We start from the raw sequence: 55,258 nt of genomic DNA on the forward strand, positions 1-55,258 counted from the left end.
TGAATCCTCCTGAGGAAAGGTCAGAAGGTGTAAACCTTATTCAGGACGGGACAGTCTCCTGCAAAAAAGCCCGCAGCAATGCGGGCTTTTTTGTGTCTGTCATTTGGTGGTATCAGCCAAACGTGAAGCTCGAAATCAGACCTTCCTGATCTGTGTTCACCTGGACGCGGTTCAGATCGAATTCCCTGGTGCTGACATCGCCAGGACCCAGAACCCGGGCACGACCGGTCAGCTCGCTGATGTAGGCCTTGATAGTTGGTATGTAGCGGGTGCCGATCAGGTATTGAAGGGTCTGGGTGATTTGGTCGTTAGTCATTTTCATAGTCCTTTATGAAGAATGTCCGGAATGGACGCCCCTAGATTCATGGATCCAGACGCGCCCCAAGCGTTACTTATTTATATCTTTGGCCTCAAACACGACGTAAATCTTGCGGCATGTTTCCAGTACTTCCCAAGTCCCCCTGAAGCCTGCCGGGATCACGAACCGGTCTCCTGCCCGCAAGGTCTTGGCGCGGCCTTCCTCGTCACGCAGTACTGAAACACCCTGCACGATCTCGCAATACTCATGTTCGGTGTAATTGACCCGCCATTGCCCAGGTGTCCCTTCCCAGACGCCGGCATTCATCTGTCCGCACGGGCTGTTGTAGTGGTTGTAGATCGTCTGCTGCGGATCACCCTTGAAGACTTTTTCGGGGGCAGGGCGATAGTGCTCCGCAGTCGTACCGGCTTCGCTGAAATCGACAATGTTTTCGATGCTCATGTGTTCACCTGGCGCTGAGAAGTGATGCTGCTTGGATAACGCGCAGCCTTGATAAGTGCCGTGACGTTTAAAATGGTCGTTGAATAAAATCAACATATACGGCCAAAAGTGGCTATTTTTGTCAAATATATTGGATTTGCGAGATCGCTGGTTTAGGGTGGCGAATGCTTCGGGCTGAACTCGCAGGCTCGGGATCGAGTCCTTAATGTTCTACAGCCACGCCACTACCATCAAAAGGAGGACATGCGTATGACCACCCTGACTCATGCTGACTGGGAAAAACGTGCCCAGGATTTAAAGATAGAAGGCCGCGCCTTCATCCATGGCGAATATACAGCTTCCGCTTCAGCCGCTACCTTTGATTGCCTGAGCCCGGTTGATGGCCGTTTACTGGCCAAAGTCGCCAGTTGCGATGCCGCCGACGCCCAGCGTGCCGTAGACAGTGCCCGTAGCGTATTCAATTCCGGTGCGTGGTCGCGTCTTGCACCGACCAAGCGCAAGGCCACGATGATCCGTTTCGCGGGCCTGCTGAAAAAACACGTTGAAGAACTCGCTCTGCTTGAAACCCTGGACATGGGCAAGCCGATCAGCGACTCCTTCAATATCGACATTCCGGGTGCAGCCCAGGCGCTGAGCTGGAGTGGCGAGGCCATCGACAAACTGTACGACGAAGTCGCCGCCACGCCTCATGACCAGTTGGGCCTGGTAACCCGCGAGCCTGTGGGTGTCGTGGCGGCCATTGTGCCGTGGAACTTCCCGTTGCTGATGGCCTGCTGGAAGCTGGGGCCTGCGCTGTCCACCGGTAACTCGGTGATTCTCAAGCCTTCCGAAAAGTCGCCGCTGACCGCCATCCGCATCGCGCAACTGGCGATTGAAGCCGGTATTCCGGCTGGCGTGCTCAATGTCCTGCCGGGGCATGGTCATACCGTTGGCAAGGCTCTGGCCCTGCATATGGATGTGGATACCGTGGTGTTTACCGGTTCGACCAAGATCGCCAAGCAATTGCTGGTCTATTCGGGCGAGTCGAACATGAAGCGCGTCTGGCTTGAGGCTGGCGGCAAGAGCCCGAATATCGTCTTTGCCGATGCGCCGGACTTGCAGGCCGCCGCCGAAGCGGCTGCCAGCGCCATTGCCTTCAACCAGGGTGAAGTCTGTACGGCCGGTTCGCGGCTGTTGGTCGAGCGTTCCATCAAGGATCGCTTCCTGCCGCTGGTGATCGAGGCTCTCAAGGCCTGGAAGCCAGGCAATCCGCTGGACCCGGCGACGACAGTCGGTGCTCTGGTCGATACCCAGCAGATGAATACGGTGCTGTCGTACATCGAGGCCGGACACGCCGATGGCGCCAAGCTGGTCGCAGGCGGCAAGCGCATTCTGGAGGAAACGGGCGGTACGTATGTCGAGCCGACCATTTTCGATGGCGTGAACAATGCGATGAAAATCGCCCAGGAAGAAATCTTCGGTCCGGTTCTGTCCGTCCTGACCTTCGACAGCGCTGAAGAAGCCATTCAGATCGCCAACGACACGCAATATGGTCTGGCTGCGGCGGTATGGACGTCTGACTTGTCCAAGGCGCACCTGACAGCCAGAGCATTGCGGGCCGGTAGCGTGTGGGTCAATCAGTACGATGGTGGCGACATGACCGCTCCGTTCGGAGGCTTCAAGCAATCGGGCAATGGCCGCGACAAGTCGCTGCATGCGTTCGATAAATACACCGAACTGAAATCAACCTGGATCAAGCTGTAAACACGGTTTTGTAAGGCTTTAATCTGTGGGAGCGAATTCATTCGCGAATGAATTCGCTCCCACAGGTCCAGGTTTGCCGGTTGTATTGAACACTTCTTGACCCGTCGGAGCAGGGAAATGCGTTGGGGTACTTATTTCGCTGTGCTGGCCTCGGTCCTGAGTGTCGGCCTGGCGGTGGGCGTCAGCATGCCGCTGGTGTCATTGCGGCTGGAAAGCTGGGGCTATGGCACGTTTGCCATCGGGATCATGGCGGCGATGCCTGCCATCGGGGTGCTGCTGGGCGCGGGGCTTGCGAGCCGACTGGCCTCACACTTCGGCACGGCGAACCTGATGCGTCTGTGTCTGTGGGCCGGTGCATTCTCGGTCGGTCTGCTGGCGCTGCTGCCTTATTACGAGGTCTGGCTGGTCTTGCGCCTGATGCTGGGCGTGATCCTGACCATCGTCTTCATTCTGGGCGAGAGCTGGATCAACCAGTTGGTGATCGAGCGTTTGCGTGGGCGTCTGGTCGCTCTGTATGGCAGTTGCTATGCCTTGAGCCAACTGGCCGGGCCGCTGTTGCTGGGCGTGATCGGCACCGAGGCCGATTATGGTTTCTGGATCGGCGTGGCGCTGCTGGTCAGTTCACCCTTGCTGTTGCTCGGGCGCAGCGGAGCGCCGAGTACCGAAGCCTGCTCGGTGACGTTTCGGGATTTGCTCGGCTTTTGCCGGGGCATGCCGGCCATCGCCTGGGCGGTTTCTCTGTTTGCCGCGTTCGAGGCGCTGATCCTGACGCTCTTGCCGGTTTACTGTCTGCGCGAAGGCTTCACGCCGGAAATCGCCTTGATGATGGTGAGCACTGTGGTGGTCGGGGATGCGTTGCTGCAATTGCCGATCGGCCTGCTGGCTGACCGTGTATCGCGTCGTGCCCTGTTCTCGGGCTGCGCGATTGCCTTGCTGGTTTCCAGCCTGTTGATCCCGTTGCTGATCGATACAGTGCTGATCTGGCCACTGTGGGTGCTGTTTGGCGCCAGTGCGGGTGGTTTGTTTACTCTGTCGCTGATTCTGATTGGCGAGCGTTATCGCGATGATGCGCTGGTGCGCGCCAATGCTCATGTGGCTCAGCTCTGGGGCATCGGTTGCCTGCTCGGGCCGCTGGCTGCCGGTGCCGGTAGCCAGTGGGTCAGTGGCCATGCCTTGCCGTTGATGATGGCGGCCGGGGCATTCGGGTTGGTGATTCTGTCGTTGAGAAGCAATGCATTCGGCGGCAAACAACCCATTGCCGCTTAGAGCATCTTTTCCAGGCCAATGGCCTTGCTGACCCAGGAGTTCAGGCGGCGCCACCAGCCGCCTGGCTCCTTGTGCAGGGTATGCATCTGGCCGTTGTCTTCGGTCACCCATACCACTTGCCCGTTTTCCAGTTTCACCTCGTAGCTCAGGTTCGGGGCCATGCCTTGCAGGGTCAGTTCGCGCAGTTCTTCGGCCAGTTGCGGGCTGTCGACCAGCACGCCTACTTCGGTGTTCCACAGCACCGAGCGCGGGTCGAAATTGAACGAGCCGACAAAGATCTTCTGCCGATCAAAAATCATCGCCTTGCTGTGCAGGCTTGAGTCGGAACTGGTGAGGAACGAGCTTTTCTTGAACAGATGCGGGCCGCTGCCGCTGCTTCCCGTGTCGCCGGGTTGGCGGCGCAGCTCGAAGAGTTTTACGTCATGTTCCAGCAGCGCCTTGCGATAGGGCGCATAGCCGCCATGCACGGCGGGTACGTCGGTAGCTTCCAGTGAGTTGGTCAGCAGGCTCACGGACACACCGGCGTCCGCTCGGTTGGTGAGGTACAGCAAGCCGGCTTCGCCCGGCACGAAGTACGCCGAAATCAGCATCAACTCCTGATGCGCCTTCAGCAGCTCGGGAGCCAGTTGCGTCGTGAGCAGCAAGTGCGGATCGGGCTCTCCGCGCGCCAGTACCTTGGTCGGAGCATCCCACAAGGCCTGGTTGTGTGCCCAGACCAGTTCGTTGAGCCAGGTTTTCAGGCGAGGCCGGGTCTTGTAGCTCATCAGGCGCTCGTACAGGGCTTTATGTAGCTGATGGGCCTCTTCCAGAGAAGCGGCCAACCGTTCACGGGCCTGGGTCAGGTCGCTGGCGGTGGGCAGGATGTACATGAACTCATCAATGGGTTTGCTCAGCGTGCTGTTCCAGTACTGATCGAAGCTGTGTCCCAATTGCTCGGCGACCGGCCCGACGCTGAGCATGTCGATGTCGGTAAAGTTCATGTTGGGCTCGGCGTCGAAGTACTCGTCACCCAGGTTGCGTCCACCGACGATGGCGACACTGTTGTCGGCCAGCCACAGTTTGTTGTGCATGCGTCGATGTTGCCGTGACAGGTTCATCAGCCTCCCGACGCTGCGTGTCACGCCGGTCTCGCGGCCAAGGTTCTGCGGGTTGAACAGGCGGATCTGGATGTTCGGGTGAGCGGCGAGGGTGGCAATGGGCTGATCGAGGCCGTCACTGGTGGTGTCGTCCAGCAGGATTCGCACACGAACCCCGCGATCTGCCGCCTTGAGCAGCTCATCGATCAGGGCGCGGGTGCTCAGGCCGTCATGCACGATGTAGTACTGCAGATCCAGGCTGCTTTTGGCATTGCGGATCAGCTCGGCACGGGCCATGAAGGCATCGGTGCTTTCGGGCAGCAGGCGAAACCCCGAGCGCCCTTCATGGGGCATTGCCAAGGCCTGGATCGAGCGCCCGAATTCGGAGGTTGAAGGCGCCAGGGCCTGGCTCGGCTCGTTGGGAACGCTGAGATGAGTGCAGCCACTGACGCACAGCGCAACCAGCAGGCAAAGGGGCAAGGCCCATGATTTCTTCAAATTGTTTATCCGTCAGGCAGGGTTTCGCATGCGATATGACCCTGGAATAGCGGAAAGATTTTCAGACGTCAGTCGGTTTGTTCGGTCATTTTCGCAATCGTCAGGCCAATCTTGCGTATGGCGCTCTCGATTTCGGGTGTCGGTTTTGGGGCGAAGTTCATGCGCAGGCAGTTCCGGTATTTTCCCGATGCCGAGAAAATACTGCCCACTGCGATCTGTACGTTGTGCTCCAGCAAGGCACGATTCAGGCGCAATGTGTCGAAATCTTCCGCCAGTTCCACCCATAGCATGAAGCCGCCTTGAGGCCGGCTGACCCGTGTGCCTTCTGGAAAGTAGCGCATGACCCAGTCGATCATCTGGTCGCGGCTGCGCTGGTATTGCGTGCGCATGCGCCGCAGATGCGGCTCGTAGTGGCCACCCTGAAGGAATTCGGCAATCGCCAGTTGCGGCTGAGGGGCTGTCGAGCCGGTGCCGATGTATTTCATGTGCAGCACACGTTCCAGATAACGCCCCGGCGCGACCCAGCCGACACGCAGCCCAGGGGCAAGGCTCTTGGAGAACGAACTGCACAGCAGGACGCGGCCATCTTCATCGAAGGACTTGATGGTGCGCGGGCGAGGGTAGTTGAAGGCGAGGTCGCCATACACATCGTCCTCGATGATCGCCACATCGAAACGCTGCGCAAGGGTCAGCAAAGCCCGCTTGCGCGCTTCGGGCATCACGTAGCCCAGTGGATTGTTGCAACTGGGCGTCAGCTGTATGACCTTGATGGGCCATTGTTCCAGCGCCAGTTCCAGGGCTTCGAGGCTAATGCCCGTTATCGGGTCGGTGGGGATTTCCAGCGCTTTCATGCCCAGCCCTTTCAAGGTCTGCATGGCGCCGAAGAAGCTGGGCGAATCCACTGCTACGATGTCGCCTGGCGAGCAAATGGCGCGGATGCTCGCCGACAAGGCCTCGTGACAGCCCGTAGTGATGATCAGGTCATTGGCCGTGAGGTTACAGCCGGAATCCAGCATCAGGCGTGCGATCTGTTCGCGAAGTGTATGGACACCGTAGATATTGTCGTAGTACAGACTGGGCATGCTCTGGCGGCGACTCAGCTGACTCAGCGAGCGCAGCAGCGGTTTGAGGGTCGGGCTGCTGATATCCGGCATGCCACGCCCCAACTGGGTAACTGCATTGGCAGGTGAGACGCGAATCAGGTCCAGCACCTGTTCCCATTGGGAAATATCCACCGGCCTTTGTACCGGGCGGCCCACTGCCGGGAGTGCCGGTGCCTTTCTGCTGGCGGGCACGAAATAGCCGGACTTGGGTTTCGGTGCTGCCAGCCCACTGTCCTCCAGCACTCGATACGCCTGTTGAACGGTGCTCAGGCTGACGCCGTGTTCAAGGCTCAGAGCCCGAACCGACGGCAAGCGGTCGCCTGGGCGATAGAAGCCGTTTTCAATGCGTGAGCCAAGCAGTTCGGCAAGATTGACGTAGAGCGTCATGGCGTACTCTTGAGTGTTGTGGGCTGATAAGCAATACAGATTGGGCAAAAATATAGCATTCAGTGCGGATTCTGACTTGTCTGTATGTAAATAAATAATGGTTTTTGAATCTGTAATGGTTTTCCGGGACGCTCCATCATGACATCACACCAAAACGTGATGGAGGGTCGAAAAATGAACGGGCTCAGCGATGTGCGTTTAGCGCTTCACAGCCAGGAGTTGGAGGAGAAGAGTTCGGTCAAGGCCAGGACGAACTCACAGCCAGACATGAGCCGTTGGGCGCTGTACCGTCACCGCTGGACAACCCGCCACGCGCTGCTGAAGCTGACCGACGATCAGCTTCGCGACATCGGGCTCGATGCTCAACAGGCCATGGCTGAAGCCATGAAACCCTTCTGGAAGATGTAAGTCAGCGCAGTTCCTTGAGCCGATGCCAGAGCATTCCCAGCGCCAGCAATGGCGAGCGCAGATACTTGCCGCCGGGGAAGGTCATGTGCGGCACCCTGGCAAACAACTCGAAGCCATCGCTGTGCTGACCGGCGATGGCTTCGGCCAGTAATCTGCCTGCCAGGTGAGTGGCATTGAGGCCGTGGCCCGCATAGGCCTGGGCATAGAACACATTGGGCTGGTTCTTGAGCTGGCCGATCTGCGGCAGACGGTTGGCACCGATGCCGATCATCCCGCCCCATTGATAATCGATTTTCACCCCGGCCAGTTGCGGGAAGACCTCAAGCATCTTGGGCCGCATGTAGGCGGCGATATCCTGTGGGTCGCGCCCCGAGTAGTGACACGCGCCACCGAACAGCAGGCGCCGGTTGGCTGAAAGCCGGTAGTAATCCACCGTCACCCGCTGGTCACAGATCGCCATGTCCCGCGGTATCAGTTCGGCTGCCTGTGCCTGGGTCAGCGGCTCTGTCGCAATGATATAGCTGCCGGCAGGCAGAACCTTGCCGCCGAGTTCCGGGTTCAGATCATTCATGTAGGCGTTGCAGCACAGCACCAGGGTTTTGGCTTGAACCGAGCCCGATGCGGTATGCACTCTGACCTGCGGGCCATAGTCGATGCGCGTCACGCCTGAGTTCTCGAACAGTCGAACGCCCAGCGCTTGAGCGGCGGCGGCTTCGCCCAGCGCCAGGTTCAAGGGATGCAGATGCCCGGAACCCATGTCGATCATGCCTCCGACGTAGCGATCCGAACCCACTACGCAGTGCATCTGTTCCGGTTGCAGCAGTTGCAGGCTGTGGCGGTAGCCCAGGCTGCGCAATTCTTCGAGGTCTTCAGCGAAACCGGCAAGATCACGCGGCTTGTTGGCGACGTCGCAATAACCCCATTTCAGGTCGCAGTCGATGCCATGGCGCTCGACCCGCTGGCGAACGATCTCGACCGCTTCGATCCCCATCAGCTTGAGCTGGCGCACGCCATCATGGCCGATGACCGGGGTGAACTGCTCAAGGTCATGGCCGACGCCACGGATCAATTGCCCGCCATTGCGTCCGCTGGCACCCCAGCCGATCTTGCGGGCTTCAAGCAAGGCAACGCTTAAACCACGCTCGGCCAGTTCGATGGCTGTGTTCAGCCCGGAAAACCCGCCGCCAACCACACACACATCCACCGTCAGCTCACCTTGTAGCGCAGGGTGATCCGGTTGCGGATGGCTGCTGGCGGCGTAATACGAGGCGGCGTGCTGGTTGTGGTGAACGCGGGCGTTCATGGAGTGATCCTGTTGGCGGGGGTGAAAATCAGCAGCGAGGATAAGCCGCTGTCATGCGCCTGCCAACTGAGGCAAAATCCCATCACTGTGTTCGGGTGGTCGATTCAATGAGCTGCAACCGTGAAAAAATCCGCGATCTGCGGCGTCAGATTCCCTCGTTCGAGTGTGTGCCTGGTTGCCACGATTGCTGTGGCCCGGTGACCACCTCACCCGAAGAAATGTCCCGCCTGCCCCGCAAGACCGCCGCCGAACAGGAAGCCGCGCTGAACGAGCTGAACTGTGTGCATCTTGGCCCCAACGGCTGCACGGTGTATGACGAGCGCCCGCTGATCTGCCGTCTGTTCGGTACCACCCAGACCCTGCCATGCCCGAACGGACGGCGACCTGTCGAGCTGATTCATCCTCGGGTCGAGAAACAGATCCATGAGTACATGGCTTCGACAAGGCAGGTGCTGGTCTAAACCCTATTTGCGAATGAATTCGCTCCCACCGGGGGGCATTGGGGTTAATCCGCAATCGGCAGGTTCAGGCTCTCCTTCACTTCTTCCATCACGATATAGCTCTTGGACTCCCGCACATGGGGCAGTTTGAGCAGGATGTCGCCCAGCAGCTTGCGGTACGAAGCCATTTCCGAGATGCGGGCCTTGACCAGGTAGTCGAAGTCGCCTGACACCAGATGGCATTCCAGTACATGAGGCAGTTTCAGGATTGCCCGACGAAACTCGTCGAAAGTGTCGCCTGATTTGTAATCCAGACTAATCTCCACGAAAACCAGCAGGCTGGCCTTGAGGTACTGAGGGTTGAGACGGGCGTTGTAGCCCATGATGATGCCTTCGCGTTCCAGCCTGCGCACCCGCTCGGTGCAGGGGGTGGTCGACAGCCCGACGCGCTCCCCAAGCTCCGTGAACGAGATTCGTCCGTCTGCCTGGAGGATGCGCAGGATATTGCGGTCGATCTTGTCCAGCTCACGTTTTGACTGGTGTTGAGTGCGCACAGGCGGTTTCCCCTCTACGAAAACGTTCTTTGCCGATAATTAGCGCTGAATATACGCAGATATACAGTGAGATACACTGCTCGATGCTCAATATACTGCACACATTCCTGCTTTAAACTTCAAATGTCAGCGGATATCCGCGATGAGGTTGTCGACATGCGTGTTCTGGTCCTTGGTAGTGGTGTGATCGGTACAACCAGTGCCTATTATCTGGCTCGGGCCGGCTTCCAGGTTACAGTGGTGGATCGTCAGCCAGCCGTAGCCATGGAAACCAGTTTTGCCAACGCCGGCCAGGTATCGCCAGGCTACGCATCGCCATGGGCTGCGCCGGGCGTGCCGCTCAAGGCAATCAAATGGCTGCTTCAGCGTCATGCGCCCTTGGCGATCAAGGCCACGGCCGATATCGATCAGTACCTGTGGATGGCGCAAATGCTGCGCAACTGCACCGCCAGCCGCTATGCCGTGAACAAGGAGCGCATGGTGCGTCTGTCCGAGTACAGCCGCGATTGCCTCGACGAGCTGCGTCTTGAAACCGGCATTGCCTACGAAGGCCGCAGCCTGGGCACCACTCAGTTGTTCCGCACCCAGGAGCAACTGGACAACGCTGCGAAAGACATCGCGGTTCTTGAACAATCCGGTGTGCCCTACGAACTGCTGGACCGCGAAGGCATTGCCCGGGTCGAGCCGGCTCTGGCTGGCGTCACCAACATTCTGAGTGGTGCATTGCGTCTGCCCAACGACCAGACCGGCGACTGCCAACTGTTCACTACCCGTCTGGCGGAAATGGCCGTCAAGTTGGGCGTCGAGTTTCGTTACGGCCAGTCCATCGAGCGCCTCGACCATGTGGGCGACCGTATCAATGGCGTCTGGATCGATGGCAAGCTCGAAACCGCAGACCGTTATGTGCTGGCGCTGGGCAGCTACTCGCCGCAATTGCTCAAGCCGCTGGGTATCCGGGCGCCGGTCTACCCGCTCAAGGGCTATTCCTTGACCGTGCCGATCACCAATGCCGACATGGCACCGACCTCGACCATTCTCGATGAAACCTACAAGGTTGCCATCACCCGTTTCGACAACCGTATCCGCGTTGGCGGTATGGCTGAAATTGCCGGTTACGACCTGTCGCTCAACCCTCGGCGTCGCGAAACACTGGAGATGATCGTCAACGACCTCTATCCTCGGGGCGGCGATCTGACCCAGGCCAGTTTCTGGACCGGGCTGCGTCCGACCACGCCGGATGGCACACCTATCGTGGGTGCAACGCCGTTCCGTAATCTGTTCCTCAATACCGGCCACGGAACACTTGGCTGGACCATGGCTTGCGGCTCCGGGCGTTTGCTGGCCGACCTCATGGCGAGCGAAAAACCTCAGATCAGTGCCGCAGGCCTCGATATTTCTCGCTATGGCAGTACCAAGGAGAGTGCAAAACATGTCAATCCAGCGCCAGCTCACCAATGAGCGCATGAGTCAGATCGTCGTCCACAATGGCACCGTTTATCTGTCGGGGCAGGTGGGGGATGACATGGCGGGCGGGATCGAAAAGCAGACCCGCGAGACACTCGATAACATCGAGCGTCTTCTGGACCTGGCAGGCACAACCAAAAGTCGCATCCTGTCTGTCACGATTTACCTGAAGGACATCGATGCTCACTTTGCTGGCATGAACAGCGTCTGGGACAAATGGCTGCCAAAAGGCGTCGCACCTGCGCGTGCGACGGTCGAGGCCAAGCTGTGCGAACCGGAGATCCTGGTCGAGCTTTCAGTGGTTGCTGCGTTGCCATAACCGTAGGAATTCATTCGCGAAGGCTGAGCCGCATACTGCATGGATGTGTTGGGTGTGGCTTTCGCGAATGAATTCGCTCCTACATGAGTTTTAATCTTTTCTATATCAGAACTATCTTCCCATGCGTCCAGCCCGCGCCCTGATTGATCTTCAAGCCCTGCGTCACAATTACCAACTGGCCCGCGAAGCGACCGGTGCCAAAGCCCTCGCCGTTATCAAGGCCGATGCTTATGGTCACGGCGCTGTGCGTGTGGCCCAGGCATTGGAGGCCCAAGCCGACGGTTTTGCCGTGGCCTGCATCGAAGAGGCTCTGGAGCTGCGTGAAGCGGGCATTCGTGCGCCGATCCTGTTGCTGGAAGGTTTCTTCGAGGCCGATGAGCTGGCGCTGATCGTTGAGCATGACCTGTGGTTCGTCGTGCATTCCCTATGGCAACTGGAAGCCATCGAAAAAGCCAGCATCAGCAAGCCGTTGACCGTATGGCTCAAGCTCGACACCGGCATGCACCGGGTCGGCTTGCATCCGTCCGAGTATCAGGCGGGTTATCAACGTCTGCTGGCGACCGGCAAGGTGGCGAAGATCGTCTTGATGAGCCACTTCGCCCGTGCCGACGAACTGGCGTGCTCGCGCAGTGATGAGCAGGTCGCCGTATTCGAGGCCGCCCGCCAGGGCCTCATGGCGGAAGTCAGCCTGCGCAACTCGCCCGCGGTACTGGGCTGGCCGAATATTCCCAGTGACTGGGTACGTCCCGGCATCATGCTGTATGGCGCAACGCCCTTCGACCAGCCGCAGGCACTGGCTGACCGCTTGCAGCCGGTCATGACTCTGGAGTCGAAAATCATCGGCGTGCGCGAACTGCCTGCTGGCGAGCCTGTGGGTTATGGCGCCATTTTTGTCACCGAACGCCCGACCCGTGTCGGTGTAGTAGCCATGGGTTATGCCGATGGCTATCCGCGCCAGGCGCCTACTGGTACGCCGGTCTGGATCGACGGTCAGCCGAGCCGGTTGCTGGGGCGGGTTTCCATGGACATGCTCTGTGTGGACCTGACCGACTTGCCTCAGGCGGGCCTCGGCAGCCATGTCGAGCTGTGGGGCAAGAACGTACTGGCCAGCGAAGTTGCTGCGCAGGCTGGCACCATCCCTTACCAGATATTCTGCAATCTGCGGCGTGTCCCGAGGGTCTATTCGCAAGAATGACCCCGCTGGCCCGGTTAAAAGTCCGAAGTGTTGTAAATACTGAACGCTGTTGCCATCATGTCGTTCATCTCGACTTTAACCTTACCGAACCAGGGGGAATGCCGCATTGGACGTCGGTGAACGACTGCAATCCATTCGCAAGCTCAAGGGCCTGTCCCAGCGCGAACTCGCCAAGCGGGCAGGTGTGACCAACAGCACCATTTCCATGATCGAGAAAAACAGCGTCAGCCCCTCGATCAGTTCCCTGCGCAAGGTGCTCGGCGGGATTCCCATGTCCATGGTCGAGTTCTTTTCCGAAGAGCTTGAGCCGGAAAATCCAACCCAGGTGGTCTACAAGGCCAGCGAGTTGATTGATATTTCCGATGGTGCCGTGACCATGAAACTGGTGGGCAAATCGCATCCCGGTCGGGCCATTGCCTTTCTCAACGAAATCTACCCGCCAGGGGCCGATACCGGTGAAGAAATGCTGGTACACGAAGGCGAAGAAACCGGAATTCTGGTCGAAGGACGACTGGAACTGGTCGTCGGTCTGGACACCTACATCCTCGAAGCAGGCGACAGCTACTATTTCGAGAGCACCAAACCACATCGATTCCGTAATCCGTTCGATGTGCCGGCGCGACTAATCAGCGCAGCCACCCCGGCCAATTTTTGACCAGAAGTAGCGCAATCGCCTCATGTATACGGGCTGGCTGGCCAGACACCCCATGAACGGGCTTCAAGGCTAATAACCTTTCTGTCTGTAGGGGTGTTTCGGCTCAAAGGGCTAGTCGCTATAATTCGCCCGCCTGCCAAACCGTGGTCGCGGGCGTGATTAGTCACCATGAGGGTGTAAGCGTGAACCTGATAAACAAGAGACTGGCAGCGGCTGCCATGTTGGCTTTTTGGGCATTCAACGCTCAGGCAGCGACGAATGATGAAATTGCCAAACGACTCGAACCGGTCGGGCAGGTCTGTATTCAAGGCAAGGAATGCGCAGGTATGGCAGTCACGGCATCAGTCGGTGGCGGCGGCGCGAAATCCCCCGACGATGTCATCGCCAAACACTGCACCGCCTGCCACAGCGTCGGGCTGCTGAATGCACCCAAGATCGGCGACACTGCCGCCTGGGACGAGCGAGCCAGGAAAGAAGGTGGCCTTGACGGCCTGCTGGCCAAAGCCATCACCGGCCTCAACGCCATGCCACCCAAAGGCACCTGCGGCGACTGCACCGATGAGGACCTCAAAGGTGCGATTCAGAAGATGTCCGGGCTCAAATAAGCTCAACGCTGTATCGAGAACCGCCGCGGAAACCTGATCTTCGGCGGTTTTTTTGTGGCCACAGAAAACCAAAGGCTGAACGGTAGAAATTCTTACAGAGTTTTCGTGATACTTTTGTCTCCAGTTGGATACACTTGCGTCATGACTTATAGTGTTCAGCAAACCAGTACTTTCGCTTCATGGCATGCCGCCTTGCGTGATATGCGCGCAAGAATCGCCATTGCCCGGCGCATCGAGCGTGCATCCGCAGGTAATCTGGGTGACGTGAAGTCAGTGGGCGAAGGTGTTTCCGAGATGCGCGTGGATGTAGGCGTTGGCTACCGTGTCTATTTCACGACCCGCGACAGGACGCTCATTGTCCTCTTGGTGGGAGGCGATAAATCAACCCAGCCTGCTGATATAAAGCGGGCTAAAACAATGGCTAAGGAGGTTTGATGATGAACGAGATCCTCGTGCCTTTTGACATGGCATCGCTGCTGGACAGTGATGAAGCAATAACCGAATACCTTTCCCAGGTGCTGGCCGAAGGCGACACCGATGAGCTGATACGTGCCGTTGGTCATGTGGCGAAAGCCCGTGGCATGGCGCAAATTGCCAAGGATTCCGGTCTTGGGCGTGCCAGCCTCTACAAGGCACTGGCACCGGGTGCCAAGCCTCGTTTCGATACCATCCTCAAAGTGATGCGTGCGATGGGGGTCGAGTTGCAGGCCAGGGTCGTTGCCCACCCGTGATGCATCGGGTAGGCAATCGCGTGTAAGAAATCCCGTTACGGGCCGCAACGCTGTTCATTCAAGACGGTCCAACCTCCATCCAGCCACAACCCCCGGAGAGTTCGGATGCCCAAGTCCTGTTCCATTGAGCAAGCCGTCGATCATGTGCTCGCGCAGTTGCCCGAGCATATTCATATGGGCATGCCTCTGGGGTTGGGCAAGCCCAATCGGTTCGTCAATGCGCTGTACGAGCGCATCCGGCAGCTTCCCGAGCGGCAACTGACGATTTATACCGCGTTGAGTCTGGGTCGACCGCCGGCGGGTGAGGGGTTGCAGGGACGTTTTCTGGAGCCTTTCCTGGAGCGGGTTTTCGGGGATTACCCGGAGCTGGAGTTCCTGTCGGCGCTGCGCCGTGACGATCTGCCGCCGAACATTCGCATCCAGCAATTCTTCATGCAGCCGGGCAGCCTGCTCAATAGCGAAGCTGCCCAGCAAGACTACGTCAGCAGCAATTACAGCCATGCGGCGCGGGACATCAATGCCAGTGGCCTGAACCTGATTGCGCAACTGGTCGCCCGTGATGAGCAACGGCCCGGCAAGTTGAGCCTGAGCTGTAATCCCGACGTGACCCTCGACCTGCTGCCGATGGTCGCCAGGCGAAGGGCTGCGGGCGAGACGATTCTGATTCTGGGGCAGATCCATGCTGATCTGCCCTATATGCCCGGCGACTCAGAACTGGATGTCGATGCTTTTGATGTGTTGCTGGATGAGCAGGAGCGAAGCGTCCTGTTCTCGACCCCCAACATGCCGGTGGGCTTTCAGGATCATTTCATCGGTCTGCATGCCAGCACCCTGGTTCGCGATGGCGGCACCTTGCAGATTGGCATCGGTTCCATGGGCGATGCACTGACTGCCGCGCTGCTGGCCAGGCAAGCCAATAACGAAACCTATCGCGGGTTGCTCGCGGAACTGAACATGAGCAACTGGCAGACCCTGATCGACCGCGAAGGTGGCGTCCAGCCTTTTGCCAGCGGGCTTTACGGATGCAGCGAGATGTTCGTCAACGGCCTGCTGGTGCTGGCCGACGCGGGTATTGTGCGGCGCAAGGTGTATGCCGATGTCGAGTTGCAACGGCTGGCCAACCTGGGAACCCTCGATGAAAGCGTTCACCCGGATGGCGTCGTGCTGCATGGCGGGTTTTTCCTGGGGCCGCTGAGTTTTTATGAGCGCTTGCGTGAGTTACCTGCCGAGCGACTGGCGCAGTTCAACATGACTGCTATCAGTTACATCAACGAGCTGTACGGCAACGAAGAGCTCAAGCGCCTGCAACGTCGTGATGCGCGCTTTATCAACAGCGCCTTCACCATGACCCTGATGGGCGCGGCGGTGTCCGATCAACTGGAAGACGGGCGTGTGCTCAGTGGCGTCGGCGGCCAGTACAACTTCGTTTCCCAGGCTCATGCGCTGGAAGACGCACGCTCGATTCTGATCCTGCGAAGCTGGCGGGAGTCGGGCGGCGAGATCAGCTCCAATATCGTCTGGCAGTACGGCCACGCGACCATTCCCCGGCATTTGCGCGATATTGTCGTGACCGAATACGGCATTGCCGACTTGCGTGGTCAGACCGATGCGACGGTGATCGAGCGACTGCTGAACATCAGTGACTCACGCTTTCAGAGCGGCCTGATCGAGCAGGCGCAGAAAGCCGGCAAGCTGCCGAAGGATTTTCACCTCGACCCGCGCTTTACCCAGAACACCCCCGAGCGCCTGCAAGACATTGCATCCCGCTATCCGGCGCTGTTCATCGAATATCCGCTGGGCTGCGATTTCACTGCGCGAGAGCGTGATCTGCTGCGGGCCTTGAACTGGCTCAAGAGCAAATTCAAGCTCACCGAGATTCTGGAGCTGGGCAAAGCCACACTGGATGCGCCCGAGCCTTCGGCCTATATCGAGCACTTGCAGCGCATGCAACTTGACGAGCCTCAAGGTCTGAAAGAAGAGCTGTACCAGCGTTTGTTGCTGGCCGGGCTGCACAACTCTGCCGGATCAGCGTTTTGAACGGGTTTCCAGAGCCCGGAAAATCAACATGCCTGCCAGCATCGAAATAACGAAAACCAGTGGTTGCCACTGGAGAGTCAGCAGCAGAGCGACGGCAGGACCAGGACACAACCCGGCAATGCCCCATCCGACGCCAAACAACAGGCTGCCACCGATCAGCCGCTTGTCCAGCGTTCGGCTGGCTGGCAGTTGCATGGGGGCTCCGAGCAGTGAATGGCGGTGTTTGCCTGCCCAGCGAAACGGCAGGAATGCCACTGCGATAGCGCCGATCATCACAAATGCAAGAGATGGGTCCCATTGCCCGGCAATGTCGAGAAAGCCCAATACCTTGGCGGGGTCAGTCATACCAGCCATCAACAGGCCGGTGCCAAACAGAAGGCCAGCAATCAGTGCCGTGAGTTTGCGCATGATCAGGCTCCGATCAGGTGGCGAAGAATGAATACCGTGGCAAAGCCCGTCAGCATGAAGGTCACGGTTGCCACCATCGAGCGGGGAGAAAGGCGAGCGATACCGCATACGCCGTGACCGCTGGTGCAGCCAGAGCCATATCGGGTGCCGATACCGACCAGCAGGCCTGCCACAATCAGGCCAGGCCATGAGGTTTCAAACGACATGGCGGGCAAGACGGTAAACAGCCCCCAGATCAGGGGTGCTATCAACAGGCCGAAAATGAACAAGGCTTTCTCGGCACGACCTTCACCCGTCTGCAAAAGGCTGCTCAGCAGGCCGCTGATCCCGGTAATGCGCCCGTTGGCCAGCACAAACAGGCTGGCTGCCAGGCCGATCAACAGACCACCGGCCAGCGATGACCAGGGTGTGAAGTGAAGCCAGTCGATGACCATCGTAATCGCCCTCTCAAGTCAGGGTGCTGAAAATAAGCATGACGGCGGCAGCCCACCCGGCAATGGCGAACAACTGCTGCAAGCGTGGGCCTGCGAGGTAGCGGGAAACCTGTCTGCCGCCCATCAGGCCGATAATGGCCCCCAGCGCGAAAGGCGCGCCGACGGGCCAGTGCATTACGCCAGCTACGGAGGCGGTAATCACACTGCCGGTTGAAACCAGTGCGATGACCGCCAATGAAGTTGCGACGACGCTCTTCATGTTCAGGTCGCTATAGCGGGTCAGTGCCGGGATGATGACAAAACCACCGCCGACGCCGATCAACCCCGACAGCAATCCCGAAGTCATCCCGGTCAGTGTCAGAGCCCGAATGCAGGGCATTGTCCAGCGTAACCGGCCTTGCAGCGGGTTGAGCACACAAGGCAAGACTTCCTGACGACAGGCCGGTGGCCCGTATTTCAGCTCGCGGGTGGCCTTGAGAAAGATCCGTCCGCAGGCGTACAGCATCACAACGGCAAAGAGCAGTGCCAGCGGTGTATTGGGCAGACGATGGGCGAGCCACAGGCCCAATGGTGACATGAGCGCACCGATACCGGCGATATAAAGCGCGGCACGATAGCGGACAATACCCTGTTTCAACCCAAGAATGGCACCGACTGCCGCTGCCATACCCACCGCAAGCAAGCCGATGGGCGCGGCTTCGACCATGGAAAGCCCAAGCCCGAAAACCAGCATCGGCACTGCCAGAATGCCACCGCCTGCACCTGTCAGCGCCAGCACCGCGCCAATGATCATACCCAGGCCCGCGCCCAGCAGTTGGTGCTCATCCATGGATCAGCCCAGGGTGAATGGGGCATATCGGGCTCATATCAGGCTTTCCGGGTGCGTACAGCACTTCAAAGGACGTTAAGCGGGATTTTCAGGTAGCTGACGCCGTTTGCTTCCGGTTCGGGGAAGTGGCCGCAGCGCATGTTGATCTGCACCGACGGCAGCATCAGGACCGGCATTTCCAGGGTTGCATCCCGTGCTTCGCGCATTGTGACGAAAGCGTCTTCGTCGATGCCTTCGTGTACATGAATGTTGTTGGCGCGCTGTTCGGCAACGGTCGTCATGTATTGCAGTTCGCGGCCATTGGGCAGGTAGTCATGGCACATGAACAGCCGGGTTTGTGGCGCCAGGCTGAGGATTCGGTGAATGGAGCGATACAAGGTTCGGGCGTCGGCCCCCGGAAAGTCGCAGCGCGCGGTGCCGTAATCGGGCATGAACAGCGTATCGCCGACGAACGCGACAGTTTCGTCACCAACTTGCACAAGATAGGTTATGCAGGCGGGTGTATGACCCGGCGTATGCAGTGCCTGAGCCTGGAGCGAGCCGATGGAAAAGGCGCCATTGTCATCCAGCAGTACATCGAACTGGGTGCCGTCGCGGGCGAAGTCCTCCGGTGCGTTGAACAGCTTGCCGAAGACTTGCTGTACGGCCTTGATATGGCTGCCGATGGCGATCTGTCCGCCCAGTTGCCGTTTCAGGTACGGCGCGGCCGAAACATGATCCGCATGGACGTGGGTTTCCAGTATCCATTGCACCGATGCTTGCAAAGCCCTGACCCGCTCGATCAGGCGATCGGCCGACTCGGTGCGGGTACGGCCGGACTTCGGATCATAGTCCAGCACGCTGTCGATCAGCGCGCACTGCTTGCTGGCAAGGTCCATCACCAGATAGCTGATGGTCCATGTATGGCTGTCGAAGATGCCTTCGACATACAGCCTTTCCCCAATGATCATTGCGGTGTCTCCATGGCCGTAAATGGCTGTCACGCCATGCAAGCGTAGACAGGCAGCGTCGCCGTTCTACTTGAAGGTCACCACGCCACCTGCCAGCGACTCCACCCGTGCCAGGGATTCAACGCGATAACCCTGCGCATCCAGCTCGGCACGACCGCCCTGAAAGGACTTTTCGATCACGATGCCGAGCCCGGCCACCTTGGCGCCTGCTTGCTTGATGATCGAGATCAGTGCCTGGGAGGCTTTGCCGTTGGCCAGGAAGTCATCGATGATCAGCACGTTGTCGTTGCTGTTCAGGTGCCGTGGCGAGATGGCGACAGTGCTTTCGACCTGTTTGGTGAAAGAATAGACAGTGGCCGACAGCAGGTTTTCAGTCAGGGTCAGCGACTGATGCTTGCGGGCGAAAATCACAGGCACGCCGAGATTCAGGCCGGCCATCACCGCCGGTGCAATGCCCGAGGCCTCGATGGTGACGATCTTGGTGATGCCTGCATCCGCGAACAGCCGGGCGAACTCGTCGCCGATGGCTTTCATCAGTGCCGGGTCGATCTGATGATTGAGAAACGCATCGACCTTCAAGACCTGATCGGAAAGTACGATGCCTTCTTCGCGAATTTTCTTGTGCAGTGCTTCCACTTCGGTTCCTTGGGTGCGCCAGTGCGCATTGGTTGATCGTTTATTGTTCAGGTTTCAGCGCTTGAGCATGGCGCGTATGTCCGCCAGAGCTGTATTGCCACGCACGGCTTTCACTTCGGTTGGTGTGTCGTCGTTGCCTTCCCATGCCAGATCGTCCGGCGGCAGCTCATCCAGGAAGCGGCTTGGCGCGCAGTCGATGATCTCGCCGTATTGCTTGCGTTTGGCGGCAAACGTGAACGCCAGTGTCTGCCGGGCGCGGGTAATGCCCACGTAGGCCAGACGGCGCTCTTCCTCGATGGTGTCGGCCTCGATGCTGGAGCGGTGCGGCAGGATTTCTTCTTCCATGCCCATGATGAACACGTAAGGGAATTCCAGGCCCTTGGAAGCATGCAGGGTCATCATCTGCACGCCTTCGGCGCCGTCTTCCTCCTCCTGCTGACGTTCGAGCATGTCACGCAGGACCAGCTTGCCAATGGCCTCTTCGATGGTCATGCCGCCATCTTCGTCTTTTTCCAGGGTGTTCTTGAGCGCTTCGATCAGGAACCAGACGTTACCCATGCGGTAATCGGCGGCCTTGTCGCTGGAGCTGTTCTGACGAATCCAGTTCTCGTAATCGATATCCATGACCATGCTGCGCAGCGCCGCGATAGGGTCGTTCTGCGCACATTGCTGGCGCACGCCGTCCATCCAGCGCTTGAAGCGTTGCAGGCGGTCGGTGTAACGGCTGTCCAGATGTTCGCCCAGGCCGATTTCCTCGGTGGCGGCGTACATCGAAACCTTGCGCTCGGTAGCGTAGTTGCCGAGTTTTTCCAGGGTCGTGGAACCAATTTCCCGGCGCGGGACGTTGATGACGCGCAGAAAGGCGTTGTCGTCGTCCGGGTTCACCAACAGGCGGAAGTAGGCCATCAGGTCCTTCACTTCCTGGCGGCCAAAGAAGCTGTTGCCGCCCGACAGTCGATAGGGAATCTGATGGTGCTGCAATTTCAGCTCGATCAGCTTGGCCTGATAGTTACCGCGATAGAGGATGGCGAAATCGCTGTAGGGCCGGTCGGTGCGCAGGTGCAGGGTGAGGATTTCCATCGCCACCCGCTCGGCTTCGGCGTCTTCGTTGCGGCAGCGGATCACGCGGATCTCGTCGCCGTGACCCATTTCACTCCAGAGCTGCTTCTCGAAGGCGTGAGGGTTGTTGGAAATCAGCACGTTGGCGCAGCGCAGGATGCGGCTGGTGGAACGGTAGTTCTGCTCCAGCATCACGACTTTCAGCGACGGATAGTCTTCCTTGAGCAGCATCAGGTTTTCCGGCCGCGCACCGCGCCATGCATAGATCGACTGGTCATCGTCGCCCACCACCGTGAACTGGTGGCGGGTGCCGATCAGCAGTTTGACCAGCAGATACTGGCTGGCGTTGGTGTCCTGGTACTCATCCACCAGCAGGTAGCGGACCTTGTTCTGCCACTTTTCCAGAATGTCGGCGTGTTCCTGGAACAGCTTGACCGGCAGCAGGATCAGGTCGTCGAAATCCACCGCGTTGTACGCCTTGAGCGTGCGCTGATAGTGGGTGTAGACGATGGCGGCGGTCTGTTCCTTGGGGTTGCGGGCGTTGGCCAGCGCTTCGGGCGGCAGGATCAGGTCGTTCTTCCAGGCGCCGATCATGTTCTTGATCTCGTCGACGCCGTCGTCGCCCGAATACTCTTTCTGCATGATGTCGGTCATCAGGGCCTTGACGTCGGTTTCGTCGAAGATCGAGAAACCTGGCTTGTAGCCCAGCCGCACATGCTCCTTGCGGATGATGTTCAGGCCCAGATTGTGGAACGTCGATACTGTCAGGCCGCGACCTTCGCCACCTCGCAGCAGTGTGCCGACCCGCTCTTTCATCTCCCGTGCGGCCTTGTTGGTGAAGGTCATGGCCACGATGTACTGCGCACGAATGCCGCAGTTCTGGATCAGATGGGCGATCTTGCGTGTGATCACGCTGGTCTTGCCGGAACCAGCACCGGCGAGCACCAAAAGAGGGCCGCCGACATAGTTCACGGCTTCCTGTTGCCGGGGATTGAGTCGGGACATGGCGGTATAGAGAGTCGTTTGCGAAAAGGTCGGGCATTTTAACAGGCCCAGACATTTATGCAGTGTTCATCATTGCACCGCAGTGACGGCTATCTAAATTTTTTGTTTTTGTTACATTTGCCGAAGCGCGAAGATGCGCCAGTCGGTCGCACTCGTTTGAGTGGATGCTTATCGGTTTTTCCTTTGCAGTTAGGGAGTTAGCGTGCCTGTGCCTGTCGAGCCCTTACGGTTGTTACTGTTGGTCAGGGAACCCGAATGGCTGGCGCTGCTGCGCAATTGTCTGGCGCCGCTGGGCGATGAGGTCATTCTGTATCAGGCCGCTGACTGGAATGCATTCAACAGCCAGCCCGACAAACCGCGCTCGGCCTTGCTGTTGACGACTTCCGAACTGCAACCGCCTGCCGGAAGCTGCGTATTGCCGATGGTGTTGCTGCTCGACGAAGAACCGTTCGTCGCGCCGGCAGGTGTCAGCGACTGGCTGATCCGTGACAGCCTGACGACCGATACCCTTCGTCGCTGCCTGCGTCATGTGCGTGAGCGCGCAGTACTGGAGGACACCCTGCAACGCCTGGCCGGGCAGGACCCGCTGACCGGCATCGCCAACCGACAGGGTTTTCAGGCGTTACTGACCGCTCGTCTGGCCGAAGGCAGCGGTTTTGCCTTGGGGCATCTGGACCTCGATAACTTCCGCCGTGCCAACGATGCACTGGGCCATCAGGCCGGTGACCGGTTGATCCTGCAAGTGGTGGCGCGGCTCAAGAGCCAGCTCGATACCGGGGATCAGATCGCTCGCCTGGGAGGCGACGAGTTCGCTCTGCTGATCGACACCCGTCATACAGCCACACGTGCTGCACAACTGGCCGAGCGGATTACCGATGCGTTGTCCGAACCCTACTGGATCGACGGTGAAAGCCTGTTGATCGGCAGCAGCCTGGGGATCGCTCATTCTCGGGTCGAGACCGGTGCTGACCCCTTGATGTGGCATGCCCATATCGCGATGCGCCAGGCCAAGAGCCTTCAAGGCTGTACGTTTCATCTTTTCGACGAAAGCATCAACCGCAACGCCCGCAGCCTTGCAGACCTTGAGGCCGAACTGCGCAAGGCCCTGCGCAATGATGAGCTTGAACTGCATTATCAGCCACGCCTGTGTCTGGAAAGCGGCGCTGTTGTCGGCCTTGAAGCACTGGTGCGCTGGCGCCACAGCGAGCGTGGTCTGCTGCTGCCCAGCGAGTTCGTCCCCTTGGCCGAACAAAGCGGCATGATTGTACCGTTAGGGTATTGGGTCATTTTCCGTGCCCTGCGGGATATGCAGGCCTTGCGCGAGCGTGGCTTTGCGCCGCTGCACATGGCGATCAACCTGTCGTTCCGGCAGTTTCAGGACAGCCAGCTTCTGGCGACCCTCAGCCGTCTGATTGCCGAGCATGAAATCGATGCGCACTGGCTGGAGTTCGAGCTGACCGAAACGGCGGTCATGCGCAGCAGCGATCAGGTCCGGCAGATAATGGATGCATTGCGTTGCCTGGGCGTGCGTTTTTCTCTCGATGACTTCGGCACCGGCTTTTCTTCCTTCATGCACCTAAACAGCCTGCCGATTGAGCTGCTCAAAATCGACAAAAGCTTTGTCGGAGAAATGGAGTCGCGTGAGGAAAACCGCAAGCTGGTCCACGCAATGATCAACCTGGCTCATAACCTGAACCTGGAAGTGGTGGCCGAGGGCGTGGAAAAGCAGGAGCAACTGGCGCTGCTGCACAGCTTTGGTTGCAATCAGGTTCAGGGTTACCTCATCAGCCGACCGTTACCGATGGCTGAGTTGTGTGACTACCTGGATCGGCCGGTAACGAGTTCATCCGCGCGTGCGATGTGAGGGCTGTCAGTCATGGGTGGATGACATCCAGGCTGCCTTCTGACTCGCGCTTCGACTCCACCTTTATCAACCGCGCGGTCTTTTTCTCGAACGCATAGGTCAGCGCCACGGCCGAACACAACAGGCCCAACGCCAGCCCCCACCAGACACCTTCTGCGCCCAGCTCTGTTGAAAAGGCCAGCAGCCATGCTGCGGGCGCTGCCACCAGCCAGTAGCAGACCAGCCCGATAAGAAAGGTGGTCTTGGCATCCTTTAGCCCGCGAATGGCGCCCATGGCGATGGTTTGCATGCCGTCCAGCAGCTCGAACCATGCCGCGATGGCCAACAGTTTTACCGCCAGAATCACAATTTCCGTGAACGCCGGATCATTGAGGTCGAGAAAAAGGCCGATGACTTGATGAGGCGCCAGCCAGAACAGCAAGCCAAACATCAGCATCACTGCTCCGCCGAACGATATACCCAGCCGCCCGGCTGTTCGGGCCATCAATATATTGCCTGCTCCGTAATGCTGGCCGATGCGCATGGTGACGGCGTAGGAAATCCCCACCGGAATCATGAACGCCATGGACACGGTCTGAACGGCGATCTGATGCGCAGCCATCTGGGTGCTGCCCATGGCTCCCATGCAAAACGCGGCAAAGGTAAACAAGCCGACTTCCACCGCATAGGTTCCGCCAATCGGCAGGCCGAGGTTCCAGAGTTCTTTAAGGTGGCTGCGTGACAACTGCCACAGCCCTTTGCGAATCGGATAGGCCGCATAAGCAGGGTGGCGGCGGATATGCAGGGCCAGCGCGAGTGCCATGCAGTTGGTCACTAGTGCGGTGATCAGCCCGATCCCCATCAGGCCGAGGTTGGGCAGGCCGAACCAGCCGTGGATCATCATGTAATTGAGCGCAAAGTTGGCAGCAGCACCCGCCAGGCTGATGGTCATGACCGGGCCTGCACGTCCCAGGGCGCTGGTGAAACCACGCAAGGCCATGAAGCTGAGCAGGCCGGGAAGTGCCAGCGGCAAGGTGGTCAAGAATTGCGCGGCCATATGGACGTTGACTTCATCCTGGCCGAGCTTGAGCAGGATCGGTTCAAGGTTCCACAGCAGCAACGCCGCCACCAGAGCCATGCCCCATGCCAGCCACAAGCCCGCCTGGGTCAGCCGTGTTGCGCCCTCGGCATCGTTTGCTCCGTGACGAATCGACACCAGCGTGCCGACTGCCGCCATCACGCCCACGCAGAAAAACGAGACAAAACTGTAAGTGGCAGCGCCCAGACCGCCACCGGCCAAGGCTTCGGGGCCGATCTTGCCCATCATCACGGTATCGGTGAAGACCATCAGCATGTGCGCCATCTGCGACGCGATCAACGGCCCGGCCAGGCGCAGGATGATCCAGAGTTCTTTGAGGGCGGGCTGTTGCATGATGGGGAGGCTCTACTTCACGTCTACTGATCAGGCGCACATTCTCGGCATTCCAGCGCTCAAGCACAAAGCGATAAATCCGATCATCAGCATGAGAAAAACTCATGCGAGTACATTTATCGTACAGTAGCGACTTACCGCTCTGGAAATATCTACATGCTTCGTAGTCTTCCGCCTTTATATGCATTGCGTGCTTTTGAAGCGGCCGCTCGGCATACCTCGTTCACACGCGCGGCAGAAGAACTGTCGATTACGCAGAGCGCTGTCAGTCGCCATATTCGTACGCTTGAAGATCACTTTTCCTGCCGCCTGTTTCAGCGTAATGGCCGCAACCTGCAACTCACCGAAGCTGCCCGTGCCCTGTTGCCTGGCGTGCGAGACGGGTTTCAGGCGCTTGAGCGTGCATGCAGTACGTTACAGGCTGAAGAAGGCATCTTGCGCATGAAAGCTCCTTCGACCCTGACCATGCGTTGGCTATTGGCGCGGCTCAGCCGTTTTCGTCATTTACAGGTGGGTAACGAAGTCCAGTTGACCAGTGCCTGGATGGATATCGATGCTGTGGATTTCTCGCAAGAGCCCTTTGATTGTGCAGTTCTGTTGAGCCGTGGGCATTTCCCGCCGGATTGGGAATCGACTTTGCTGTTCCCGGAGTTGTTGATCCCGGTCGGCGCCCCGGCCTTCCTGCAGGATCCGCCGTGGGATGTCGAGCGGCTGGCGAGTATCGAGTTGCTGCACCCGACGCCGGATCGGCGTGACTGGCGCACCTGGCTGAACCGCATGGGGCTGGCCGACAAGGTTTCGCTCAGGGGCGGTCAGGTTTTCGATACCCTTGAGCTGGGCATGATCGCGGCCGCCCGGGGTTACGGGCTGTCGATGGGTGATTTATTGATGGTTGCCGAAGACGTCGCACAGGGCCGTTTGAGCTTGCCCTGGCGTACCGCCGTGTTCAGCGGCGAGAACTATTATCTGGTCTGGCCCAAGACAAGGCCCGGTTTAGAGCGGTTGCGGCGGTTAAGTGAATTTTTGCAAAGCGAAGTGCAGGCGATGCAACTACCGCAGGTCGAAAGACTTAAATAGTTAGTGTGATTGGGCGATTTGCCATCTGTTTGCTAATATCCGTACATCGGACTCAAGTATTTCACTTGTGAGCCGAACTTACTCTTGAAGGGCCGTTTGTTCAAAACGGTTTAATCTCAAATCTTATTAGAATTTGCTGGATGGTCGGCCAGGGAGTTGGCGAACCCGATAATTCAGCCTGGAGCCTTTATGTCCAAGCCCCGTGCCCGGATTGCTTCGCAACTCGGTATTGCTTTGGCTGTGATTCTTGCGGTGGTGATAAGCGGCAGTACTCTTTTCGCCTTGCGATCTCTGGACGCTGCCAACCTTGTCATCCGTGAAGAACACATGTCCAGTGAGGCTCGTCTGCTCGCTGACCAGCTCAACACTTTTCACAGCACCTTGCGTGACAGCACGCAGCGCCTGAGCGGGCTGTTTGAAAAGCGTTTCTCTGGCGGCCTGAGCCTGCAGACCGACAAGCCTGTCACCGTGGCCGGGACCCAGACCCCGGGCTTGTATCTGGGTGATACAGCTCTGAACAACGACTTTACCGAGGTCGACGAGTTTCGTCGTCTGACGGCGGGTGTCGCCACTATTTTCGTGCGCAGTGGCGATGACTTCGTCCGCATCAGCACCTCCCTGAGCAAGCAGGACGGCACTCGCGCCATCGGCACAGTGCTTGATCGCAAAGGCCCGGCCTATGAGCGCCTGATGGCCGGTCAGGAGTATGTGGGCAAGGCAGTGTTGTTCGAACGCTACTACATGACCCAATACAGCCCGGTTCGCGACAGCAGCGGCAAGATCATTGCAGCCTTGTTCGTAGGCTTTGATTACACCGACGCGCAGAAAGCCCAGTTCGAGAACCTCAGAAACTTCCGTATCGGCAAGACCGGCTCGCTGGCATTGCTGGACGAGCAAAACCGGTGGCTGGTCGCGCCAGCAGGCGCCAAATCGCCTGATGATGCCGCCAAGTCCGTAGCCGGAGCGGTCAAACAGCCAGGCAAAGGACTGTTCTGGAACGATGGCGTGCAGGATTTCTACAGCGTTGGCCAGCCTTTCAGCGGTGGCCCGTGGACCGTACTGGCCAGCATGCCGGGTGACGAGATCAGCGAAGTCACCTGGAGCGTAGGCACCAAGCTGGCCATTGGCAGCCTGCTGGCGATGTTGATTTCCGTGGGCGGCGCCATCTGGCTGCTGCGCAGCAAATTGCGTCCGTTGTCTGAACTGGTGCGTCAGGCCGATGCCCTGGGCTCTGGCGACCTGAGCGTCCGCTTGCAGGTTTCCAGCCACGACGAGATCGGGCAACTGGCGGGTAGCTTCAACAAGATGAGCGAAGCCCTGTCGAACATGGTTTCTCATATCCGTACCGCGGCCCAGGAAGTGAGCACCCGTGCTCATGCATTGTCCGGTCTGTCAGGAGGCGCTTATGAAGGCATGGAGCAGCAGTCCGGCGAAATCACCAGCATGGCTGGCGCGGTCGAAGAGTTCAGCGCTACCTCTCTGAATATTGCCGACAACATGAAGAACACCGAGCGTCTGGCGCAGGAAAACGCGCAACAGACCCGCATCGGTCGTACCTCCATGGACGAAGCTTCTTCTGCGCTGCAACAGATCGCAACGTCGTTGAACAGCACTGCGACCGTGATCGACACACTGGGGCAGCGTTCCCAGGAAATCGGCAGCATCGTCGGCGTGATTACCTCGATTGCCGACCAGACCAACCTGCTGGCACTCAACGCAGCCATCGAAGCGGCCCGTGCCGGTGAACAAGGCCGCGGCTTTGCCGTGGTAGCCGATGAGGTTCGCAGCCTGGCTTCGCGTACCCGTCAGGCCACTGACGAAATCTCCGGCATGATCGCCAGCATCCAGCAAGAAACCGGCAACGCCATCAGCACCATGCAGCAGGGCAACGTCCTGATGCAGGACGGCCTGTCGCGTAACGCCAAGGTTGCGGCTGCACTGGCCCAGATCGACGAACAAAGCCGCTCCGCCGGCCACCAGTTCGCAGCGATCACCACGGCCACGCAAGAGCAAAGCAGCACCGCCACCATGCTGAGCAGCAACCTGCAAAGCATCGCCATGGCCAACAGCGAACAACGCGAAGTGGTGTCCAACCTGGCAATCACCGCAGAAGAACTCAACTCCCTGGCGTCTGAATTGCGCCAAGAGGTTGATCGCTTCCGTTGATTGTTTTTCGCGAATGAATTCGCTCCTACCGAGCCGTGTAGGAGCGGATTTATCCGCGAAAAGATGTGACTGCCATAGAAACCGATCTCAATTACTCGCAGGCCGATACTGCAATGCTTCGGCCAGATGGCGACGATCAATCGCATCCACCTGCTCCAGATCCGCCAGGGTTCTCGCCACTTTCAGCAGCCGGTGCGCGGCCCGCAACGACAGGGTCAGCCGCTCGCATGCCGTTTCCAGCCAGGTTTCATCGGCCGCCGACAACGCACAATGCTCACGCAGTCCCGGTAGATCGAGGAAGGCATTGGCGCAGCCTTGGCGTCTTTGCTGGCGATCACGAGCTTTTGCAACCAGCGCGGCGGCACTGGCAGTGTCGTCGCCGGTCTGTGGTGCCGGGTTGAGGGCAGTGGCTTCGCGAGCGACAGTCAGGTGCAGATCGATCCGGTCCAGCAACGGCCCGGACAGCTTGTTGCGATAACGCTGGATCTGCTCGGTCGAACAGCGGCACCGTCCGGTGGGCTCACCCATATAACCGCACGGGCAAGGGTTCATGGCTGCGACCAGTTGAAAGCGTGCCGGGAACCGAACCCGATCCCGCGCCCGGGAAATCACGATATGGCCAGACTCCAGCGGCTCGCGCAAAACCTCCAGCACGCGGCGGTCGAATTCGGGTAATTCATCTAAAAATAAAACTCCGTGATGAGCCAATGTTATCTCGCCAGGTTGAGGGCGACTGCCACCGCCAACCAACGCAGGTCCTGACGCCGAGTGATGAGGTTGCCTGAAAGGGCGCTGCGGCCAACTGCTCAGCGGCACCTGACTGGCCACCGATTGAATCGCCGCCACCTCCAGCGCTTCGTACTCATCCAGCGGCGGCAACAGCCCCGGCAATCGGCTGGCGAGCAAGGTTTTGCCCGTGCCCGGCGGGCCACTGAAAAGCAGGTTGTGCGCCCCGGCCGCCGCCACCACCAAGGCGCGCTTGGCGGCGGTCTGGCCCTGAACTTCGCTCAAATCCGGGTAAGGCTTGGGCTGATGCAAAAGCCCGCTGCTCTGATAAGGCTGAATAGGCGTGCGCCCATTGAAATGCGCGACCAGTTCCAGCAAATGATTCACCGCAATGACCCGCAACCCTGAAGCCAGACACGCTTCTTCAGCATTCGCCGCCGGAATGATCAGCGTCCGCTCTGCCGCCCGAGCCGCCAGCGCAGCAGGCAAAACACCCTGAACCGGCCGAATCGCCCCCGACAACGCCAGCTCGCCCAGACACTCCACATCCTGCAACGCCAGCAACGGCAACTGCCCGCTTGCACCCAGCAACCCCAGCGCAATGGCCAGATCAAAGCGGCCACCGTCTTTCGGCAAATCAGCCGGAGCGAGATTGAGCGTGATCCGCCGCGCCGGAAAATCCAGCCCCGAATTGAGAATGGCGCTACGCACCCGATCCTTGCTTTCCTTGACCGCGCCTTCCGGCAAACCGACCAGCGTCAGGGTTGGCAGGCCGTTGGCCAGATGGGCTTCGACCGTAACGGCAGGTGCTTCCACGCCAACCTGGGCGCGGCTGTGGACGATGGCGAGAGACATGATCTTCCTTGATGACGAGAGCCGCTTCCTGCGGTGTGTTGAAGGATAGACAGGTTTTTTGGGGGGCTAGAAGGGAACTTCTACTGTTTGTGTCGGGGGAGTAGGTTTTCCTGGGCGTGTTTTTCATGAGTGGTAATTGAGCAAGCGTCAACGCTCCACGCTTAGGCTCGCCCAAAACCTGTCATTCTACACGTAGCGGTTCTATGGCTTTGCTACCTCAGCCGGCGCTGGGGGGTGTTGCAGTGCAATAGTCGGCTCGGCTAATGGTTTATGGTAACCCAGCATTGCGTAGATCATGGCCACAGTGCAGACGAGCAGCGTAGCTCCCATCATGAAATAGTTACGCACCTCTCGATTGGTCTTGGTCAACTGCCTTACTAGATCATCGCGGTTGTCTTCAAGCTCCTCGTACGTAATGCGAAGATTTTCGAGGTGCGCTGAGCATTCTTCATAGTAGTCAGCTCGTTTCTGCTTTTCTTCCTTGGATTTAGAGAGCAGCTTCTGCGCAGCTTTGATTCGTTTACGGAGGTCCGAGTAGTGCGGAATGACATCCTTGATGGCTACACCTGCGAAGTCATTTTGGAATTTCTTGATCAGCTCTAATTGGTTGATGATCCCCGCTTCTACGGCATCATAGATGGCTCGTTTACAGTGATTTTCAGCTTTGCTTAGCTGCGTTTCAGGAGCTTCCCCGGTTCCTGCCAAATACTGGGCCATGTGATAGCCAGCGTAGCGCAGCTCATTTATCGCGGGAATGGACAGCTCGCCATTGAGGTTTTCGACCAGCTTGATCTTGTTCTCGGCGAGTTGGAATAGGCGCACCAATTCATGGGCGTGTGCGCGCTGATCCAACTCCTGCACATCAGGAAGGGACAAGTTTGTCACGATGTAAGCTTTCTCAGAACGAATGGAGAGCGAGCTGGCGCTTGCGAGCTTCGAGTTTGTCTGCCGTCATGTATCGGCCGCGCTGCAGATTCACATTGCCCCGAGCATAGGAACGAACAATTTTATGCGCCACGACAGCATCTGCTTCAATAGAGCGCTTCTCGGGTATGGGGGCAAAGGTAGGGAGCAAAGCCCTAAGTAGCATCTTGAACCACATTCTATGATCCTTCCTTTGAATAATTCGGCTGACGCTCCTCAATGAGCGTAGTCAGAGTGACATTTTGGAATTAATGATATCATTTTGATATTGAGAAATCCAAAAAACGCCCTTATTGTAGGGATGATTTTCATCGAACTCCATCTCCAACTGATTTTTGGCAAAACTATTGCAAATACATCTGTATAGCTTTGCCTCATCACGCCAATCATCCGCCCTTAAAAGGCAATCGCACAATCATAGATGAGATTGACAGCGGTCGGTTCCATTTCTGGACCACGCCAGCAGAAGATCCTCTGCATGTGCTGAGCCCGGCGCGCGGTAGAAGCCGTGTAATCACGATAGCATTTACTCCCCCCGTAAATTCTTCTGAACACCCACCCCCCACACAGGTCACTCTCCATTCAAGGCAACCCGCATGGAGACCACCGCTCTTGCCAAGAATTCTGACTTCCCAAACCACAGACACAACCTCCAACGCCACCGAACACGATGCCAAGATGTTCGGCTCCCCGAAGGACCGTCTGGATTTCTACCGAAAGGAGATCCAGTACGAAACCACCATTCTGGCCAACCGAACGGATGCCTATCTGACCGCGCAATCCTTTCTGGTGATCGCTTTCGCTTCTTGTATGGCAAACCTCAATCCGGAGTGGGGCAAGCTGTTCACGATGTTTGTGCCGCCGTTTCTGGCGTTGTTGGGGGCGTTGAGTTCGTTGAATGCCTGGCCGGGGATTCGTGCGGCTTATGACATCATCGATCATTGGCATTACAAGCAAAGCGAGTTGCTGCGCAGTGAGCCTATCATGGGAATAGCGTATGACGAATCGCCGCTGTTCAATGAACATGAATCGACGCACAAGGGGTATCGCAAGGCGCTGCTCTTTTCGATGCGTACGCCCTGGATTTTTGCAGTTTTCTGGATTCTGCTCGGCGGTTGGGCTGTTTTTATTCAGGTGGTGGGTTTTGCCGGATAGCTTTGATCAATCCCTTGCTCTGACTTTCAAAACCAATCGGGAAAGTATTGCTCGTAGTTTCTTTTGCGTGGCGATCGATCACCCGGTTTCAGTCTGGCGCGCCATTCGCGATAGGCGATATTCAGGCGTGAACGCCTGAGAAACTCTTGCAGGTCACGCTGGCTCTTCTCTTCTGTTTCCTTGAAAAAAAGGGCTTCCTGGGCATCCTGCTTTTCTCTTTCACGAGGCCAGTTTCGTTCTACGTGATCAATCCATTCACGCAGAATGAAGCTATCGGCTCTTTGCACCACGAAGTGGACCTTGGGTGTGTCGCTGGTCACTTCTCCGCCATCCTGTTCCAGTGCTTCTTTTACAAAGCCGACGAGGCCATAACGCTCGGTGTCCGACCAGAACACCGGCCCTCCGCTCATGCCACTCAGCTTTGTAATGGGAGGTAGTGCGTCGAGATCGCTGTAAAAGGTAACGCTGTGATGCTTGCCATCAGCGCCATTGCCTTCTGCGATGGCTCTTACAAAACCCATGCTCAGGTTGGTGCTGCCTGACTTGTCTGGAACATCCCTTTTTTCGGCAGTCGGGAATCCTGTTGCCATGGCGTAAGGCAGGGGCCAGACAGGATCATGTTCCTGGATCACGAATGGCCGTTTACCGATACTCAGGACATAAGCTTCGATGATTGGAGTTATAGCGACATCGGGCTGATTATTCGCGAAGTCCAGCGGCGCAGATATAAATGGGCCCCTGATCGTCAGCCCCTTGTTTACCGGGCAGAAGTAACGAACGGGTTGATAGCTCTCGGCTGCCTGATGAGCAAGATAATCCACTACATGCTTGGCGGTGATGGCGTAGCACTTATTGCCATAGCGAATAAATGTGACCGTTCCCGTCAGGTCGTCTGGCTGGGGAAGGAAGCCACGATGCCCGAATTCCAGCCTGTGCAGCGCCAGGGTCGCTGAATGAGCCTTGGCGCCGTCAAGGTCATCGTGAAATTGAAACGTTGCCATGCATCCCTTCTTATCGCTCCAGACGTCAGTCGTCCCGGCCGCTGGCCCCGATCTTTTCTTCCATCTGCGCCACCTTGGCCTCCAGCGCCTCAAGGCGAGCCCGCGTGCGGGCAAGGACGGCCATCTGGCTGTCGAACTCTTCGCGGCTGACCAGATCCAGTTTGCTGAAGCCGCTTTGCAGCAGGGCCTTGAACTGGGTCTCGAATTCGTTGCGTGGCAGTGGGGTTTCGCCGTTGAACAGGCGGGAGGCGTGGCCGCTCAGGGCGTCGAGGAAAGCTTTGGGCGCGAGCATGATGTTTTTCCTGAATCAGATGGGCGGCAGTGTAGCACGCAGCGTCTATAGTCATTTTCAGTGCATTGGCGATGCACAGTTATTGAGCGTCGTGGCGTGCACGAGTGCACTGTAGTTGTGCGTTGTTCGGTGGTCGATAGGGTTTTCACGGCTGAAAAAGTGCTCAAGGCCCTGTATTTGATGAATATTCAGGAGATGGCAAGCTTTCTGCTTAATGGCTTGTGACCCATGCACTGATGCAGTCGCTGTGACGAATGCAGTGCGGCAGGCGGAGCGGGGATGTGTTTCGTCAGAAGCGGTTTTCTGGAGTTGGTCTGGCCTTTAACCGGCGGCCGACACGTTACAAAGCCAGGCACTGCGCTTAGACTTGAGTCGGGTTTGTTTTCCTGGGGCAAGTCCACCAATTCGGGAGAAAGTTTTCATGAAGCTAGTCACTGCCATCATCAAGCCGTTCAAGTTGGACGACGTGCGCGAGTCGCTGTCCGAAATCGGCGTGCAGGGCATCACTGTTACCGAGGTAAAAGGTTTCGGTCGCCAAAAGGGACACACCGAGCTGTATCGCGGTGCTGAATACGTAGTCGACTTCCTTCCAAAAGTGAAGATCGACGTCGCTATCGATGACAAGGATCTGGATCGTGTCATCGAGGCCATCACCAAGGCTGCCAACACCGGCAAGATCGGGGACGGCAAAATTTTTGTTGTGAATCTGGAACAGGCTATACGCATCCGTACCGGCGAAACCGATACCGACGCCATTTAAGCCGCCAAACCCCACGCCCCAGGAGTAAACAATATGACTCTGCGTCAATTCGCAGGGCTAGGAGCCCTGTTGTCCCTCGTAACCCCTGGCCTTGCCATGGCGGCAGACGAAGTGGCAGCCCCTGTTCTCAACTCAGGTGACACAGCCTGGATGCTGACAGCTACCGCTCTGGTACTGTTCATGACCATTCCGGGTCTTGCCTTGTTCTACGGCGGCATGGTCCGCTCCAAAAACATTCTTTCCGTGATGATGCAGTGCTTCGCTATCACTGGTCTGATCAGCATCCTGTGGGTCGTTTACGGCTACAGCCTTGCGTTCGACACTACTGGTATGGAAGCTGGCGTCGTCAACTTCAACTCCTTCTTCGGCGGTCTGGGCAAGGCGTTCCTGGCGGGCATCACGCCTTCCAGCATCACCGGTTCTGCGGCCCTGTTCCCTGAAGCAGTGTTCGTCACCTTCCAGATGACCTTCGCCATCATCACTCCGGCCCTGATTGTCGGTGCTTTCGCAGAACGCATGAAGTTCTCCGCGATGCTGATCTTCATGGGTATCTGGTTCACTCTGGTCTACGCACCAATCGCCCACATGGTCTGGGGTGGTGTCGGTGGCCTGATGTGGGACTGGGGCGTTCTGGACTTCGCAGGCGGCACCGTCGTTCACATCAACGCTGGTGTGGCTGGTCTGGTTGCCTGTCTGGTACTGGGCAAGCGTAAAGGTTTCCCGACCACTCCGATGGCTCCGCACAACCTGGGTTACACCCTGATCGGCGCAGCCATGCTGTGGATCGGTTGGTTCGGTTTCAACGCCGGTTCCGCTGCTGCTGCAAACGGCACTGCCGGTATGGCCATGCTGGTTACCCAGATCGCTACCGCTGCTGCTGCTCTGGGCTGGATGTTCGCCGAGTGGCTGACTCACGGCAAGCCAAGCGCCCTGGGTATCGCTTCGGGCGTGGTTGCCGGTCTGGTTGCCATCACTCCGGCTGCCGGTACCGCAGGCCCGATGGGTGCCCTGATCATCGGTCTGGCGTCTGGCGTGATCTGCTTCTTCTGCGCCACCAGCCTGAAACGCAAGCTGGGCTACGATGACTCCCTGGATGCATTCGGCGTTCACGGTGTCGGCGGTATCGTCGGTGCGATCCTGACCGGTGTGTTCGCGGCTCCTGCACTGGGCGGTTTCGGTACTGTGACCGACATCGGCGCTCAAGTCTGGATTCAGTTCAAAGGCGTAGCCTTCACCGTGGTTTACACCGCGATCGTGACCTTCATCATCCTCAAGGTGCTGGACGTTGTGATTGGTCTGCGTGTTACCGATGAAGAAGAGTCTGTGGGTCTGGACCTTGCGCAACACAATGAGCGTGGCTACAACTTGTAATTAGCCGTAGCTGCAGAAAGAAATGCCCGGTCTCCGGGCATTTTTTTTATCCGTGTTTTGTGAACCATATGAGTATTCCAGATTCCATTGTCTGTGCTGCTGTCAATGATTCGGGCATATCGGTGCAATGGTTGTAACGTTGCCACAGAGATGATCGTTAACTTGCGGGAGCGGCTTGTTTATTGCGCGCTTTGCTTTTTTCTCAGTCGAGTTAGAATGCGCGCCGAACGTGCGGAGAACGGTATGTGGCATCAATCCAGAATCACCCTCCGGGCAAGGCCTCGCGGGTTTCATCTGGTGACGGACGAGATACTGGCAGGCTTGCCTGAGCTGCGTGGTTGTCGAGTCGGATTGCTGCATTTGTGGCTGCAACATACCTCGGCCTCGTTGACCGTCAACGAGAATGCCGACCCGGCGGTACGTCGTGATTTCGAGCGCTTTTTCAGCCGTCTGGTCCCAGAGGGTACTGACGGATATGAACATAACGACGAAGGTCCTGACGATTTGCCGGCGCATTTCAAGGCCAGTTTGTTAGGCTGCCAGTTGGTTTTACCGGTAACGGCTGGGCGATTGGCGTTGGGCACCTGGCAAGGTGTTTATTTGGGTGAGCATCGAGAGGTTGGCGGTGCTCGCAATGTTCTTGCAACCCTTCAGGGTGAATGGACATGACTACTGTTTTCAGTGGTTGTTGAATTTTTTCCGACAGCCTTCGATTTTTGAGGCTGTTGGGCTATAACTAATCTGCTTTCGCAAGTCATGAGGTAGAACATGAGCGACGACGACAACGATAACGACGATCTGGTAGACGATCTGGAAGGTGAGGAAGACGGCGAGGAGCTTGCTGCTGCTCCTGAAGACGACGCTGCCGACTCTGATGATGGTGCTGAAGTCTCGGCTACACCTGCCAAGGGCAAGTCCAAGGCTGCTGTTTCGGTCGATGAGCTGCCCAGCGTAGAAGCCAAGAACAAAGAGCGTGATGCTCTGGCCCGTGCGATGGAAGAATTCCTCGCTCGTGGTGGCAAGGTGCAGGAAGTGGAGGCCAATGTGGTCGCCGATCCGCCCAAGAAGCCAGACAACAAATACGGTAGCCGCCCTATCTAAGGGGGCAATGACTGTATGAGAAAAAGCCCGCTGTCGCTGCGGGCTTTTTCTTGGGCGATGGTTTTGTAGGAGCGAATGAATTCGCTACAGTCGTTTCAGGATCTCGGGCAACTGGTTCAGGTTGTCAATCTCTGCATCGGGCAGTCTGTCGGCTTCCCAGGTCTTGCCTTGCGGGTTGTACCAGATGGCTCGCATGCCGGCGCGCTGCGCGCCTTCTATATCGTCGCTGGGGTGGTCGCCGATATGGACGGCGTTGCTGGCGTCGCTGTTGCCACGTTTGAGCGCTTCCAGAAACGGCGCGGGATCGGGTTTGCCGATGCCCAGGTCTTCGGCGCATAGCGCGAAGGTGAAGTAGTCCGCCAGACCCAGGCGACGCACATCGGCATTGCCGTTGGTAATGACGCCCAGGGTGAAGGTCTTGGCGAGGATTTCCAGGGTCGGTTGCACCTCTGGGAATATCTGCACCTGATGCCGGGCATGCAGGAACACTTCAAAACTCTTTTCGGCCAGGTCCTGTGCTTCGCAGGAGCCGTATCCTGCGTCTTGCAGGGCATGAAACAGTACCCGTCGTCTCAGGGCGCTGATGCGGTGCTTGAGGGTCGGCTCGGCTTCGACCAGGCGTGAGCGGATTTCCCACAAGTGTTCGATCGGCAATGGTCCGAGCCTGGGCGCATGCTCGCCCAGCCAGTTGCGCAGTACCGTTTCGGCACTGGCGATGGCCGGGGCCGTGTCCCATAACGTGTCATCGAGATCGAAAGTAATGAGCTTAATCATCGGCAGATCCTTTGCGTCTGGCGCGGGGGTGGGCGCTGTCGTACACGCTGGCCAGATGTTGAAAGTCCAGGTGGGTATAGATTTGTGTGGTCTTGATGTCGGCATGGCCGAGCAGTTCCTGCACGGCGCGCAGGTCCTGCGAGGACTCCAGCAGATGGCTCGCAAATGAGTGACGCAGCATGTGCGGGTGCAGGTTTTGTCCCAGCTCTCGTTCTCCGGCGGTCTTGACACGCTTCTGGATCGCTCGTGGGCCAAGGCGTTTGCCTTGCTGGCTGACGAATACTGCGTCGTCCTGCGGGTTGGCCAGGGCGCGCAGGGGCAGCCAGGTTTCCAGTGCCTGACGGGCTTTGCTGCCCACCGGAAGCACGCGCGTCTTGCTGCCTTTGCCGAGCACCTGGACCAGTCCGTCGCTCAGGTCCAGCTGGTCGAGGTTCAGGCTCGTAAGCTCCGACAGTCGCAGCCCTGAGGAATACAGCAGTTCAAGGATGGCCTGATCACGATGAGCCAGAAAATCATCCTCGACTGCGCCATCGAGAAGTTGCGCTGTGCGGTCGGTGTCGAGGGTCTTGGGCAGTCGCCGCTCGCCTTTGGGAGGCGCAAGACCATTGGCGGGGTCGTGCTCGCACAGGCCTTCGCGGCACAGGTACTTATAGAGCCCGCGCACTGCCGACAGCATGCGCGCCAGGCTTCGTGAGGACTGGCCTTGCTGATGCTGGCGGGCAATGAAGCTGCGCAGGTGCTGGATATCCAGGTCCACCCAGCTTGAGATATTGGCTTTCTTGCTGAATTCGAGGACTTTGTTCAAGTCGCGCCGGTAGGCTTCCAGCGTGTGGGGCGACACCTGACGCTCACTGCGCAGGTGAGTGCAGTAGGCGTCCAGATGCTGTTCCATGCCTAGCGAACCGAGCGTAGCGAGTGAGTGAAGCGTGGCAGCAAGCGGCTCAGCACGTCAGCGATATAGCTGAGGAACAGGGTGCCGACCGAGCTTTTATAGTGCTGCGGGTCGCGGCTGCCGATGGCGAGTACACCGTGCAGGCCCAGATGATTCAGGGTCACGATTGCGGTGGAGCCCACTTCCTTGCTTTGTTCGTTGCCGAACAGGAAGGTCAGTTCATGCTCGCGCAATGCGCCGCACACTGTTTTCTCGCCAATCAGGCCGCCAATGGCTTTCTGTGCGTCGGCACTGCTTACCCAACGGCCGACCGGCATGGGGTTGTCACTGAACAGGACAAGGCTGACAAAAGGCACCTTGAACTCCTGACGCAGGCTGTCTTCCACCGCAATGATGAGTTCATCCAGGCTGGTGGCGTCCATCATGGCGAGGTTGAGGCGCCGGGTTTTCTCGAACAGACGATCGTTGTCGCGGGCAACATCCATCAACTGCGAGAGTCGATGACGCATTTCGATATTGCGTTCACGCAGCAATTTGAGCTGACGCTCGACCAGCGAGACAGTATCGCCGCGCTGGTGAGGGATACGCATCGACACCAGTAACTCGTCGTGTTCGGCGAAGAAGTCCGGTTGTTTGAGCAGGAAAGCGATAACCGCCTCTGCTTCAAGGTTTGGCACTGCGCTATCGGCAGGCGATTCGCTGGTGTTGCTGGTTGAAGCCGGAGGCTGATCTGTCATCGCATTTGCTCACTCATAGACGAACTTGGCCTTCGTAAACCCGTACTGCCGGGCCAGTCATCATGACAGGATGCCCAGGGCCTGCCCACTCGATGGACAAGCGCCCGCCGGGCAAGTCGATCAACAGAGGTGAATCCATCCATCCCTGGCTGATGGCTGCGACGGCCGCAGCGCAAGCGCCGGTGCCGCAGGCCTGGGTTTCCCCTGCGCCGCGCTCCCAGACGCGCAGTTGCGCACGCTGGCGATCGATGACGTGAAGAAAGCCCACATTGACCCGTGCCGGGAAGCGCGGGTGATGTTCGATCTTCGGACCCAGTTCATGCACCGGCGCACCGTTGATGTCGTCCACCCGCAGGACCGCATGGGGGTTGCCCATGGAAACAGCGGCCAGCTCGACGTTCTGCCCGTCGACATCGACGTCGTAGCTCAGCGCCTGGGCAGGAGCCGTGAACGGAATCTCTTGCGGGGTCAGGCGTGGCGGCCCCATGTCGACACTGATCTGCCCGTCGTTGCGGACATCCAGCTCGATGATGCCGCTCTTGGTCTCGACACGGATCTGGCGTTTGGCTGTCAGGCGCTTGTCCAGCACGAAGCGGGCGAAGCAGCGGGCACCGTTGCCGCACTGCTCCACTTCGGAGCCATCGGAGTTGAAGATCCGATAACGGAAATCCACGTCCGGATTGCTGGGCGCTTCGACGATCAGCAACTGGTCGAAACCGATGCCGGTGTGGCGGTCGCCCCATTGTTTGGCGTGCTTGGGCAAGATATGAGCGTGCTGACTCACCAGGTCCAGGACCATGAAGTCATTACCCAGCCCATGCATCTTGGTAAAACGCAGCAGCATGGGTTTACTCCGGCAGCAGGCTTTCGCCAGCGAACAGCTCGGTCACGGTTTCGCGACGGCGCACTTCAAAGGCTTGTGAACCATCGACCAACACTTCGGCAGTACGGCCGCGCGTGTTGTAGTTCGAGCTCATGACAAAACCATAGGCGCCGGCCGAGTGAACAGCCAGCAAATCGCCTTCAGCCAGAGCCAGTTCGCGGCTCTTGGCCAGAAAATCACCGGTTTCGCAGATCGGGCCGACGATGTCATAGGTACGTGCTGCGCCATCGCGTGGGCGCACGGCAGTGACATCCATCCAGGCCTGATACAGCGCCGGGCGAATCAGGTCGTTCATGGCCGCATCGACGATGGCGAAGTCCTTGTGCTCGGTGTGCTTGAGGTACTCGACCTGAGTCAGCAACACGCCCGCATTGGCCACGATGAAGCGGCCCGGCTCGAACATCAGCCCCAGGTCACGCCCGGCAAGGCGCTCGCGCACGGTCTTGATGTAGTCAGCCGCCAGCGGTGGCTCTTCATCGCGATAACGAACGCCCAGGCCGCCGCCCAGGTCGATGTGACGCAAGTGAATGCCGCAGTCGCCAAGACGATCCACCAGATCGAGCAAGCGATCCAGTGCATCGATGAAGGGTTCCAGAGTGGTCAGTTGCGAGCCGATATGGCAGTCGACACCCAGCACTTCCAGGTTCGGCAACTGCGAGGCGCGAACGTAGACGTCTTCGGCGTCCGCGATGGCGATGCCGAACTTGTTCTCTTTGAGGCCCGTGGAAATGTACGGGTGAGTGCCTGCATCCACGTCCGGGTTGACGCGCAGGGAGATCGGCGCACGGACATTCAGCTCGGCAGCCACGACTTGCAGGCGTTCGAGTTCGTCAGTGGACTCGACGTTGAAGCAATGCACGCCGACTTCAAGGGCGCGGCGCATGTCGTCTCGGGTCTTGCCGACGCCGGAGAATACGATCTTTTCGGCTTTGCCACCGGCTGCCAGCACACGCTCCAGTTCGCCACGGGACACGATGTCGAAACCGGCGCCCAGACGCGCCAGGACATTGAGTACGCCCAGGTTGGAGTTGGCTTTTACGGCGAAGCACACCAGATGCGGCATGCCGCTCAGGGCGTCGGCGTAGGCACGGTATTGCGCTTCGATGTGAGCGCGGGAGTAGACATAGGTCGGCGTGCCGAAACGCTCGGCAATGGCAGACAATGCTACTCCTTCCGCGAACAGCTCACCGTCGCGGTAGTTGAAGGCGTCCATGTAATTCCCTTAAAGATGCTTGTGCGATTGCGATTTGGCTTGTTCGTCGGATGATTTGGTGTCATCAGGCAGGTAGAGCGGGCCTTTCTGGCCGCACGCAGTGACAAGACAAGCGACCGCGACGAGCGCAGCAAGCGAAGAGATCAGGCGCTTCATGGCGAAATCCTTTGTAAAAGCATTAATTGCGCCCGAGTATACCGGCCACCCGGCGGCTTGCCTATGCAGGTGCCCACCCGTCCGGCGGGCCTTTGACGTTATCGTTACATATGAGCTGCTGCAGGGCGCGTCTGGCGGGTATGTTTTGCATTTGCCGTGCGGCGTCCGTATCTTGCGACCCTGTGCCATAAGCAGATATTTTTTCGAGGTTCCCGTAATGAGTTTGACCGAAGCCCGCTTTCACGATCTGGTGGATGCTACCCAGCAAGCGCTGGAAGACATTTTCGACGAGAGCGATCTGGACCTGGACCTTGAAAACTCTGCTGGCGTACTGACCGTAAAGTTCGAGAACGGCACTCAGCTCATTTTCAGCCGCCAGGAGCCATTGCGTCAGCTCTGGCTGGCAGCGCGCTCGGGCGGCTTTCATTTTGACTACGACGAAGAAACCAGCCGTTGGGTGTGCGACAGCAGCGACGAGTTGCTGAGCGAGATGCTGGTACGCATCACTCAGGAGCAGGCTGGCGTCGAGCTGGATTTCGACGAGATCTGACCGTGACCGATAACACTGCACCCGCACGACCACCCAAGCCGCTGTACAGCAACGTCAGCCCGGCCGTGCCTTCGCCATGTGTCAGCCTGTGTCGGCTTGATGAGCAAAAAGTCTGTCTGGGCTGTTTTCGTCATGTAGAAGACATTCGTGAATGGCGTTCGGCCGATGACGAGCGCCGGCGTCAGATTCGCCTTGATGCCGATCAGCGCAGAGAGCTTGCCCAGGAAAACCGCATCGCGGGTTAACGCCCCGTCGGGTTGTGTATTTATTGGCTGATGTTAATGTCAGAACCTGCTTCTCTAGATAGAGGGGCTTGTCAAAACCCCGCCGTATCGGCGGGGTTTTGCTTTTGTTGCGCAGAAGAAAGGAGACTGCCTGAACCATGAACACCACACCTTCCATCATCCTCACCCGGCTCGATGTACAGCGCCTTGAGCGCCTTATCGATAGTCAGACGGTGTCCAGCCCCGGCATCGAGGCCTTGCAGGCCGAACTGGACCGCGCCGAACAGATCGTCGGTCACGATGAAGTGCCTGCCGGGTTGGTCACCATGAACTCGCGTGTGCATTGCCGTGAAGAGGGCAGTGGCAAGGATTATCACCTCAAGCTGGTCTACCCGCAGGACGCGGGTGCCGAAGGCACGGTTTCGGTGCTGGCGCCCATAGGCTCGGCCCTGCTGGGCTTGCAGGTCGGCCAACACATCGACTGGCCCGCGCCGGGCGGCAAAACACTCAAACTCACCCTGCTGGCGGTGGAATATCAGCCGGAGGCGGCAGGGGAGTATTTGTAGGGGAAGCTGTAAGTTTTAAGCTGTAAGCCTCAAGCTTTTGACTTGCAGCTTGCAGCTTACCTACTGCTCTTCTCCATTTCCTCATTCAGGGCCTTTTCCAGCTCTGCCTTGTGGCGCAGGAACAGGATGCTTTGCCCGTGGCCGTCATCCAGCAGGCCGGAGAGGTCGAGGTCGGTGATGTAGCAGCGGTAGCGTTGCGGTTCGCGGCGGCGTTCGAGGATCTGCTGGGCTACCACGGCAAACAGCTGGTCGCCATGTTCCAGTTCGGAAAACTCGCTGTTGTCGCAATACAGCGTGACGTTCATCTGGCCCGGTGAGGTCTCTTCGATAATCGCTTGCACGTCATAGAACGGCTTGTCCGCAGCGGTCGGCGCGGTGCGGGGTTCGATGCGCCGGGCGCGGCCTGCGCCGGACGGCAATACCTGGTAATAAAGCATGTCCAGCAAGACAGGTTCTGCCGGGTTATCCAGTGGCAGCGATGCGCCGCGCCGGTAAACCAGTGAATGGAAGAAGCGCTGCAAGGGCAGCAAAAGGCTCTGTTCGTCGTGATACGGCAAGCGCTGGTGCCAGAGCGCGTTGTGTTCGTCGAGCACATAGAGGTCGGCGTCCGGTTCGTTGACCCGATAGAACACCTGAATGCACTCCGGCTGCCCATAGGGCAGGATCAGCGCCAGGTCGTGATCGTCCAGGGCTTGCGGGTCCAGATGCAACGGGCTGTAGCGCGGTGACTCTTCGCCCAGATAATTGAACAGCCCTGACAGGCTGTTGACCACTACATGGCCCACTTGACCGGGAATCATCTTCAGTACGTGATACTGCTGCTGCACTTGAATCAGGTAGCGATGGTTCAGGCCTCTGGCGAGCAGCAACTGCGCGGTATTGATCAGTTCCTCGACCCGCTGCGCAATGGCCGGCGCACGGTTGTGGCAGAAACAGCGCACACGTATGCGCGGCTGGGCCTCGCCCTCGGGCAGATTGCTGAGCAGCTCGCTCATGCAGTCGAGCAAGGCGTAAGGCCCGTCGTAGCGGCTGACCAGTGTTTCGTTCCAGCTGTTGAGGGTGATCTGGTCCAGCGTCAGCACCAGATTCTCCCGCACGCCAGCATAACTGAGCGAGTCGGTACGCTCGGTCGTCATCAGGATATTCAGGTCACGATGGTGCCTGAGCGGATCGACGCCCACGTTCACCAGCAGGAGTATCTCGTTGGGCACACTGGGTTTGAGCAGGTGCTCGTCGCTGACTTCGTTCAGTGGCAAGGGGATTGTCTGTTGCAGGGCTCCCAGCAGGTTGAACAGTTCAAGCTCGCTCAGGTCGCTGGCGCCAGGGTGCAAGGCCAGGCGGGTGGTGGTGTCAATCACGCCGTTGCGATGGCACCAGGTCAGTAGTTCAAGCAATTCCCGGCTGCGCTTGATGGGCGAGAAGCTTTGCCATTCCTGTGCCCCAAGGTTGCCGTTGTACAAGGCCCACTGGTTTTTCCCCGGTTCGCGCTTGTTGGGGGCGTTTACCAGGGTCAGGGTGTCTTCCGCCAGATCGGGAGCGATGCCGGGATTGATGAACTCGACCTTGCCTGCCTTGCGCTCGAACGCAGCATACAAGCGTCGGCCCAGCACACTGACGTCACGGGCTGTAATGGCGTTTGGCGCGTTTTGCGTACGTGCGAACTGCACCAGGAAGCGATAGCTGTAATTCAGTTCGTTGACCAGTGACCGGCGTTCATGGGCCACCTGGCGGACTTTCCACTGGCTGCGGCTGTCGAGCAGCGCCAGTTGGCGCTCATCCCAGCCCCATTCCCTGGTCAGGCGCTCCAGCAGCAATCGCTGCCAGCTATTGCTGCGCTGACGGGCCGGGCCAGTGAGCTTCTTGTTGACCTTCAGGTACAGGCTGCGACGTACCAGCTCCAGGCGTTCCGCTTCGTTGCGGGCCTGCAAGTGCTCTTCGATCCTCTGGTACACGACCATGTAAGGATCAAGTTCGTCCAGATCCAGCTGGTTGGCGAATACGGCCTGTTTGAAGCGCAGGCTCAGGCACTGAACGCTTGGGTGCTCGCTGGAGTAGACCTCGATCAGTAACAGCTTGAGGACGGACTTGTAGGGCGATTCGATGCCTTTGAACAGTTGCCAAAGCCCCGCCCCGATGAATTCCCCCGGTGGAATATGGGTCATGGGGCCAAGGTCGAGTACTTCGTCGGCGCGGATGAAGCGCTTGGACAGCAGCGTGTGGGTGTACTCGGCGTAGCGTTCTTCTTCATAGACCGGCACCAGCCACCACATGGGCGTGCGACCGGCGAGCCAGATGGCGGTGCGGTAGAACTCATCCAGCAGGAGATAGTGCTGGCTTGTGCCGCAATCGTCGGAACTGAGCTGGGTGTCGCGATCCCCGACCCGGAAACGTTGCGGGTCGATCAGAAAGAAATGCGCTTCTGCTCCCATGGATGCCGCCCAGGTTTCCAGCGCCTGGCACTTCTTGCGCAGTTCGGCGATGGCTTCTGGTGCAAGCTCCGAGTCGTGGCAGACCCAGACGTCCATATCGCTTTGCTCGGCCTGCGCCAGCGTTCCGAGGCTGCCCATCAGGAACAGGCCATGAATGGGCTGGGGCGGATTGCCGTGGCGGGCTTTATAGGAAAAGGAACGGGTCAGCCGCTGAGCTTCTGCCAGTGCCTGGGCATCGGGTTCGTAATGGGAAACGCCCGCTGGCGTGCTGCTGGAAACATAGCCCGGAAGCAAGGGGTGATTGACGTGAAAGCACAGGGGCAACAGCGTCAGGACACCCTGTTGACGAGTCGAGAGCCCTTCCATGGCGCGCGCATACCGCCCGTCATTGAGAGTCAGGAAGCGGTTACGTAACTGGCTGAGTACCTTGCGGTCGATACCCTCATCCAGGTCGGGACGAATTTCAAGATTTCGCGTCATCGCAACTCAAGCATCTGGCCTGCGCAGGCGTTGAAGTGGTCAGCAGATGGCGAAGAAGACTACAGCCGAGAGGATACATGAACGGTCGGGTTATTATTCTGGCGCCGGTTTTCTATCGGCGTACATTCCCATAAATGGAGGGCCTGCTGCACCTTTTTGTTTGCACTGGCAGGCCCGGCGTCTTTTTCAGGCAGCCTCTTCGGAGACGTTCAGGATGGTCAGCAGCGATTGAGCATGCTCGGCAGCTTCAAGCCCGAGGCTCGTCAGATAGCCACCATCGACTTGGGTGGTGAGGCCTTTTGCAAAGAGTCTTTTTGCAGCAGCAATGGCTGTCGGGGCTGCTACATGGTGGACTTTGAGGCCTTCCTGGGTGTTGCCCAGGTTGAACAGTGCGAGGATTTCCAGTTCGGCAACCAGCTCAGGGGTATACGACATAAGGACTCCAGACTTTTTGTAGTTGGCTGGGTCGTGAGGGTTACAGAATCGACAAGGCTGTGTGACACGTCGGTTCTGTATGACCGTTAACGCCAGCTTGCAGGAAAGCCCCAGGGTGTTGAGTGGCAGAGGGGCTTTTGCAGTGTAGCCAGAGGCTGGAGTCTTTGCAGCATATCTCTTGCAGGAATATCGAAGTCAGGCCTCTGGCGGCAGTTCCGGCAAGGCGCGCAAGGCGGTTTCATACCATTGGGTATTGAATGGCCGGTCTTCTTCGAGCATGGCATCGATCTCGATTGCCAGTACATGCGCCATCAGCTCAAGAATATCTTCACGCTCATAACCGACCAGGGTCAGCTTGTTGTAGGTGGCCTTGGCGGCTGGCGGGTTATCTGCCTCGATCTGGTTTTCAATCGCTTCGATCAGAGTCGATGCGGTGAACTCTTCTTCATCGTTATCGATTGGGTCGGTCATGGTAAGTCCTCAGTGAAGGCTGGCAGTTTAACTGGATTCTTTTGCCCGTGTCGGCTTCGGTGAAGCCTGCCTGTCAGAACCGTCTTTAAGTTGCGTGAGGAGTGCTTAACCCACTGACACAGTTGGAAAAATATATAAAAGTAACGCCACAAACAACTTAATGGTCAAGGAGGCCGACGTGCTGAAGCTTTATGGTTTTGCCGCAAGCAATTATTTCAATATGGTCAAGCTGGCTCTGCTGGAGAAGCAGTTACCCTTTGAAATGGTTGCGCTGCATGGATGCCAGAATCCCGAGGTACTGGCAATCAGTGCCCGAGGCAAGGTGCCGATACTGGAAACCGGACAGGGTTTCATCAGTGAGACTGATGTCATCCTGCGCTACATCGAGGAAACCCAACCCGGCCGGGCGCTGCTCCCCGAGGACCCGTTCTCTCGTGCCCAGGTATGGACCATCGCCAAGGAAATCGAGCTGTATATCGAGTTGCCGGCGCGGTTGTGTTACGTCGAAGCCCTCTTCGGTTGCCGGCCCACCCCTGAAGACATCAAGGCCAAGGCGCGCCGGGACCTGCTCAAGGGATTCCAGGCCCTGGCCCAGCGTGCTCGTTTCGCACCCTATGTAGCAGGCGAGAAGTTCACCCTGGCGGATCTGTATTTTCTTTACAGCGTTGACCTTGCCCAGCAAGTTGCAGAGAAGTTGTTCGGGATGGATCTGTTGCGGGATATGCCGGGGGCGCGTGCCCTGCTTGAGCGTCTGGCGCTCAATCCGAATGTGCAGCGGGTAGCGGCCGACAGGGATGCTGAGTGGCCAGCATTCCTGGCGCGTGTGCAGGCGGTGGCGCGTAAGGCCGGGTAGATATCGTCTTGCCTCGTCGCGGCCCGGCAGGCCAGGCCGCGACGGCGACCCTTTTTAACGGCTGGCCAACAGCGCCTGACCACGAGCCACGGCAGCCCGGACTTGCTCCGGAGCTGTACCGCCGATGTGGTTACGTGCATTGACCGAGCCTTCCAGCGTCAGTACGGCGAACACGTCCTGTTCGATCTGATCGCTGAATTTACGAAGCTCTTCCAGGCTCATTTCTGCCAGATCCTTGCCGGTTTCCACGCCGTACTTCACGGCATGGCCCACGATTTCGTGGCAGTCGCGGAATGGCAGGCCGCGACGCACCAGATAGTCGGCCAGGTCGGTGGCAGTGGAGAAACCCCGCAGCGCGGCTTCACGCATGATGGCGTGCTTTGGCTTGATGGCCGGGATCATGTCGGCGAAGGCGCGCAGGGAGTCGCGCAAGGTGTCGGCTGCGTCGAACAGCGGCTCCTTGTCTTCCTGATTGTCCTTGTTGTAGGCCAGCGGCTGGCCTTTCATCAGGGTCAGCAAGCCCATCAGTGCGCCGAACACGCGGCCGCTCTTGCCGCGAACCAGCTCCGGGACGTCCGGGTTCTTCTTCTGCGGCATGATCGAACTGCCCGTGCAGAAGCGGTCCGGAAGGTCGATGAACTGGAACTGGGCACTGGTCCAGAGCACCAGCTCTTCGGAGAAACGCGACAGGTGCATCATCGCAACCGAAGCGGCAGAACAGAACTCGATGGCGAAGTCGCGATCCGAGACGCCGTCCAGCGAGTTGCCGCCTACAGCGTCGAAACCCAGCAGCTTGCAGGTCAGTTCGCGGTCGATCGGGTACGTGGTGCCCGCCAGCGCGGCGCTGCCCAGTGGCATGCGGTTCAGGCGCTTGCGGCAGTCGACCAGGCGCTCGTAGTCACGGCTGAGCATCTCGAACCAGGCCAGCATGTGGTGACCGAACGTCACTGGCTGGGCGGTCTGCAGGTGAGTGAAGCCCGGCATGATGGTTTCGGCTTCACGCTCGGCCTGTTCCAGCAGCCCTTTTTGCAGGCGGGTGATTTCGCTCAGGATCAGGTCGATTTCGTCACGCAGCCACAGGCGGATATCGGTGGCGACCTGATCGTTGCGGCTACGGCCGGTGTGCAGCTTCTTGCCGGTGATGCCGATGCGGTCGGTCAGACGCGCTTCGATGTTCATGTGCACGTCTTCCAGATCGACGCGCCACTCGAAACTGCCAGCCTCGATCTCGCTCTGGATGGTTTTCAGGCCATCGATGATGGTATCGCGTTCGGCTTCGGTCAGTACGCCGACATGGGCAAGCATCGTTGCGTGGGCGATGGAGCCCATGATGTCGTGACGATACAGGCGTTGATCAAAGGTGACGGAAGCGGTGAAGCGCGCGACGAAGGCGTCGACGGGCTCACTGAAACGGCCGCCCCAGGACTGGTTGGTCTTGTCGGTGCTCATGGAGATTTGCTCGTTGCTCTGCTGAAAGTGGCGTGCCCGGTTCTTGGCACAAGGGCGCTGGTGATGATAACAGGTTGTTGCTTTTTTATTCTCGGATGGCTTGCCGCTGACGATGCCAGGGCTGAGACTGAGCCTATGCGAAAAGACCCTTTGAATCCCAAAGTCAAAACCGATCCCGGCAAAGACTTTTTCCTGCCCGAACTGTGCCTGCCGCAGACCTTGCTGGTGCTCGTCGTACTGGCCGAGTTGCTGGTGCTGGTCATGGTGCTGCTTGAGCCCATGCGCCCGGCGTTCGACTGGGTCTGTCTGGCGCTGATGTCCATGTTCGTGCAATGGATCGTCTTGTTGTCGGCGGCCTTGCTGTGCGCGTTGCGTCCCTGGCTGGCACGCCTGCCCGCAGGCCTTGCCGGTATTCTCAGCTGTTTGCTGGTAGTCGGGCTAACCTTGTTGTGTGCGGCGGTGACGGATGTCTGCCAACTGACCGGCAGGATCTCGCCGGGCAGCATGGTTGAGCGCTATATCCGCTATTCGTTGATCGCGTTGATCATGTCGGCGCTGATGTTGCGCTATTTTTATTTGCAGAGTCAGTGGCGCAAGCAACAGCAGGGTGAGCTACAGGCCAGGATCGAATCGCTTCAGGCACGGATTCGTCCGCATTTTCTGTTCAACACGCTCAACAGTATTGCCAGCCTGGTGGCCAGTAATCCGGTCAAGGCCGAGCAGGCCGTTCTGGATCTGTCGGATCTGTTTCGGGCCAGCCTCGCCAAGCCCGGAACGCTGGTGACATGGCATGAGGAGCTGGCGTTGGCGAAACGATATTTGTCGATTGAGCAATATCGTCTCGGCGAGCGTCTACAGTTGGATTGGAGGGTGAGCGCAATTCCTGATGATTTGCCTATTCCCCAGTTGACCTTGCAGCCATTGCTGGAAAACGCTTTGATCTATGGCATTGCCCCGCGTATCGAAGGGGGCATAGTCACAGTCGAGGCAGACTATGAAGGGGGGGAGTTCATATTGTGTGTCAGCAATCCCTATGAAGAAGTTGCCACACGGCAGACTTCCAACGGTACTCAACAGGCCCTGTTGAATATAGGTGCACGCATTACGGCACTTTTTGGCCCGCACGCCAGTCTGAGCGTGGAGCGCCGTGACGGTCGTCACTACACCTGTCTACGCTATCCTTGTGCGAGACTCACGCAGGAAGCCAGAGCAATATGAATGTCCTGATCGTTGATGACGAACCCCTGGCCCGCGAGCGACTGAGCCGATTGGTCGGTGAAATCGAGGGTTACAGGGTACTTGAACCCAGCGCTACCAATGGCGAAGAAGCTTTGGCGCTGATTGAAAACCTCAAGCCAGATGTCGTGCTGCTCGATATCCGCATGCCGGGTCTCGACGGTCTTCAGGTCGCGGCGAAACTGTGCGAGCGTGAAACCCCGCCCGCAGTTGTCTTTTGTACTGCGCACGACGAATTTGCACTGGATGCCTTTCAGGTCAGTGCGGTCGGTTATCTGGTCAAACCTGTCCGCCCCGAGAATCTTCTCGAGGCACTGAGAAAAGCCGAGCGACCCAATCGCGTGCAGTTGGCAGCGATGACCCGCCCGGCTGCCGAAAGTGGCAACGGTCCGCGCAGCCATATCAGTGCGCGAACCCGCAAAGGCATTGAACTGATCCCGCTGGATCAGGTGATCTTCTTCATTGCCGACCACAAGTACGTCACTCTGCGTCATGAAGGCGGCGAAGTATTGCTGGATGAGCCGCTCAAGGCGCTGGAAGACGAGTTCGGTGATCGATTCGTGCGTATCCATCGCAATGCGCTGGTGGCACGGGAGCGGATCGAGCGTTTGCAGCGCACGCCGCTGGGGCATTTCCAGTTGTTCCTCAAGGGGCTCAATGGCGACGCCTTGATCGTCAGCCGCCGGCATGTCGCCGGGGTGCGCAAGATGATGCAACAGCTTTAGGTACGAAAAAGTGGCTGCGCTCGCCGGAAGGCTTGCAGGATGTCGAGCCGGTTCCTGTCCACAGAGAGTTGCCGTTGTGGAGGCCCCGATTTCAGGCGGGTCGCGCTTTAGCCACTGTCGTTTCGTTGATCCGGGTCATGAAGCCGTTTTTACTTTTTGAGTCAGCGCTGAAGTCGTTCAGGTTGTGCTGTTATTATCCGTCGCATCTATCAAGCACGGATTGATTCATGTCCTCTCGCGAAATCCGCATTGCCACCCGTAAAAGTGCGCTGGCCCTCTGGCAGGCCGAATATGTCAAAGCCCGGCTTGAGCAGGCTCATCCGGGGTTGATCGTGACTCTGGTGCCTATGGTCAGCCGTGGCGACAAGTTGCTCGACTCCCCGCTGTCGAAAATCGGCGGCAAAGGCCTGTTCGTCAAGGAACTGGAAACGGCTCTTCTGGAAAACGAAGCCGATATCGCCGTGCACTCGATGAAAGATGTGCCGATGGATTTCCCCGAAGGCCTCGGGCTGTTCTGCATCTGCGAGCGCGAAGACCCGCGTGATGCGTTTGTTTCCAATACGTTCAGCAGTCTGGAGCAGCTTCCTGCTGGCAGCATCGTGGGCACTTCCAGCCTGCGGCGTCAGGCTCAGTTGCTGACACGTCGTCCAGACCTGGAAATCCGGTTTCTGCGCGGTAACGTCAATACTCGGCTGGCCAAGCTGGATGCCGGAGAGTACGACGCGATCATTCTTGCGGCTGCCGGCCTGATCCGTCTGGGCTTTGAAGACCGAATCACCTCGGCCATCAGCGTCGATGACAGCCTGCCTGCCGGAGGGCAGGGCGCCGTCGGGATCGAGTGCCGCAGCGCCGATACTGAAATTCACGCATTGCTTGCGCCGCTGCATCATGGCGACACCGCCGTGCGCGTGATTGCCGAGCGTGCGCTGAACAAGCACCTCAACGGTGGTTGTCAGGTGCCTATCGCCTGCTACGCCGTGCTGGAAGGCGATCAGGTATGGTTGCGCGGTCTGGTGGGTGATCCGTCAGGCGGCCTGTTGCTGCATGCCGAGGCGCGCGCCCCGCAGACATCGGCTCAGGCGTTGGGTATCCAGGTTGCCGAAGACTTGTTGGCCCAGGGGGCGGGCAAGATTCTTCAGGCTGTCTATGGCGAGGCTCGAGAAGAATGAGTACCTGGCGTCTGTTGCTGACCCGTCCCGCCGAAGAGTCGGCAGCACTGGCCAAGGCCCTGGCCGAGACCGGCGTGTTCAGCAGCAGTCTGCCTTTGCTTGAAATCGAGCCGTTGCCGATAACACCTGCGCAACGCTCGATGATTTTCGACCTGCCTCTCTATAGCGCTGTGATTGTCGTCAGCAAGCCCGCCGCCCGGCTTGGGCTGGAACTGATCGATGAAATCTGGCCGCAACCCTTCATCCAGCCCTGGTTCAGTGTGGGCGCGGCGACAGGGCAGATTCTGCTGGACTATGGTTTGATCGGTGTGAGCTGGCCCGAGCATGGGGATGACAGCGAGGCCTTGCTTGAGCTGCCCAAATTGCAGGAGGCTATCGACATCCCGGGCAGCCGTGTGCTGATCATGCGCGGTGATGAAGGGCGCGAGCTATTGGCTGAGCGTCTGCGCGAGCAAGGTGTTAGTGTCGACTACCTGCCGTTGTATCGTCGTTTTCTGCCACAGTACCCGCCTTCGACCCTTTCTCAGCGCGTCGAATCGGAACGCTTGAACGGGCTGGTGGTCAGCAGTGGGCAGGGTTTTGAACATCTGCTCCAGTTAGCAGGCAATGCGTGGCCGAAACTGGCCGTGTTGCCTTTGTTTGTACCGAGCCCCCGGGTCGCCGAAATGGCGCGTGCCGCCGGGGCTCAAAACGTGGTTGATTGTCGTGGCGCCAACGCCGCGGCATTGCTGGCAGCGTTGCAGGATCAGCCTCAGCCTGTCGTCAAGGCGTATTGATCGACGAGTTGTCGTTTACGCTACTACGCCCAAATGCAAAGGATGGATACGTGAGCGAAACAGCCTTGCCAAAAGATGAAGAATCGGTGTTGAAAACATCGACATCCACACCCGATCCAGTGCGCCCCTTGCGTCCGGGTAATCGCAGCAACGGTCTGGTGATCCTGGCCTTGCTGCTTGGTGTTGCAGGCGTTGCCGTCGCCGGTTGGGGGGTATGGCAACTGCGCATGTTGCAGGCCGGTCACTTGCAGCAGCGAGGACAGGTTGAAAACATTGCCGAGCAGACCCTGGCCCTGACCCAGAATGACCAGCAATTGAGCGCCCGTCTTGCTCAGTTTCCTCCTGCAGACCAACTGGAAGACAGCCGTCGTCTGGTCGCGCAATTGCAGGGGGATCAGCAGCGCCTGAGCCAGCGTCTGGAAACCGTGCTGGGTGCCAGCCGCAAGGACTGGCGTCTGGCCGAGGCCGAGCATCTGCTGCGCCTTGCCAGCCTGCGCCTGTCGGCGTTGCAGGATATCAACAGTGCCCAGGCGCTGGTGCAGGGAGCCGATGAGATCCTGCGTGAGCAGGATGATCCGGGTTCGTTTGCTGCCCGTGAACAATTGGCCAAGAGCCTGGCGGCGTTGCGCAGTATCGAGCAGCCGGATCGCACGGGGCTGTTCCTGCAACTGGCGGCGTTGCGCGACCAGTCGGTGCAGCTCAACCGTCTGGCGCCCGAATACGAAGATAAAGGCGAGCCGCTGTTGGGGCTGGCCACGGACAAGAACGACGACAGTTACTGGTCCCGCTGGTGGAATCACATTTCCCATTACTTCCGTATCGACTTCAACGCCGACAAGGACATTCGTCCGGTACTGGCCGGCCAGAGTCTGGCGCAGGTCCGTCTGGCACTGAGTCTGGCGCTGGAACAGGCGCAATGGGCTGCACTCAATGGCGAGCCGAAGGTGTATACCCAGGCTCTGCTGGAAGCCAAAGGCGTCCTGCTGGCCAACTTCAATCAGGATGAGCCGCAGAGCAAGGTGATCGGCGAGCGTCTGGATACCCTGATCAAAGAGCCTGTTTCGGTGGTGACGCCGGATCTGGCGCAGAGCCTGAGCGCAGTCCAGGCCTACCTTGAGCGTCGTCATGCATCAAGCCAGCCTGCCGAGGTTCGGGGGATCAGCCCATGAAGCGCGCCTACCTGCTGCTGTTCATTGCCGTCGCTATTGCAGCGCTGATCGGCATCGCCATTGCCGAACACTCCGGCTACGTATTGATCGCCTATCAGAACTTCCGCTATGAATCGAGTCTGTGGGCGACTCTTGGCCTGCTCGTGGCGCTTGTGCTGTTGATCTTCATTGCCCGGTTACTGATCACGCTGCTCACGACATCCGGGGGCGTGGTCAACCCATGGTCGCGCCGTAACCGCAGCCGTCGGGTGCAACTGGCAATCGAACAGGGACAGATGGATCTTGCCGAAGGCCGCTGGGCCAGCGCGCAGCGTCATCTGCATCGCGCCGCCGAGTCTGATCCCCAGCCGCTGCTCTACTACCTGGGTGCGGCGCGTGCCGCCAACGAGCAGGGTCGCTACGATGAAAGTGACAACCTGCTGGAGCGTGCGCTTGAGCGTCAGCCGCAGGCGGAGCTGGCAATTGCATTGAGTCATGCGCAACTGCAACAGGACCGGGGCGATACCGACGGGGCGTTGAGCACCCTTCAGGCCATGCATGAACGTCATCCACACAATCCGCAGGTGCTGCGCCAGTTACAGCGCCTTTATCAGCAGCGGGGCGATTGGTCCGATCTGATCCGGCTGATGCCCGAGTTGCGCAAGGACAAGGTGCTGCCGCCCAGGGAACTGGCCGAGCTGGAGCGCCGTGCCTGGGGCGAGAACCTCACCCTGGCCGCGTATCGCGAGGAAGGTGACGGCGAGCCGACCGGCCTGCCTTCACTGGAAAAAGCCTGGAAAGGCCTGACCTCCGCGCAAAGACAGGAGCCGCAACTGGTGCTGGCTTATGCCGAGCAGTTGCGTCGTCTGGGGGCCGAGGCCCAGGCCGAAGAGGTGCTGCGCACTGCGCTCAAGAAGGACTACAACAGCCACTTGGCCAGGCTTTACGGTCTGGTGCGCGGCAGCGACGAATCGAAACAGTTGCAGGCTGCCGAAGGCTGGCTCAAGCATCATCCCGATGACCCGAGCCTGTTGCTGAGCCTGGGGCGTATTTGTCTGCAATCCCGTCTGTGGGGCAAGGCCCGTGATTATCTGGAAAGCAGCCTGCGGTTGCAGCGCAATCCCGAAACCTGTGCCGAACTGGCGCGGCTGCTGGCACAGATGGGCGATACCGATCGCAGCAATCAACTGTTCCAGGAAGGTCTGGGAATGCTTGATGAGCGTTTTCTGGCGCGTCCGCTTCCGGCATTGAGCAGCAACTGAATCCAGCGCCATGAAAGCCCTGCTTCAGGGCTTTCAGCCTGAAAAACATGGTCAATTCAAGCCGCTTGGTTTTCTTTCGCAGTGGCTTGGATTGCTCCTACAGTGATCAGTAAAGAATCTTCTTTCTCTGGTGTTTTATTTCCACTGTAAACAGCGAAACGTCTGTACTTTGTCGCCTTGAAAGCGTTGCGTGCTTTCCTCTACCGTAACTGTCTTCGTCATATCGTTACGGATTAGCCATGTATCTGGCCCGCACCCGTTC

Annotated in this window: 59 protein-coding genes and 1 pseudogene (1 of these 60 cut by a window edge); 32 read left to right on the forward strand and 28 right to left on the reverse strand. The window is 58.5% G+C overall.

Annotated features, from left to right (window positions below):
• Positions 1-112: 112 nt before the first annotated feature.
• Both ACODS3_RS21155 and ACODS3_RS21160 read right to left on the reverse strand, forming a co-directional pair.
• Positions 113-316, reverse strand: coding sequence for an I78 family peptidase inhibitor (locus ACODS3_RS21155; RefSeq protein ID WP_201001041.1), 204 nt, complete (start codon positions 314-316; stop codon positions 113-115).
• A gap of 72 nt (positions 317-388) precedes the next feature.
• Positions 389-760 (reverse strand): cupin domain-containing protein, encoded by a 372-nt coding sequence (locus ACODS3_RS21160; protein WP_201019471.1) that lies wholly within the window; start codon positions 758-760, stop codon positions 389-391.
• A 249-nt stretch (positions 761-1,009) separates the two neighbouring features.
• Between ACODS3_RS21160 and ACODS3_RS21165 the strand changes: the two genes are divergently transcribed.
• Entirely contained in the window at positions 1,010-2,503 is a 1,494-nt protein-coding gene (locus ACODS3_RS21165; RefSeq protein WP_201001043.1) for an aldehyde dehydrogenase, read from the forward strand.
• 117 nt (positions 2,504-2,620) lie between these two features.
• On the forward strand, positions 2,621-3,769 hold the full coding sequence (locus ACODS3_RS21170) for an MFS transporter (protein ID WP_201019470.1): 1,149 nt from the start codon (positions 2,621-2,623) through the stop codon (positions 3,767-3,769).
• On the opposite strand, the gene ACODS3_RS21175 is transcribed toward ACODS3_RS21170, so the two are convergent.
• Positions 3,766-5,343 carry a phospholipase D family protein gene (locus tag ACODS3_RS21175; RefSeq protein ID WP_201019469.1) on the reverse strand — a complete coding sequence of 526 codons (1,578 nt, stop codon included), beginning with the start codon at positions 5,341-5,343 and terminating at the stop codon, positions 3,766-3,768. The two genes, ACODS3_RS21170 and ACODS3_RS21175, sit on opposite strands and share 4 nt — an antisense overlap.
• A 68-nt stretch (positions 5,344-5,411) precedes the next feature.
• Positions 5,412-6,833, reverse strand: a complete 1,422-nt coding sequence (locus tag ACODS3_RS21180; RefSeq protein WP_201019468.1) for an aminotransferase-like domain-containing protein — start codon at positions 6,831-6,833, stop codon at positions 5,412-5,414.
• A gap of 174 nt (positions 6,834-7,007) precedes the next feature.
• On the opposite strand from ACODS3_RS21180, the gene ACODS3_RS21185 reads away from it, so the two are divergent.
• Positions 7,008-7,241, forward strand: coding sequence for a DUF1127 domain-containing protein (locus ACODS3_RS21185; RefSeq protein WP_201019467.1), 234 nt, complete (start codon positions 7,008-7,010; stop codon positions 7,239-7,241).
• Between the two features lies 1 nt (position 7,242).
• On the opposite strand, the gene ACODS3_RS21190 is transcribed toward ACODS3_RS21185, so the two are convergent.
• On the reverse strand, positions 7,243-8,544 hold the full coding sequence (locus ACODS3_RS21190; protein WP_489036126.1) for an NAD(P)/FAD-dependent oxidoreductase: 1,302 nt from the start codon (positions 8,542-8,544) through the stop codon (positions 7,243-7,245).
• A gap of 107 nt (positions 8,545-8,651) precedes the next feature.
• On the opposite strand from ACODS3_RS21190, the gene ACODS3_RS21195 reads away from it, so the two are divergent.
• Positions 8,652-9,005: a YkgJ family cysteine cluster protein gene (locus ACODS3_RS21195; protein ID WP_200993666.1), complete on the forward strand. Its 354-nt coding sequence runs from the start codon at positions 8,652-8,654 to the stop codon at positions 9,003-9,005.
• A gap of 44 nt (positions 9,006-9,049) precedes the next feature.
• On the opposite strand, the gene ACODS3_RS21200 is transcribed toward ACODS3_RS21195, so the two are convergent.
• Positions 9,050-9,538: an Lrp/AsnC ligand binding domain-containing protein gene (locus ACODS3_RS21200; protein ID WP_025257931.1), complete on the reverse strand. Its 489-nt coding sequence runs from the start codon at positions 9,536-9,538 to the stop codon at positions 9,050-9,052.
• Positions 9,539-9,694: 156 nt separating this feature from the next.
• Between ACODS3_RS21200 and dadA the strand changes: the two genes are divergently transcribed.
• The 8 genes from dadA to ACODS3_RS21240 all read left to right on the forward strand — a co-directional run bounded on the left by dadA (position 9,695) and on the right by ACODS3_RS21240 (position 16,544).
• On the forward strand, positions 9,695-10,996 hold the full coding sequence (dadA, locus tag ACODS3_RS21205; protein WP_201001053.1) for a D-amino acid dehydrogenase: 1,302 nt from the start codon (positions 9,695-9,697) through the stop codon (positions 10,994-10,996).
• The gene (locus ACODS3_RS21210) at positions 10,968-11,321 is read left to right on the forward strand and encodes a RidA family protein (RefSeq protein WP_201001054.1); all 354 of its coding nucleotides are present in this window, start codon (positions 10,968-10,970) and stop codon (positions 11,319-11,321) included. The genes dadA and ACODS3_RS21210 overlap by 29 nt, the downstream gene beginning before the upstream one ends.
• A gap of 121 nt (positions 11,322-11,442) precedes the next feature.
• The gene (alr, locus tag ACODS3_RS21215) at positions 11,443-12,516 is read left to right on the forward strand and encodes an alanine racemase (RefSeq protein WP_489036128.1); all 1,074 of its coding nucleotides are present in this window, start codon (positions 11,443-11,445) and stop codon (positions 12,514-12,516) included.
• Positions 12,517-12,622: 106 nt separating this feature from the next.
• Positions 12,623-13,171 carry a cupin domain-containing protein gene (locus tag ACODS3_RS21220; protein ID WP_025257935.1) on the forward strand — a complete coding sequence of 183 codons (549 nt, stop codon included), beginning with the start codon at positions 12,623-12,625 and terminating at the stop codon, positions 13,169-13,171.
• A 182-nt stretch (positions 13,172-13,353) separates the two neighbouring features.
• Positions 13,354-13,776, forward strand: coding sequence for a c-type cytochrome (locus ACODS3_RS21225; protein ID WP_489036130.1), 423 nt, complete (start codon positions 13,354-13,356; stop codon positions 13,774-13,776).
• 141 nt (positions 13,777-13,917) lie between these two features.
• Complete coding sequence (locus tag ACODS3_RS21230; RefSeq protein ID WP_201001061.1) at positions 13,918-14,211, forward strand: type II toxin-antitoxin system RelE/ParE family toxin; 294 nt, start codon at positions 13,918-13,920, stop codon at positions 14,209-14,211.
• Positions 14,212-14,213: 2 nt separating this feature from the next.
• Positions 14,214-14,507, forward strand: a complete 294-nt coding sequence (locus ACODS3_RS21235) for an addiction module antidote protein (RefSeq protein WP_201001063.1) — start codon at positions 14,214-14,216, stop codon at positions 14,505-14,507.
• Between the two features lie 105 nt (positions 14,508-14,612).
• A complete protein-coding gene (locus tag ACODS3_RS21240) occupies positions 14,613-16,544 on the forward strand; it encodes an acetyl-CoA hydrolase/transferase C-terminal domain-containing protein (RefSeq protein WP_489036133.1) in 1,932 nt (643 codons plus the stop codon).
• Here ACODS3_RS21240 and ACODS3_RS21245 read toward each other — a convergent pair.
• The 6 genes from ACODS3_RS21245 to rep form a co-directional block, all read right to left on the reverse strand.
• Entirely contained in the window at positions 16,533-16,952 is a 420-nt protein-coding gene (locus ACODS3_RS21245; protein ID WP_304574143.1) for a DUF6691 family protein, read from the reverse strand. The genes ACODS3_RS21240 and ACODS3_RS21245 overlap by 12 nt on opposite strands.
• A gap of 2 nt (positions 16,953-16,954) precedes the next feature.
• Entirely contained in the window at positions 16,955-17,386 is a 432-nt protein-coding gene (locus ACODS3_RS21250; protein WP_201019458.1) for a YeeE/YedE family protein, read from the reverse strand.
• A gap of 13 nt (positions 17,387-17,399) precedes the next feature.
• A complete protein-coding gene (locus tag ACODS3_RS21255; protein WP_304574141.1) occupies positions 17,400-18,215 on the reverse strand; it encodes a sulfite exporter TauE/SafE family protein in 816 nt (271 codons plus the stop codon).
• Positions 18,216-18,280: 65 nt separating this feature from the next.
• On the reverse strand, positions 18,281-19,165 hold the full coding sequence (locus ACODS3_RS21260; protein ID WP_489036136.1) for an MBL fold metallo-hydrolase: 885 nt from the start codon (positions 19,163-19,165) through the stop codon (positions 18,281-18,283).
• Positions 19,166-19,231: 66 nt separating this feature from the next.
• The gene (locus tag ACODS3_RS21265) at positions 19,232-19,801 is read right to left on the reverse strand and encodes a xanthine phosphoribosyltransferase (protein WP_117163780.1); all 570 of its coding nucleotides are present in this window, start codon (positions 19,799-19,801) and stop codon (positions 19,232-19,234) included.
• A 54-nt stretch (positions 19,802-19,855) separates the two neighbouring features.
• Positions 19,856-21,865, reverse strand: coding sequence for a DNA helicase Rep (rep, locus tag ACODS3_RS21270; protein WP_201001072.1), 2,010 nt, complete (start codon positions 21,863-21,865; stop codon positions 19,856-19,858).
• Between the two features lie 202 nt (positions 21,866-22,067).
• On the opposite strand from rep, the gene ACODS3_RS21275 reads away from it, so the two are divergent.
• Positions 22,068-23,729: a putative bifunctional diguanylate cyclase/phosphodiesterase gene (locus ACODS3_RS21275; RefSeq protein ID WP_489036139.1), complete on the forward strand. Its 1,662-nt coding sequence runs from the start codon at positions 22,068-22,070 to the stop codon at positions 23,727-23,729.
• Positions 23,730-23,739: 10 nt separating this feature from the next.
• Here ACODS3_RS21275 and ACODS3_RS21280 read toward each other — a convergent pair whose 3' ends face one another.
• A complete protein-coding gene (locus tag ACODS3_RS21280; RefSeq protein WP_201019454.1) occupies positions 23,740-25,140 on the reverse strand; it encodes a NorM family multidrug efflux MATE transporter in 1,401 nt (466 codons plus the stop codon).
• Between the two features lie 156 nt (positions 25,141-25,296).
• Here ACODS3_RS21280 and ACODS3_RS21285 point away from each other — a divergent pair, with 156 nt between their 5' ends.
• The 3 genes and pseudogenes from ACODS3_RS21285 to ACODS3_RS21295 all read left to right on the forward strand — a co-directional run bounded on the left by ACODS3_RS21285 (position 25,297) and on the right by ACODS3_RS21295 (position 28,383).
• The gene (locus ACODS3_RS21285; RefSeq protein ID WP_201001075.1) at positions 25,297-26,217 is read left to right on the forward strand and encodes a LysR substrate-binding domain-containing protein; all 921 of its coding nucleotides are present in this window, start codon (positions 25,297-25,299) and stop codon (positions 26,215-26,217) included.
• Positions 26,218-26,406: 189 nt separating this feature from the next.
• Positions 26,407-27,528 (forward strand): annotated as a pseudogene (locus ACODS3_RS21290) (Cache 3/Cache 2 fusion domain-containing protein); the annotation flags it as partial.
• 132 nt (positions 27,529-27,660) lie between these two features.
• Positions 27,661-28,383, forward strand: coding sequence for a methyl-accepting chemotaxis protein (locus tag ACODS3_RS21295; RefSeq protein ID WP_374004995.1), 723 nt, complete (start codon positions 27,661-27,663; stop codon positions 28,381-28,383).
• Between the two features lie 87 nt (positions 28,384-28,470).
• Here the strand turns inward: ACODS3_RS21295 and ACODS3_RS21300 are convergent, their stop codons facing one another.
• The 3 genes from ACODS3_RS21300 to ACODS3_RS21310 form a co-directional block, all read right to left on the reverse strand.
• Complete coding sequence (locus tag ACODS3_RS21300) at positions 28,471-29,964, reverse strand: YifB family Mg chelatase-like AAA ATPase (RefSeq protein WP_489036142.1); 1,494 nt, start codon at positions 29,962-29,964, stop codon at positions 28,471-28,473.
• Positions 29,965-30,165: 201 nt separating this feature from the next.
• On the reverse strand, positions 30,166-30,840 hold the full coding sequence (locus ACODS3_RS21305; protein WP_304574136.1) for a hypothetical protein: 675 nt from the start codon (positions 30,838-30,840) through the stop codon (positions 30,166-30,168).
• A 22-nt stretch (positions 30,841-30,862) separates the two neighbouring features.
• Positions 30,863-31,066, reverse strand: coding sequence for a hypothetical protein (locus ACODS3_RS21310; RefSeq protein ID WP_201019449.1), 204 nt, complete (start codon positions 31,064-31,066; stop codon positions 30,863-30,865).
• 434 nt (positions 31,067-31,500) lie between these two features.
• Here ACODS3_RS21310 and ACODS3_RS21315 point away from each other — a divergent pair, with 434 nt between their 5' ends.
• On the forward strand, positions 31,501-32,043 hold the full coding sequence (locus tag ACODS3_RS21315; RefSeq protein ID WP_201019448.1) for a hypothetical protein: 543 nt from the start codon (positions 31,501-31,503) through the stop codon (positions 32,041-32,043).
• 26 nt (positions 32,044-32,069) lie between these two features.
• On the opposite strand, the gene ACODS3_RS21320 is transcribed toward ACODS3_RS21315, so the two are convergent.
• Positions 32,070-33,044 carry a hypothetical protein gene (locus ACODS3_RS21320; RefSeq protein ID WP_489036145.1) on the reverse strand — a complete coding sequence of 325 codons (975 nt, stop codon included), beginning with the start codon at positions 33,042-33,044 and terminating at the stop codon, positions 32,070-32,072.
• Positions 33,045-33,069: 25 nt separating this feature from the next.
• Positions 33,070-33,336, reverse strand: coding sequence for an accessory factor UbiK family protein (locus ACODS3_RS21325; RefSeq protein WP_201019446.1), 267 nt, complete (start codon positions 33,334-33,336; stop codon positions 33,070-33,072).
• A gap of 421 nt (positions 33,337-33,757) precedes the next feature.
• Between ACODS3_RS21325 and glnK the strand changes: the two genes are divergently transcribed.
• The 4 genes from glnK (at position 33,758) to sutA (ending at position 36,568) form a co-directional block, all read left to right on the forward strand.
• Positions 33,758-34,096, forward strand: coding sequence for a P-II family nitrogen regulator (gene glnK / locus ACODS3_RS21330; RefSeq protein ID WP_002555808.1), 339 nt, complete (start codon positions 33,758-33,760; stop codon positions 34,094-34,096).
• Positions 34,097-34,129: 33 nt separating this feature from the next.
• Positions 34,130-35,467, forward strand: coding sequence for an ammonium transporter (locus ACODS3_RS21335; protein WP_489036148.1), 1,338 nt, complete (start codon positions 34,130-34,132; stop codon positions 35,465-35,467).
• A gap of 243 nt (positions 35,468-35,710) precedes the next feature.
• On the forward strand, positions 35,711-36,136 hold the full coding sequence (locus tag ACODS3_RS21340) for a secondary thiamine-phosphate synthase enzyme YjbQ (protein ID WP_201001086.1): 426 nt from the start codon (positions 35,711-35,713) through the stop codon (positions 36,134-36,136).
• Between the two features lie 99 nt (positions 36,137-36,235).
• Positions 36,236-36,568 carry a transcriptional regulator SutA gene (gene sutA, locus ACODS3_RS21345; protein WP_025257954.1) on the forward strand — a complete coding sequence of 111 codons (333 nt, stop codon included), beginning with the start codon at positions 36,236-36,238 and terminating at the stop codon, positions 36,566-36,568.
• Between the two features lie 84 nt (positions 36,569-36,652).
• Here sutA and ACODS3_RS21350 read toward each other — a convergent pair whose 3' ends face one another.
• The 6 genes from ACODS3_RS21350 to lptM are packed head-to-tail and all read right to left on the reverse strand — an operon-like array spanning position 36,653 to position 41,223.
• Complete coding sequence (locus ACODS3_RS21350) at positions 36,653-37,342, reverse strand: HAD family hydrolase (RefSeq protein ID WP_201019445.1); 690 nt, start codon at positions 37,340-37,342, stop codon at positions 36,653-36,655.
• A complete protein-coding gene (gene xerC / locus ACODS3_RS21355; protein WP_201001090.1) occupies positions 37,335-38,234 on the reverse strand; it encodes a tyrosine recombinase XerC in 900 nt (299 codons plus the stop codon). Before xerC ends, ACODS3_RS21350 begins: the two co-directional genes overlap by 8 nt.
• A gap of 2 nt (positions 38,235-38,236) precedes the next feature.
• A complete protein-coding gene (locus ACODS3_RS21360) occupies positions 38,237-38,971 on the reverse strand; it encodes a DUF484 family protein (RefSeq protein ID WP_489036151.1) in 735 nt (244 codons plus the stop codon).
• A 13-nt stretch (positions 38,972-38,984) separates the two neighbouring features.
• Entirely contained in the window at positions 38,985-39,815 is an 831-nt protein-coding gene (gene dapF / locus ACODS3_RS21365) for a diaminopimelate epimerase (RefSeq protein ID WP_201019444.1), read from the reverse strand.
• Between the two features lie 4 nt (positions 39,816-39,819).
• Positions 39,820-41,067: a diaminopimelate decarboxylase gene (gene lysA, locus ACODS3_RS21370; protein WP_489036153.1), complete on the reverse strand. Its 1,248-nt coding sequence runs from the start codon at positions 41,065-41,067 to the stop codon at positions 39,820-39,822.
• A gap of 9 nt (positions 41,068-41,076) precedes the next feature.
• On the reverse strand, positions 41,077-41,223 hold the full coding sequence (lptM, locus tag ACODS3_RS21375; protein WP_038399723.1) for an LPS translocon maturation chaperone LptM: 147 nt from the start codon (positions 41,221-41,223) through the stop codon (positions 41,077-41,079).
• A gap of 217 nt (positions 41,224-41,440) precedes the next feature.
• On the opposite strand from lptM, the gene cyaY reads away from it, so the two are divergent.
• From cyaY to rnk, 3 genes are all read left to right on the forward strand, one after another.
• Positions 41,441-41,773 (forward strand): iron donor protein CyaY, encoded by a 333-nt coding sequence (gene cyaY / locus ACODS3_RS21380; protein ID WP_025257960.1) that lies wholly within the window; start codon positions 41,441-41,443, stop codon positions 41,771-41,773.
• Between the two features lie 2 nt (positions 41,774-41,775).
• On the forward strand, positions 41,776-42,018 hold the full coding sequence (locus ACODS3_RS21385) for a DUF1289 domain-containing protein (protein ID WP_201001100.1): 243 nt from the start codon (positions 41,776-41,778) through the stop codon (positions 42,016-42,018).
• A gap of 137 nt (positions 42,019-42,155) precedes the next feature.
• Positions 42,156-42,563 (forward strand): nucleoside diphosphate kinase regulator, encoded by a 408-nt coding sequence (rnk, locus tag ACODS3_RS21390; RefSeq protein WP_201001102.1) that lies wholly within the window; start codon positions 42,156-42,158, stop codon positions 42,561-42,563.
• Between the two features lie 56 nt (positions 42,564-42,619).
• Here the strand turns inward: rnk and ACODS3_RS21395 are convergent, their stop codons facing one another.
• From ACODS3_RS21395 to ACODS3_RS21405, 3 genes are all read right to left on the reverse strand, one after another.
• Positions 42,620-45,472 carry a class I adenylate cyclase gene (locus ACODS3_RS21395; RefSeq protein WP_489036157.1) on the reverse strand — a complete coding sequence of 951 codons (2,853 nt, stop codon included), beginning with the start codon at positions 45,470-45,472 and terminating at the stop codon, positions 42,620-42,622.
• A 186-nt stretch (positions 45,473-45,658) separates the two neighbouring features.
• Positions 45,659-45,907, reverse strand: coding sequence for a TIGR02647 family protein (locus ACODS3_RS21400; RefSeq protein WP_201001104.1), 249 nt, complete (start codon positions 45,905-45,907; stop codon positions 45,659-45,661).
• Between the two features lie 195 nt (positions 45,908-46,102).
• Complete coding sequence (locus ACODS3_RS21405; RefSeq protein ID WP_025257965.1) at positions 46,103-46,378, reverse strand: hypothetical protein; 276 nt, start codon at positions 46,376-46,378, stop codon at positions 46,103-46,105.
• 178 nt (positions 46,379-46,556) lie between these two features.
• Here ACODS3_RS21405 and ACODS3_RS21410 point away from each other — a divergent pair, with 178 nt between their 5' ends.
• The gene (locus ACODS3_RS21410; protein WP_201019441.1) at positions 46,557-47,231 is read left to right on the forward strand and encodes a glutathione S-transferase family protein; all 675 of its coding nucleotides are present in this window, start codon (positions 46,557-46,559) and stop codon (positions 47,229-47,231) included.
• Positions 47,232-47,285: 54 nt separating this feature from the next.
• On the opposite strand, the gene argH is transcribed toward ACODS3_RS21410, so the two are convergent.
• A complete protein-coding gene (gene argH / locus ACODS3_RS21415; RefSeq protein ID WP_489036160.1) occupies positions 47,286-48,680 on the reverse strand; it encodes an argininosuccinate lyase in 1,395 nt (464 codons plus the stop codon).
• A 135-nt stretch (positions 48,681-48,815) separates the two neighbouring features.
• Between argH and ACODS3_RS21420 the strand changes: the two genes are divergently transcribed.
• The 7 genes from ACODS3_RS21420 to ACODS3_RS21450 form a co-directional block, all read left to right on the forward strand.
• Complete coding sequence (locus ACODS3_RS21420; RefSeq protein WP_201019440.1) at positions 48,816-49,898, forward strand: sensor histidine kinase; 1,083 nt, start codon at positions 48,816-48,818, stop codon at positions 49,896-49,898.
• Entirely contained in the window at positions 49,895-50,641 is a 747-nt protein-coding gene (locus tag ACODS3_RS21425) for a LytR/AlgR family response regulator transcription factor (RefSeq protein ID WP_201001108.1), read from the forward strand. Before ACODS3_RS21420 ends, ACODS3_RS21425 begins: the two co-directional genes overlap by 4 nt.
• Before the next feature lie 227 nt (positions 50,642-50,868).
• A complete protein-coding gene (gene hemC, locus ACODS3_RS21430) occupies positions 50,869-51,810 on the forward strand; it encodes a hydroxymethylbilane synthase (RefSeq protein ID WP_201001109.1) in 942 nt (313 codons plus the stop codon).
• Positions 51,807-52,586, forward strand: a complete 780-nt coding sequence (locus tag ACODS3_RS21435) for a uroporphyrinogen-III synthase (protein WP_201001111.1) — start codon at positions 51,807-51,809, stop codon at positions 52,584-52,586. Before hemC ends, ACODS3_RS21435 begins: the two co-directional genes overlap by 4 nt.
• 50 nt (positions 52,587-52,636) lie before the next feature.
• Positions 52,637-53,755 (forward strand): uroporphyrinogen-III C-methyltransferase, encoded by a 1,119-nt coding sequence (locus tag ACODS3_RS21440; RefSeq protein WP_201019439.1) that lies wholly within the window; start codon positions 52,637-52,639, stop codon positions 53,753-53,755.
• Positions 53,752-54,996: a heme biosynthesis protein HemY gene (locus ACODS3_RS21445; protein ID WP_489036164.1), complete on the forward strand. Its 1,245-nt coding sequence runs from the start codon at positions 53,752-53,754 to the stop codon at positions 54,994-54,996. Before ACODS3_RS21440 ends, ACODS3_RS21445 begins: the two co-directional genes overlap by 4 nt.
• Before the next feature lie 239 nt (positions 54,997-55,235).
• On the forward strand, positions 55,236-55,258 hold the start of the coding sequence (locus tag ACODS3_RS21450; RefSeq protein ID WP_304574132.1) for a disulfide bond formation protein B. The gene runs 505 nt beyond the window's last position; the window shows 23 of its 528 coding nt (coding positions 1-23); it begins with the start codon at positions 55,236-55,238; its stop codon lies beyond the right edge, outside the window.

The organism is Pseudomonas sp. FG43, assembly GCF_057809175.1.

Bases quoted from the DNA above. Each gene is read 5' to 3' on its own strand.
- ACODS3_RS21155 (WP_201001041.1), bottom strand. From the start codon at position 316: ATGACTAACGACCAAATCACCCAGACCCTTCAATACCTGATCGGCACC.
- ACODS3_RS21160 (WP_201019471.1), bottom strand. From the start codon at position 760: ATGAGCATCGAAAACATTGTCGATTTCAGCGAAGCCGGTACGACTGCG.
- ACODS3_RS21165 (WP_201001043.1), top strand. From the start codon at position 1,010: ATGACCACCCTGACTCATGCTGACTGGGAAAAACGTGCCCAGGATTTA.
- ACODS3_RS21170 (WP_201019470.1), top strand. From the start codon at position 2,621: ATGCGTTGGGGTACTTATTTCGCTGTGCTGGCCTCGGTCCTGAGTGTC.
- ACODS3_RS21180 (WP_201019468.1), bottom strand. From the start codon at position 6,833: ATGACGCTCTACGTCAATCTTGCCGAACTGCTTGGCTCACGCATTGAA.
- ACODS3_RS21185 (WP_201019467.1), top strand. From the start codon at position 7,008: ATGAACGGGCTCAGCGATGTGCGTTTAGCGCTTCACAGCCAGGAGTTG.
- ACODS3_RS21190 (WP_489036126.1), bottom strand. From the start codon at position 8,544: ATGAACGCCCGCGTTCACCACAACCAGCACGCCGCCTCGTATTACGCC.
- ACODS3_RS21195 (WP_200993666.1), top strand. From the start codon at position 8,652: ATGAGCTGCAACCGTGAAAAAATCCGCGATCTGCGGCGTCAGATTCCC.
- dadA (WP_201001053.1), top strand. From the start codon at position 9,695: ATGCGTGTTCTGGTCCTTGGTAGTGGTGTGATCGGTACAACCAGTGCC.
- ACODS3_RS21210 (WP_201001054.1), top strand. From the start codon at position 10,968: ATGTCAATCCAGCGCCAGCTCACCAATGAGCGCATGAGTCAGATCGTC.
- alr (WP_489036128.1), top strand. From the start codon at position 11,443: ATGCGTCCAGCCCGCGCCCTGATTGATCTTCAAGCCCTGCGTCACAAT.
- ACODS3_RS21230 (WP_201001061.1), top strand. From the start codon at position 13,918: ATGACTTATAGTGTTCAGCAAACCAGTACTTTCGCTTCATGGCATGCC.
- ACODS3_RS21235 (WP_201001063.1), top strand. From the start codon at position 14,214: ATGAACGAGATCCTCGTGCCTTTTGACATGGCATCGCTGCTGGACAGT.
- ACODS3_RS21240 (WP_489036133.1), top strand. From the start codon at position 14,613: ATGCCCAAGTCCTGTTCCATTGAGCAAGCCGTCGATCATGTGCTCGCG.
- ACODS3_RS21245 (WP_304574143.1), bottom strand. From the start codon at position 16,952: ATGCGCAAACTCACGGCACTGATTGCTGGCCTTCTGTTTGGCACCGGC.
- ACODS3_RS21250 (WP_201019458.1), bottom strand. From the start codon at position 17,386: ATGGTCATCGACTGGCTTCACTTCACACCCTGGTCATCGCTGGCCGGT.
- ACODS3_RS21255 (WP_304574141.1), bottom strand. From the start codon at position 18,215: ATGGATGAGCACCAACTGCTGGGCGCGGGCCTGGGTATGATCATTGGC.
- ACODS3_RS21260 (WP_489036136.1), bottom strand. From the start codon at position 19,165: ATGATCATTGGGGAAAGGCTGTATGTCGAAGGCATCTTCGACAGCCAT.
- rep (WP_201001072.1), bottom strand. From the start codon at position 21,865: ATGTCCCGACTCAATCCCCGGCAACAGGAAGCCGTGAACTATGTCGGC.
- ACODS3_RS21280 (WP_201019454.1), bottom strand. From the start codon at position 25,140: ATGCAACAGCCCGCCCTCAAAGAACTCTGGATCATCCTGCGCCTGGCC.
- ACODS3_RS21285 (WP_201001075.1), top strand. From the start codon at position 25,297: ATGCTTCGTAGTCTTCCGCCTTTATATGCATTGCGTGCTTTTGAAGCG.
- ACODS3_RS21295 (WP_374004995.1), top strand. From the start codon at position 27,661: ATGGCTGGCGCGGTCGAAGAGTTCAGCGCTACCTCTCTGAATATTGCC.
- ACODS3_RS21300 (WP_489036142.1), bottom strand. From the start codon at position 29,964: ATGTCTCTCGCCATCGTCCACAGCCGCGCCCAGGTTGGCGTGGAAGCA.
- ACODS3_RS21310 (WP_201019449.1), bottom strand. From the start codon at position 31,066: ATGTGGTTCAAGATGCTACTTAGGGCTTTGCTCCCTACCTTTGCCCCC.
- ACODS3_RS21320 (WP_489036145.1), bottom strand. From the start codon at position 33,044: ATGGCAACGTTTCAATTTCACGATGACCTTGACGGCGCCAAGGCTCAT.
- ACODS3_RS21325 (WP_201019446.1), bottom strand. From the start codon at position 33,336: ATGCTCGCGCCCAAAGCTTTCCTCGACGCCCTGAGCGGCCACGCCTCC.
- glnK (WP_002555808.1), top strand. From the start codon at position 33,758: ATGAAGCTAGTCACTGCCATCATCAAGCCGTTCAAGTTGGACGACGTG.
- ACODS3_RS21335 (WP_489036148.1), top strand. From the start codon at position 34,130: ATGACTCTGCGTCAATTCGCAGGGCTAGGAGCCCTGTTGTCCCTCGTA.
- ACODS3_RS21340 (WP_201001086.1), top strand. From the start codon at position 35,711: ATGTGGCATCAATCCAGAATCACCCTCCGGGCAAGGCCTCGCGGGTTT.
- sutA (WP_025257954.1), top strand. From the start codon at position 36,236: ATGAGCGACGACGACAACGATAACGACGATCTGGTAGACGATCTGGAA.
- ACODS3_RS21350 (WP_201019445.1), bottom strand. From the start codon at position 37,342: ATGATTAAGCTCATTACTTTCGATCTCGATGACACGTTATGGGACACG.
- xerC (WP_201001090.1), bottom strand. From the start codon at position 38,234: ATGGAACAGCATCTGGACGCCTACTGCACTCACCTGCGCAGTGAGCGT.
- ACODS3_RS21360 (WP_489036151.1), bottom strand. From the start codon at position 38,971: ATGACAGATCAGCCTCCGGCTTCAACCAGCAACACCAGCGAATCGCCT.
- dapF (WP_201019444.1), bottom strand. From the start codon at position 39,815: ATGCTGCTGCGTTTTACCAAGATGCATGGGCTGGGTAATGACTTCATG.
- lysA (WP_489036153.1), bottom strand. From the start codon at position 41,067: ATGGACGCCTTCAACTACCGCGACGGTGAGCTGTTCGCGGAAGGAGTA.
- lptM (WP_038399723.1), bottom strand. From the start codon at position 41,223: ATGAAGCGCCTGATCTCTTCGCTTGCTGCGCTCGTCGCGGTCGCTTGT.
- cyaY (WP_025257960.1), top strand. From the start codon at position 41,441: ATGAGTTTGACCGAAGCCCGCTTTCACGATCTGGTGGATGCTACCCAG.
- rnk (WP_201001102.1), top strand. From the start codon at position 42,156: ATGAACACCACACCTTCCATCATCCTCACCCGGCTCGATGTACAGCGC.
- ACODS3_RS21395 (WP_489036157.1), bottom strand. From the start codon at position 45,472: ATGACGCGAAATCTTGAAATTCGTCCCGACCTGGATGAGGGTATCGAC.
- ACODS3_RS21400 (WP_201001104.1), bottom strand. From the start codon at position 45,907: ATGTCGTATACCCCTGAGCTGGTTGCCGAACTGGAAATCCTCGCACTG.
- ACODS3_RS21405 (WP_025257965.1), bottom strand. From the start codon at position 46,378: ATGACCGACCCAATCGATAACGATGAAGAAGAGTTCACCGCATCGACT.
- argH (WP_489036160.1), bottom strand. From the start codon at position 48,680: ATGAGCACCGACAAGACCAACCAGTCCTGGGGCGGCCGTTTCAGTGAG.
- ACODS3_RS21420 (WP_201019440.1), top strand. From the start codon at position 48,816: ATGCGAAAAGACCCTTTGAATCCCAAAGTCAAAACCGATCCCGGCAAA.
- ACODS3_RS21425 (WP_201001108.1), top strand. From the start codon at position 49,895: ATGAATGTCCTGATCGTTGATGACGAACCCCTGGCCCGCGAGCGACTG.
- hemC (WP_201001109.1), top strand. From the start codon at position 50,869: ATGTCCTCTCGCGAAATCCGCATTGCCACCCGTAAAAGTGCGCTGGCC.
- ACODS3_RS21435 (WP_201001111.1), top strand. From the start codon at position 51,807: ATGAGTACCTGGCGTCTGTTGCTGACCCGTCCCGCCGAAGAGTCGGCA.
- ACODS3_RS21445 (WP_489036164.1), top strand. From the start codon at position 53,752: ATGAAGCGCGCCTACCTGCTGCTGTTCATTGCCGTCGCTATTGCAGCG.